Genomic DNA, 57,671 nt, shown 5'->3' on the forward strand with positions numbered 1-57,671 from the left:
TACCGTGGATCGTTATTATAAAAGGGAGCAATCTCAGAAGTAATGAGTCCTTGCCCATTATAGGCCTGATAACTGTAAATAAAAGCGCCCAGCATATCCTTTGTTCTGTTCCCTAGCTCTCGCTCGAAACTGTCAAAGTATGTCCTAACAGAAGGCGACCCTGTCGTTTTGCTTTGAATATAAAACTCAACATTTGGGTTATAGCTAAAACAGCTATTGCCACAATTTCGATAATCAAAATCTGTACGAGTATTATCAGGATGATCTATATGGTCCACCCGCCCAACACTATCATATGATATTTTTGTAATAAGATTATTTAGATCCTGAATTTCAAATGGCAAACCAAAATCTGCACTAAATTTAGTGATTGCACTTTGGCCTTTAGGGTTGGTATGGGTTACTTTTCGTATACCATTGGCATCAAAGTTTTCAATATAACTCTCCGCACGAACGGTAAAATCCAGACCATCATAAGCGAAGCTATTAAAGCTTTCAGCGATACTGCTTATGGAGCCATAGTTGTTATAACCATACGTTGTAATTAGTTTTAATGAAGCAGAGCCCTCAGGTTCAATTGTTTTTGTTTTTATTGTTCCGTTGTTATTATAGGAGTAAGCCGTAGTTCGTTTTTTGCTGCTAACTGAAGTGCTACTGGCACCCACTGATGCAGTATCCTCTACTCTCTCAGGCAAACCCAGTATCCAGCTATCGTCTGACTTTGTACTGAATATTTGGCTTTTTTGTTTATGATGTGCAGTCACACTAGCCTGGCTAGCATAGGTATCACAGATTACCTTATGGGAATTGAGCAACACACCATCGGTATGATAATCCACATCACTAGTTGTAGTGAGTACAACATCAATATTTTCTACAGGACTACAAGAAAAGCTTGCAGAATTATGGTTTCGAATAATTGTATCGGAAATTTTACTACCATTATATAGGCTATTTCTTACCGTACTTTGCTCGTATACATAAGGAAAATAATGCGGACTACTAAAACCAGCATCCACATCATCACTATAAGTACGAATTTTCCACCGATACTTAGTGTCACTTAGTACATCTAACGTACAAGTGGAAGTATCAGCGGAATTAGAGCAGTTCTTGAAACAGTCTACATAGGAGCCATCTACCGCACAGACTTGCTGTCTTTTAAGTTGACCGGCCAAAAGATAATTATCTTGAGCCACCTGATGGAATTCTGACACTGTACGTATTTTTTTAGCCTGCCCCTCGTGGCTCACAGTTTCTATAACTCTGGCAAAACCCAAAGAACCATAGCCTGTGCGGTGCCTAACAGGAGACTCATATTTATATTCCGCAGCTGTGGTACCACCAATACCATTACTTTCCTCTAGTATGGTTACAACATACGGTAAACTAGACACGGGGACTGTATTTTTGGGGCCTGCACCATCAGGCGCTATATCCTCATTATCGTGAGAATCGTAAACTTGCCTTATACCCAGCAAATTACAGGAGACATTCCCTTTGATCGCCAGATCACACGCTGTATCTAGAGGTCGATATTGAACCTCCAATTGTTCGCGGCCATCAAAATTAACACTTTCAATACGAGGCTTTCGAATATTATTGCTAGTAGTAGTTAGCCCCTGTGTATCATTAGCAGTAGAGCTACCATCATGATCAGCAAAAAAATCGACCATACCGTCACGGTCAAGATCCAGCCATGCGCTAGTTCGCCAATCGGGAACGGCATTAATATGTTCGTAGTTTTTAGGTGAACTATGAAGTAATTGACAACTGGAGAAAGTTTCTCCCTTATTAAAGCGCACAGCTAAGTATGCAGATTTTTTATCTTCTCGCTCAGTGAGATATTCACAATTAGCATTAACTATATACAACTTATCAATTAACCCGTCACCATTATAGTCAACGAGAAATCTTCCAAGAGTGCTCTTACGTTGCTCTTTGGGTACTTGAGTTGTTGCGCTCTCAATTCCGGGGTCTGTCGGAGCAGCAACCCAATCATCCCCTGTAGAATACAGGATCCGATTGTAACTAAACACCATATCTGCCAAGCCATCCCCATTCATATCCTGCAGCTGCAGGTTATCTACTATATCGGGAAAAGGCTGAGCGGGTCCAAAGCGGGTAAACTCACCATCATAAGAATAGTCTTCTGGTGATTTTAAAATAAATCCATTACCGGTATTAATCGAGACATTTCCCAGTACATCAGCCATATCGGGTAAGCCATCACCATTAATATCCCCTATCCGTGTTGAGGGGTGAGATGACTCTCCATGCCACCATTGCGCAAACTCCGAAAATCCACTACCCGTATTCAAGGCTACCGAGCGATCTTTTAATGGACCCTTTAAATAATTTCGATAACGCCCGTCAGTCGATAAAGTGTAACGACCAATACCGTATCGAAAAACATCAACCAAGCCATCACCATTCATATCCTTAAATACTAGGCGATAAGGCTCAGGGGCTGTGACACTTTGTATTAATGTTTCTGGCCAAAGATGCGATTGCGAACCTGAACTTCCTGTATGCAAGGTGATTTGCTCAGAAGTAAGGGAGTAAGCTCCACTATAAACGTAACCACTACCAGTATTGAGAAAAGCTTTAGTGCCAGCAAGCCCCATCCAAGAGTTTGCAATGAGATCAAGTTTACCATCTCCGTTTATATCCAACGGGATGAAACCAAAATATCTTAGATCTCTTGTTGTCGGGATAAGTGACTCCGAGAAACTTCTATTGTATTGATAATAAGTAATAGTTCCCGGTGAGCTTACATCACCTACTTTCACCAAAGTGCCCGTTGCATCTTTAACGTAAAGAGTGTCATTTCGGACAACAGGGTAATCTACTTTATAATCGCCATTAAAGTCAGCTAACCATTCTGGAAATACTACTTCATCAAGAACCCAGCGATATTCACTACCCAAAGGTTTATTGGCATATGTGCTACTCGATGAGGAACTCCAATCAAAAGATAACGGCTGCCCGCAATCTGTGGTCGACCCTCCATAGCATAATGTGACATTTTGCAGCTTACTGGTACTGGTTGGATCAGCATTGATATTTCCATCAACAGCTTGGTAGTTGAGACTATAAAGGCGAACTATATGACTGTCGCTACTCTTTACTGTTATAGTTTTTAGGCGCTTATCTACTCTATGCTTTCTACCTGCTATATAGCTTTCGCGAACATCTACTCTGGGTTCATAGGTGAAAATCAGCGCATTATTAGTCCCTTGTGCAACATTGTGCTTGGTATAATCAATCTGACTGATTCGATGGACACCTGCAGAGGTATCTTTTTCATAGGTATACACCATGTAATTGCCGAAGACGTCCTCACGCTTAGCAATCCGCCAGTGAAGTGTTTTATTATAACCGTCTTCAAATTCAGTATTGGCCGAGCCCTTCGCACCATAATGAATTTTTCCCCCATCCCTTGACTCAACTCGCCAATAGTCTGGTACCGCAGCCTCCCCCCCATAAGCTCTCAGGCGCTGAAATGACTCTGATTCGGTACGATATTCACGATAACTTATTCCCCCGTGAGAACCTGAACCAATCTGAACAAGACGGTGTCCATCCAGACAGAATTTATAAGCATCTCCCTTATTAATGCCGCTTATCGCACCATCTCTCACTTTACTAGCGCGACATCGTGATATCTTTGACTGGCCACCAATATCCCATCCCCAACCCACTACGCCATTTCGACGATTACTGTTGTAATTCAAATTGACTTGGGGCTGCAGGCCATTAATACCAGGTGGAACCTCAATAGGGATCGTATAGTTAAACGATCCATCTTTACCCACCAAATGCTGACCAGTGAGTTTACCTCTGTATAAAGATTCGGTCATCAGGTCATTCGCCGGGTCTGTCTGCGTGATCGATAGATTACCTATCTTATCAATGAAGACATTGGTAGCGATTATATCCGGCGTTATTGCATCGCCCCCTGCAATTACAGCGTTATGTAGCATACTGCCAACCTTGGCAATATAAAGATCTGTATTACCATCGCCACTGTAGTCCAGATATTGCAAACTTGTCGGCGGTACTTTTTTCAGTAAACTGATATCAATATTTTCACTGACAACCGGAGAGCCATAACTACCGCCTTGAGAAGCATATAAATAACTAGGGTTTATCGGGGGCAGTACGAGAGGTACAACAACCTCTCCATGGATCATTACATAAAGGTCTCTAGCTTTGAGATAAATATCATCTACCCCATCACCATTGACATCACCATAGTAAACATCGTAGTACGAATCATCGATATTCTCCGCAATTAAACTTCCTGCTGAGAATAGTAAAACAAGCAATAAAAGCCTGGATACTAAAGGAACACCCTTCATATAACATCCTAATTATAATCTTATATAATAATTTTTATGTCTATACGCACAAATGAAGCTTAATATTCAGCACCTAAACTAAGCTTTCCCTAAGCTGTATGCTCGCACCATCTAACTCTTAGCCGAAGTAATAACGTGGGTACGCATTCTACACGGCAACGTCAAAATTATCGTTTTGCACCACCAAACACCTCCCATCATTTTCGCTGTTATGGCTTCACTTTGGAAGCCCTCCATGTCAATAAGTTAACAACTTCAACTGAAAATTCAGCTTAACTAGCACTACCCTTCCAACTACAAATTTATCCAAGCTCTTTCCTGCTAAAGAGTAGCCATCAAGATGCAGACCATGCGTTTACTTGAAACTACGCGAAAGATGCAATTAGGCATACGATGTCAGTGTTGCTTTTACTCCCAATAGAAAGAATGGAACTTTCTTCACACCTTACTCATAGCCCATAAAAAGCTAGCAGATGTCAAATGCAACTAGGTACTAAAACCAATTAAAGGGGCATAGAGGGGCGAGGCATCATAAGCCTAAAGCTTAAATAACGATCGCTTAATAAAAATATGAATTAAGAAGTACAAAAGTACATAAATACTATACCTTGGGCAGGATACTATTTGCCTTGTTTAGTAACAGGTTTAAGAACTCGGCTTGACTAGTTCCAATATCACCCAAAAGCCTACCAAGAAAAATCCTCTAAGTTTTAGTATCACATTGATGAGCGACCAGCTTTCTGAGAGCCATTATTACTAGCTTTAATAGCCAGTGATTTACAGCACCCAGCTATAGTTTGGATTTTTCTGCCGCAAGAAATGACCGGCAAATCAGAACGAAGTTAATATAGGCAGCTTATTTCAAAGAGTCATCCTAACTTACTTTCTGAGTCAATCATTCGTGCACCATCCACATCACGCACCGCATAATTAAAACCCGGGTGAATACAGTGAGCACCATAATTGCCGGCTTTATCTAAAGCCAGGAAACCCACCTGGAACTTCTTATAGTCCCCAAGCTTGCGTGCAATACGCTCCACCGCCTCACGACAGGCTTCTTCCGGTGTATAGCCATGACGCATCAGCTCCACCACTTGATGGCAACCGACAGTTTTGATCATTAGCTCACCCATGCCGGTGGCGGTAGCCGCACCGACTTCATTGTCGACATAGAGCCCGGCGCCAATAATTGGTGAGTCCCCTACCCTCCCATGCATCTTGAAAGCAGCGCCGCTGGTAGTACAAGCACCTGAAAGATTGCCATCCTGATCCAAGGCTAAGATGCCGATAGTATCGTGGTTTTCAATGTTGATTACCGGCTGGTAACGGGACTCGCGCTTCCACTCACGCCAGGCGGCTTCGGCTTTCGGGGTTAGCAGGTTCTCAATTTCAAATCCCTGTTCAACGGCAAAACGTTGCGCACCCTCTCCAACCAACATCACATGTGGAGTTTCCTCCATCACCTTTCGCGCAACCGAGATGGGATGCTTGATACCCTGTAAAAAAGCCACTGAACCACAATCTTGTTTGTCGTCCATAATGCAGGCATCAAGAGTCACTACACCATCGCGATCGGGAAAACCACCATAGCCAACGCTGGTTACCTCAGGATCACCTTCCGGCACTCGCGCACCGGCCTCAACGGCATCCAAAGCCCTGCCACCCTCAGTGAGAACCTGCCAAGCTGCCTCATTGGCAGGGCCCCCATGGTTCCAGGTTGATATGACTACCGGCTTTTTTCCCTTCTTCGTATAACGCCTTGCCATAGCTGCCACTGAAGATGTTGCCAGAGCACCAGCAGTGCCCAGGAAGGAATATTTCAGGAATTTTCTTTTGCTGATCACGATGATTTATCTCAAATGGAAAGCGCACAGATACAGTAATGTATCTGTGCGCCGTAGTTATGGCGAGATCAGAAGCTGTAAGTCAGCCCCATGTAGGCGCGGCGGCCTGAGTAGGAGGAACCCAAGACCCTGTTTTCCTCGCCCCAATACCTATCCACCTTCTCTTCGGTGAGATTAATAATGGAGGCAGTGAGAGTAAGATTTTCCATCAAACTATAAGAAGCATTTACATCAAGTTGATCATACTCATCAGTAAATGTATTCACGCCGTTGCTATAGCCATCCGCATAGGCGCTGCGATAATTGTAGGAAGCTCTCACACTGAAAAGGTCATTCTCGTAGTACACCGATAGGTTGTATTGATCTTTAGAAGTACCCGCAATTTCTGTTTTGATTGTTTCACCGCTTTCGAGGTCGAGGTTGGCCAGTTCGGTATCCGTATAGGTGTAGTTGGCTAAAACCCCAAAACCGTTATCAAAGGCATATTGCACAAACAGCTCGGCACCCTGGGCGGTGGCATCGGTGCCATTAACAGGCATCGACATGTTGACATTCCAAGTGTCACCATCGATTTCCCTGGTAACCAGGGAGCTGCCATTAATTACGAATGATGCAATATCCTTCCTGAACAAGGTCACTCCCATTGCGGAAGCATCGTCAAAGTACCACTCCAAGCCTAAATCAAACTGATCTGCCTTATAGGGTTCTAATTCGGAGTTCCCCGCAAATCCATCTCTCACAGTCGCTCCTGGCAATGGAGCGTGTATGGATTCAGAGCCACCGAGGTCATCATAATTCACTCGGGCAACAACCCTTGCGAGGGCTGCACGCATTACCAAATCATCGTTAATATCCCAAGCGATATTGGCGCTTGGCAGAAAATCGGTGTTACTGCTATCGCGAATATTGGGCTCATCTTGCAAAACCCCGTCAATATTGTCATAAGTGCGGGCATATTGTTTGGTTTTTACCGCGCGAACACCAAAATTACCGCGCAAAGTGGCAGAGGCAAAATTCTGCTGTACATAGGCTGCAGTAACTTCCTCACCGATACGATAATCCTGGTCCCGCTCTACGATAACTGTAGGATCACCATAAGTCTCATAGAGAAACTCTTTTAGCTTCTCGAGCTCCAGGTAGGCAAAGTTGGGCACTTTTACGCCACCAATAATATTGTCGAGTGGGCCACTGGAAAGGATATCAATCGTATCCGGAACGCCATTAGGGTCAGTGTGGAAAGAATCATCCGGCCACCAGGGATAACAGGCCCCCTCAACTTCGCCCCAATTAATAGTAGGGCACGGTAGGTTATCGTCGTCCCAGGATTGTTTGGTGATCCTACGATTAATTTCGTGATCGCGGTATTTAAGTCCTACATCAAGGGAAGTCAGCCAGCCGTAATCCATATCAATAGAAACATCTAGCTGGTAATAGTTTTCATCATCCTCACTGCTGGTCCAATGAGAAGAGAACCAGTCGTATAAGGGGTAAGTATTGGGATCTCCCAGATCGGCACTGGTATCAATCTCTGCTGTACCACTGCTTAGATCCCAGCTCCAGTCAGTCACAGTGCCATAGCGAGAGTTTACTGAGGCAAACAATTTCTCGGAAGGGCCGCCTTCCGCACTTGTGCTGCCCACAACCATTCGCACGCTATAGCCATCCCCCTGGTAAATAGCATTAAAGTCCAAGGTATCTGATACATACTCTGCTCGCGTGTAGTCACCGGCTACCTGAGGAGACTGCAATTCTGCCTGCCCTCTATCCAGCATACCAATACCGAGTAAGGTATCGCCATCTTCATCAAATTTAAGGCTACCGGGAGCAATTGCATTACCGTAGTTCCACTCAGGAAAAACAATACGATAATTCTCCGAATTACCACCCTGTTCAAAGCGAAAATAATTGACACCAAGCTCAAGTTGCTCAACCGGACGCCACTGGGCACTGAGCTGAATTCCCTCTCGGGTACGCTCCTCCTCAAAGACACTACCTACTACTGCTCTGGGTGCATAGAAATCTCGGTACTCATTACCGTCGATATCTACCATAGCCCCCCTGGCCTCTACGCCATCGTGCGGCTTTTCATCACCTTGCCATCCCCAATTTTCTGTAGTGGTGCTAATCACCCGGTTCTGACGATCCTGCTTGGAATAACCCACTAACACACCAAAGGTTTCCTGATCATTTTTCCATGAGTAAAAACCTGTGTATTGTGGTTCATACTTTTCAGTGACATCCGCATAGGTTGTCTCAACTGATAGCATGCCCTCCCCCGCATCTAGATCCAGAGGTTTGCGGGTGTGCAAAATGACAGTCCCGCCGATTCCGCCTTCATCCAGCTTTGCCTCAGGGCTCTTATAAACATCTGTACGAGCAATCATTGTTGCTGGCAACAAAGAATAATCTAGTGAGCGTGATGGCTCATCTCCCGGAGTAGCAATATAGTTACCGTTAAGCTGAGTAAAAGTTAGCTCCGGAGCGGTACCGCGGATACTCACTTCCTCACCTTCGCCACCACTACGGACAATAGAAACTCCCGGCACTCGCTGCAAGGCATCGGCTACGTTTTTATCGGGGAACTTGCCAATATCCTCAGCGGTAATTGAATCCACCACAGCATTAGAAAAACGCTTCACATCGAGGTTTTTCTCCATACTCTGGCGAATACCCATCACCTCTACTTCTTCGAGAACCAAGCTCTCCTCTTTTGCTTGTTCCGTATTCTGTGCTTGCGCCATACCAACAACACTAAATAACACCAGTGCGCTGGCAGATGTGCGTAATAGTTCCGTCCTACGATTTGTATAAAGGGTTTTCTCTTTCATTGCTGAGCATCTCTTTTATTATAATTCTCGAGCTTTCCGTACACCCTCTTAACTCGGCATATCCACATACCAAGCTCTCGGAATAAGCCCGGGTTTTAGGTCTGCCTGTCCCTGGCTTATTTTAATGAGCCCCCTTCCCTAGGGGTTAAGGCCATGTACCGCCATCAGCTATCCAGGCCAAGTCGCTTTAGTACTTCAGGCGGTGCTCCAGGGAAGCTGGCCATGGGTCTGTTACCCACATAGCCGATATCCGCCATACCTTCCTCGGTGGTATAGAAAGCGGTAGATGCGAGAACCCTCACTTTGGCAAAGAAACGCGCACCGGCCTGGTATTCTGGCTTCGCGGTGCGAGTCCATTTGATGTCCTCACAGATGGCCGTTTTTTGAGATTCATTCAACTCGACAAATGCGCCTTGAAATCTGCGCCTGGACTCTCCCTCGAGCCAGACAATCCCACCGCGAATCGTGACAAGATCTGCTTTATTATTGGAATAAGGCGCACTCACGTATTCATTGATGTAATGCTGAGCACCAACAGAAGAGGCGCTCGGGGAAATTGCATCCGCGGGAATAATGACATCACAGAGCGCAGCCAGTACCGCTAATTCATTCTCATCTAGCTGCATTTCCCAAGGCACAACTGGATTAAGAAGATCTGGATCCGTGGGCGTCCCCCTGGCTAGCGTTTGTTTCGGAGCATCCAGGTTTTTAACTGCAGGTTTTGCCGTAGGTTTGTCCTCCCTCACTACAACCTTTTCAGCAACTTTCTTAGAGCAGCCAATTACCGGAACTGCAGCGGCGGTGGTGGCAATCAAACGCAGGGCATTACGGCGACCAAGGTTGGTTTTTTCCTCGCTCATCAGATATTCCTCTTCTTGAATTGGTCCACGATGTAGTCACAGGTACGCCAAGCCAGGGCCATAATGGTCAGGGTTGGGTTTTTATCGGCATTAGAAACAAAGGGGGCGCCGTCAGTTAGGAAGAGGTTGGGAACCTCCCAGGACTGGCAGTAAGGGTTGAGCACAGAATCTTTTGGGTTGGAGCCCATGCGCGCGGTGCCGACCTCATGAATGATGGCACCACCGTTGATAATTGCCTTGGCACCATCGGTCTGTACGGTTGTGGTCACATTGCCGCCCATACCTTCGATAATTTCGGCAAAGGTTTTGTGCATGTGGGCAGCCTGATTAAGTTCCTGGTCACTCCATTTCCAGTGGAATTTCAGAACTGGGATACCCCACTGGTCGACCTGGTCCTTATCAATTTCACAGTAGCTGTCATCATTGGGGATCATTTCCCCACGACCGTCGAACCAGACAAAGGAACCGTAATAACGTCGGCAGGCCTCTTTTAAATCCTTACCGTAGGCACCTTCGGTGAAATCACCCATACCGCCGAAGGCACCAGCTCCAGGCATACTGCGGCCACCACCGAATTCAATGTGATAACCCCGAGCAAAATCCAAGTCTCCGCGCAACTGCTCTTTGTACAGCCACCAGGGCATATACATATGCATTGCCGACGCGCCATCTTCGTTATGAGCGGGCATGTTTTCCAGGGCTGGAATCTGGCCACCTACTCCCGCGCCCACAGTATCCATCAGGTATTTGCCTACAACACCACTGCCGTTGGCGAGACCGTCTGGGAATAAAGTGCTTTTTGAATTGAGAAGAATGCGTGATGTCTCGGCGGCACTGGCCGCGACGACAACTGCGCGGGCACTGGCAAACTTTTCCTGACGGGTGTTTTTATCAATGTAAACAACCCCGTTGGCTTTGCCTTTCTTATCAACGGTAACTTCGCGCACCATTGCGTCAGTTATGATGTCAAGGTTGCCTGTGGCCAACGCAGGCGGCAGCAGTACTGTGGTGGACTGGAAGTTCGCCTTAATGGAACAACCGCGACCACAGGGTGTGGCCCAAAAACAGGCAGCACGGGATTTCATCGATTCACGGGTTACATCCTGGGCAAGCTTGTTATCGGGGAACAGTTTCTGCGGAATATTTTCATGGTCGAGGCGCTCACTGAGAATGGCCAAGTGTGAAGGGATCACGGGGATACCCAACTTGTCACAAGCCTTTTTCGCCAACAGCTCGTAAGCTCGAGGGTTGGGGGGCGGCAATAATACGCCGTCGGAAGAATCCGGGGTATTTTCCAATCCCTCATTGGTGCCGTAGACACCAATGAGCATCTCGGTTTTATCGTAGTACGGAGCCAGATCTTGATAGCTGATAGGCCAGTCAAAACCGAGTCCATCCCTTGAGTACGGCTTAAAGTCGTATTCCCCCATGCGCAGCGAAATACGCCCCCAGTGGTTCGTGCGGCCACCTAGCATACGCGCTCGCCACCAGTCGAAACGCCGGCCTCTCTCCCGGGATCCCTGGGTATAGGGCTCGCCTGGCACCTGCCAGCCACCATCCACTGTCGCATCGTAAAAACCGAATGGTTTTTCCGGCGTGCTACCACCGCGCAGGGGGGCGTCTTTGGGCAGATTAAACATAGGGGTTTCCTTGACCGGGTCATAGGACCGCCCCGCTTCCAGCAAAAGTACCTTTAAACCTGCTGTGGCCAGCACATAGGCAGCCATGCCGCCGCCTGCACCAGAGCCGACTATTAAGGCGTCGTACTCTTTATTCTCAATATCTTCACTCGCCATAACATCTCTCCTGCATGACCTTTTATTTTTCTTCTGACTGGCTAAATTCCATCAATAGGGAACATTTTTCTGTAACCGGTTACATTATTAGAATATTTTTCTGTTTGGATGAACAACTATCAAGTCTGAATTTTTAATTTATCGGTGTTAAAGACTGGTTTCTTGAAGAAAGCAGACATTAAAGTACATATTTTCAGGTTAGGTAAAATTAAAAATATGTAACCGGTTACATCTGTAAGTAAATTTTATCAATTATTTTCATTTAATTACGTGGACACCTCCATCTTCCTACCAAGATGTTCTAGCAACTGTTTTGTTGCCATAATTCCGTGGTCCTCATCTCCCGGCCCTTCAAATTCAATCCCAACATAACCCCGATAACCCGCATCGCGAATGATCCGTAACATTCGAGCAAAGTCCGTGTTGATTTCACTTCCCGCTGAATCGAACTCAAAGCTTTTGGCACTGATACCCTGGGCAAAGGGCATAAGTTGCTGAACTCCCAAATAGCGATCGTAATCTCCGAAGTTTCCAAAGTCCGGCAAACTGCCACAATTGGGCATATCTACACGGTGAAGGACGTGTGACAGCCACTCCCCGTTAGATGAGTAGCCACCATGGTTCTCAACAATCACGTTAATATTAAAATCCTGGGCGAATTCCGAAAGCGCGCGCAGCCCCTCAACAGATGCTTTAGCCACCTCTTCGCGACTCCCCTGTCCTGCGGCATTTACTCGTACAGAATGACAATCGAGATGTTTAGCCGCTTCGATCCATTTGTAATGTTTCTCTATCGCCTGCTTTCTCTTGCCTTTATCGGGATCACCCAGGTCGCCCTCTCCATCAACCATAATTAACAGACTGCGAACATTATGGTCTTCTGCCCTAGCCTTCATTGCGGTGAGAAACTTCAAGTCCTTTGCCTGATCTTTAAAGAACTGATTTACATACTCAACCGCTCCAATTCCAAAGACTTTGCGCGTTTTAACCGGAAAGTCCAGAACCTTGAGAGCACCACTTCGCAGTTGCCGATGCAGGGACCACTGAGCTAAGGAAATCTTAAAAAAGCTTTCACTTCCCGCGCTGTGGCTACGACCGACAAACCCCATAAAAGGGGTAGCCAGTCCCAAAGCTGCCAGCCTTGTGCTATTTGCCAAAAACCGCCTTCTATTGATAGTCATTACCGCTCTCCTATTTGGGAAAACTCTGCAATGGGTTTCGAGGGGTTATCGGTTGAAGCGCTACCCTCCCGGTTTCCTTGCAAAGAACGGCGAAAGCCACTGATTGCTCCCCCCAGATCTTCGCCCAAACGGCGAATCTTGCCGCTGCCAAACAATAAAACTGCAAGCACCAGTACTATCAGGATTTGCCAGAGACTGATTCCTGAAATACCCATTAGCTTATAGCTCCCGGATTTTTATATTGCGATACCAGACTTTATCGCCATGGTCCTGCAAAGCGATATAGCCACTTTCAGACCGCGCAAAATCTGGATAATTTGAGAACTTGCTGCCCGCCAAACGCTTGCCCCAATCTTCTGACCAAAGCTCGTAGCTAACAATCTTGTTGCCATTTAACCAATGTTCTACCTTGCCGTTCTCTACACGAATACGAGTTTGATTAAACTCTCCCGCAGGCTTAACGCTCTCTTCACTGGGCGCATACATATCAAATACTGAGCCGGCGCTGTGGCTTGGCTTTTCCAGATTGGGAAACGCGGCATTGTCCAACACCTGGTATTCCATGCCACTCATCCAAACTGGTGCATCTCCATCAGCGACGCGATAAATAATGCCGCTGTTACCGCCCTCAGAAATTTTCCACTCCAGCTGCAATTCAAAATCTGCAAACTGCTCAGCGGTTACCAGGTCCCCAGCCCCTCCCGCGGTCAATACCAGATTGCCATTAACAACCTGCCAGGCACCCCCAATCTGCGAGCCATTTGTTCCAGTCCAACCCTGTAATGTCTCACCATCAAACAGGTAACGCCACTCTCCATCCGCTTGTTGGATGCTCGACTCGGGCACCCGCTCGCAACCTGCAGCACCCAGCATCACTGCTGCTGCAATCGCTACGGATATTTTTGATCTGGTTTTAGTAAAGTTTTTCATCATTATTATCTCCACACCTATTGGCTGTTATCTAATCAGTGCCATGCTTTTCAGGGCAACGGTCCTTGGGAGCCTGCAGTTCTCAGTTGTCCCGACAAGAGGCTGTGCTTTCCCGCTCCACTAGCTCAAATGGCAAAATAGTCCGGCTGGATTTCAATGGCTTACCATCGATAATCAATCGCAGCGTTTCCATTGCGTAGCGGCCTAACTCCTCCGCGGGCTGGTTAATCGTGGTCAAAGGCGGATCTGTAAATTGGGAGAATTCAATATTATCGAACCCGGTAACAGACACATCTTCCGGCACCCTGAGGCCCATCCTCTTCACCTGATGCACTGCACCAATAGCCATCTCATCGTTCATACAAAAAATGGCAGTTGGCCGACGGGGAGTAGATAGCAAAGTCTCTGCGCCTTCCTGTCCAGATGTCATAGTGAATTCCCCATGAACAACCATTTCAGGATCAAGTCCTAACCCACGTTTTTTTAGTGCATCAGAAAACCCAGACAGTCTGTCTCGGACTATGGGGCTTTGCGAGGGCCCGGTAATAACCCCGATGCGGCGGTGCCCCATCGCCATCAAGTGACGCGCAACCTCCTGTGCCGCGCCATGGTTATCCAACTCCACCACCGGATACCGATCATCTTCTACTATGCGCTCACAGGCATTCACCAACGGAACAGATGCAGCCAGGTTCGCATCCTTCTCTGCAAACGGATAACGACTACCAAGCTGGATAACACCGTCCGCTTGGTTGGTTAACGCCATACCTGCATAAAATTGTTCATTGGTGGAATCCCCTTTTGTATCCCCCAGCAGCACCGAATAGCCTTGATCCTGCGCCGCTTTCTCAATTCCGCGAATGACCCGGGAAAAGAATGGATTGGCTATATTGGGAACTAATACCATCACTGCGAATGACTTTCCCGAACTGAAGTTCCGCGCAAGGAGGTTCGGCCGGTATCCGGCCTCCTCCACGGCTTTAAGCACCCGCTCTCTGGTTCGCGGAGAAACCATCTGCGGATCTTTTAACGCCCGGGATACGGTCGCGACCGATACACCGGAGCGACGTGCAACTTCGCGAATATTTGACATAGTTTCCTGCTAATTTCTTATTAGTAGGGGGTTATTTTCGCACAGACGGATATCATCTACTGGTTACCCGTAACTGCTGCTTCCGTTTTATTGGCTGTTTGCCTTCGATCCCACAGCCAAATAAAGGCAAAAATAGGGAGCAGGATAAGTGGGACTACTGCCAAAGACTGGAATGACTCTACAGAAGCGGTTGCCAATACCGCATCCAACTCATCCCCACTCAGCTTTTCAAAGGCCTCCAAGCCCCCCGCTGCCTCAATCTTGGCATTGTCAAAAATAGCTCCAAGCTTTGGCAGAACAAATTGGATAGACATACCACCGGCAAAACCCAGCAACCCCAGAAACAATGCCCCTCCGCGCACAAAACGCTCGGAGACTGTGGCCAGCATAGTGGGCCACATATAACAAACACCAATGCCCCAGACAGTCGCTGCCAAAAATGCAGTTACTGGCGTCCTAGCCATACCCAGGCAATAGAGCCCAATTGCGGCAAGGAGACTGCTTAACCATAGAAGTCCGATAGGAGACAGTTTCTTTGCCAACTGTCCTGCAAAGTGGCGCATCACAAACATCAACATACTGACATAAACAAGGATAAGGATACCCTTCATGCCAACTACTCGGGATAGGGTCAGGTCTACCCACTGCCCAGGGGCCAGCTCGGTTGCGGCGGTCAGCCACATACACACCCACAGCAGGATAAACATCGGCTGCTTGAATACCTCTTTAAACATTTCGCCATAACTGATACCGGAAGAAACCCGTTCAGTAACTGGGAAATCTGTTTTAGCCACAAGCCAGGCCATAACAACAGCCGGCAGTGCCAACACGACAAGGTTCAACTGCCAGGGAAGCTCGAGGGCAGAGATTGACAACCCCAGTAATCCTCCAACCACAATGCCCGCAGGCCACCAGGCATGTAGTACGTTTAAACGTTGCGTTTTATTATCTGGGTCGACTGCAGCAACCATAGGATTACTGGCTGCCTCCACGGCACCCCAGCCCAAGCCTGTCAGTAACAGGCCAGCTAGAACCAGACTCTCTACCCCCTCCCCTGGAGTCACCATAGATGCCGCAATAATAAGCAAACTGCCCAATACATAACCTATAGATGAGAGCATCAACATTCGCTTGATGCCGACCAAGTCCACAAGTGCGCTTCCAAATAGAAGTGTGAAAGCAAATCCAGCAAAGGTAATACCAATTGCTTCACCGAGCATAGTGGTGGAGTTAGCTAGGTCTATATGGTTATAGATATCTTCCTGCAAGTTAGTGGCTATCACCGTCCGCACAGCCATGCCCAAGCCAATCATAAAAATGGAGAGATTACCCACCAAGAATATTCTCTTGTTCTGGGGCGTTATCATCGTACTCATCTATCCAGTCTCCGCATGATTTATTGTTATTAATTGTTCACTTGGTTTGGCAAAATTTAATCCAACCCCAAAATCCGACGATTTCGCGCGCGATCTGTTTCTGCACCAGCAAAATCATCAAAGGCCTTCCCTGCCACAGTAATCAGGTGATCCTGAATAAATGGTGCACCCTCACTGGCCCCCTGCTGTTGATCCTTAATACAACACTCCCATTCAAGTACTGCCCAGCGATCGTAACCGTATTGGGTCAAGCGGCTGAAAATCCCGCGGAAGTCCACCTGACCATCGCCCAGGGAACGAAAACGGCCAGGTCTTTCAATCCAGGGAGCATACCCACCATAAACTCCAGCCCTACCACTCGGATTGAATTCAGCATCTTTCACGTGAAACGCCTTGATTCGTTCGTGATAGATGTCGATAAAAGCCAGGTAGTCCATCTGCTGCAAAAGCAGGTGACTGGGGTCATAGAGAATATTCGCTCTTGGATGGTCCTCCACTTCGTAGAGAAAACGTTCAAAAGTCAGCCCATCGTGCAGATCTTCACCGGGGTGGAGTTCATAACAAACATCAACCCCAGCACTGTCAAACGCATCCAATATGGGGCGCCACAGCCGACCCAATTCGCGAAAACCTTCTTCAACCAGCATTGCCGGGCGCTGGGGCCAGGGATAAAAAGTATGCCAAAGTAGTGCGCCAGAAAATGTAGCATGAGACTTTAGCTTTAGGTTCGCACTGGCCCGAGCAGCCAACATCAGTTGATTGCTTGCCCACTCGGCACGGGCTGGCAAGTTGCCTCGCACTTCCTCCGGGGAAAAAATATCCAGCATCTCTTTATACGCGGGATGCGCTGCAACCAGCTGGCCCTGCAAATGCGTGGACAGTTCTGAGATTTCCACCCCCGCCTTCTCACAGACCCCCAGAATATCGTCACAGTAAGCCTGACTATCGCTGGCCAGCTCGAGATCAAAGATGCGCTTGTCCCAAGTGGGAACCTGAATGCCTTTGTAACCCAGATCCGATGCCCAGCGGGCCATAGACTCCAGCGAAGCTGGTTGATCGCTCGGAGGGAGGAACTGGGCGAGAAATATTCCGGGCCCCTGAATTCTGGGTGCCTTCATTTATTCTTATCCTTTTTACTGCTGTACTTATTTACCTCTGCAACCAATCAATCCTTCCTGGGTGATCCGTTTGCTCCTTTTGAAAAAACACAGTGCTGCCTTTTCAAAAGTGGACTGGCACTGGGCCGACATCGACACCTCCCTGTGCCGTACTAACTGCCGGACTTCCACCCTGCCAGAGGTTCCTAACTTGTTTGAAAATGAATCGGTACGATTCAGCTGTCTATTCCCAATACGGTGCCAGAGACACCCAAGAAGAGTTCGCGCGACTGCTTTCTAATGCACCGCGTACAAATGCCATAGCTCGGACACCCGCATCAATATTCCCAACGACAGAACTATTTTTAATGGGCAGTTCTTGCCGGCGGCATCGAACCTGGGCTGCAAAGTCGCGGTAAATATTCGCAAAGGCCTCTATATAACCTTCGGGATGCCCCTGCGGGGTACGGCAAAGAGCTCGGACATCGTCATCCAGATATTCACAGTCAGCACCAGCCTTCAAAAAGGCCACTGGCTGACCCCTACGCTTTAACTGCAATTGGTTAGGAGATTCCTGCTCCCAGAACAGTGAGCCATGTTCGCAATAAACACTGATATTCAGGTTATTCCCTTCCCCACCACAGACTTGGCTGGCTGTAAGGGTGCCGCGCGCACCCTGATCTAATTTAAATAGCGCCGCGCCATCATCATCCAGCGCCCTTTTGTCGACTACCGACTGCAAGTCCGCACAGACCTCAGAGATACGCTGACCGGTAAAAAATTCGACCAGGTGGTGAGCGTGGGTACCAATATCGGCAAAACAGCCACTTTCTCCGGAGCGTGTGGGATCTGTTCGCCAACTGGCTTGTTTACTTCCGCTGGAGTCACCAGCCAATGCCAACCAGCCTTGTGGATAGGCAACAGTTACCCGGCGGACTTGCCCAAGCTCCCCCCTGGCTAAGATTGCCCTGGCCTGCGTCACAAGAGGATAAGCTGCATAGGTATGAGTCAAACCGTAGAGATGGCCACTCCGCACGACCTCGTTTTTGAGCGCAAGAGTTTCCTCAAGAGTGGAAGCGGCCGGCTTATCGGAAAGAACATGAAACCCCGCCCGCAGTGCAGCAATAGAGACTGGTAGATGTAAATCATTGGGTGTTACCACGGAAACAAACTCTATGCGCTCATCAACAGCACGCTGGGATTCCTCCAGAAACATCTGCTCATAACTCTGGTAAACGCGCTCGGGGTTAAGGCCCAACTTCTCTCCGCTGCTACGGCCACGCTCGGGATTACTGCTAAAACATCCCGCCACCAGCTCTATTTCACCGTCAAGGGAAGCAGCCATACGGTGGACTGCGCCAATAAAGGCACCCTCTCCACCACCAACCATACCCATTCTTATTTTTTTTCCCATACCACTTCCCATATAGCTGCCTCTGGCAACCAGGTTCTTATTGTTTTGGGTTTCTACCCGGCCAAATACCTTGCCTCCATACTCAGGCCTTGTACTTCTTCCAAGAACCCTTTCAGAAAATGTAACCGGTTACATTTGTTTTTAAGATACAGAAAAAACTTACAGTTGCAAGCGACAGTTTCATTGCATGTTGTTTATTTTCCCTAGAGAGCAGGGTACCAATATCCACCAGCGCAGAGAAGTTACACTGGTTTACTCATTCGAGGTGTTAATAATCAGTCGTGGTAACCCACTTTTCGGGCGAAGTCTTCCCAGGATTGCCAATTAAGCTCCTGGCTCTGCCACCTATTCTCTATCGGGTGGCCGATCCCCGGGCCTGGGGGTAATCCACTGTCGGCGCCCGGCTGGGGGTGGCAGCTTTTGAGCTTGGTACGCACCCACTTCCCAGCATCTTCAGCGACGTTAGCGGCCAATCCCCAATGGTTTGGCCACACTGCAAGGAAGTTTTGCAGACCAAAATCGTCCAGTTGATACGGAGTGGGATACTCCAACTGCACCAACAGATCACCATCTGGCCCTGGTGCATCAGTTTTCCAGCCTGCATATACCGACCACTGGCAGCCCTGCGCCCAGGCCTCAAAGGCCACCATCGCACTGGAAAGGCGCTTAAAAGATGCACAAAGTAAATCATTCTCTATTTCTGGTGGGATGCGCATATCGACAACACCCGCTTTGAACTTGGGAACTTCTGGGTTAAGTGTAAGAATCCAGAGCCCCTCCCCACCTTCCAGCGGGTGGTACAACACTATCAAGTCGATCAAGAAAGCTGAAACCGGGGGAATATTGGGACCGCGAGCCAAAAGCATATGCAGAGGCCGTACTAGCTGCGCATTTTGTACCTGCTCTTCCGCCACACCCAACTGCCGAATCACCTCTGCATTGCCCGCACCGCAGGCAGAAATCACAAGCTCTGGCCTTACTTCGCAAGAGCGGCCACCGATATCCAGGGCTACCTGTTCAATAGCTGAGCCCGCGAGCTGAAATGATGCCAGCCGTCCACTATAAATATGTTTTCTCATGGGCTCGCTGACACTGAGGTAGGCTGCGGCTCCATCGAAAACAAGATCATCAGGAAATCTGAACCTGCGATTTGGTGGTAAACCGTCCGGATCAAAGATCTCCGGCAATTCCACCTCCTCTGAGGGAATAGCCGCTCCAGCCCAGTTACCTTCAACTGTCTTTAGAAAGTCTGGAGTCAGCGCAGCATGGAAATCTGTTATTCGACTATTCACACCGCCATTAGCAAGTTCTTTGTGCCAATGCTGCGCGGCTGTCCTATAAATCTCAGCAGCTTGGGGGTTCGCGGCGTTCCAACCAGAGGAGAAGTAACCGTGGAAATGCAGAGATTCGGCATCACCCAACTCGTCATCGACCAGTATCACCGAATACTCTGGTATCAGCTGTCTCATCAGGGTTACTCCCTGAATCCCTCCACCAAGAATCAAAACATCAACAGGGATAGTCTGTGACATAGGTGAATCCATTTAAGTTGAAAGGAGTGACCTCAATAAGCCTTTTAAACTCTCTGTTGCTGGGTAAATAGTAGCCTGCCCTCTCCCTATCAATACTGAGTTCCCATCCTTCTTTCGGCCTATTACGAAGAATCTGTGAACTTAATGTGAAAAGTTCACCCCACTAGCAAATTAGTTAATCCGTTCCAGTTAACTCTCCGTAAAGAGGGGGTCGCTACGGCACTACAGCAGTAGTGATTGAACAAGCAATCAACAAGGAAGCGTAACTATGAATGGCTTTGCAAAAGGTTTGGGAATCGTTCTATTGGCTTTTGCTGCTCAGTTCTCTTGGGCGGAGGGAGATTCAGAGCTTGAGACAGTACCCTACGTGGATGTTCATCAGTATGTCGGTAAGTGGTATGAAATTGCCAGGCTTCCCCAGATATTCCAACCCGCATGCACCGCTGTAACCGCGGACTATGGGCTGAATGATGACGGCAGTATCAGCGTGTTCAACTTCTGTCGAATCCTGCACCCGAAATACGGGTTCCCTATTAGCGTGCAAGGCACTGGTGTTCCTATTGATGAAACCAATAGCAAACTTGCCATCTCATTCTTTAACGGCCAGTCCACTGGCGACTACTGGATATTGGAGCTGGACCCAAATTATCAGTGGTCACTGGTAGGTGATCCCGATCGCAGCAGCCTTTATCTACTGAGTCGATCTCCCCAGCTGGATGAGTCAATTATTGATGAGCTGCTTGGTCTTGCTGTCACTAAGCATGGCTACAATATCGATCACATCATAATGACTAAACAGCCAGCACATTAGGCTCTCTTTCATTAGCGCGTGGGCTTCTCCTGCTCACGCGCCCCGTTAATTTAATAAATTACATTAACTTTATTTAATCTATAATATTCATATAGTTACGATGTATATTGAAAGTAATTTATAGAAAATTAAGGCTTAATTTTCCCTGGCTACCAGACTGACAGGTGGCACCCTACCCCCAGGAAATAGTCCTCCCCCCGCCCTGCAGAGCAGACAAACTCCCCGACTAAAAAATGATCAACCAAGACCCATCCAGCGGGTAGCCGTATGGCTCATCAGCTGCCAATCGACTGGAGTTCTGTGGGTGCACAAAAACCGGGGCTCGAGAGGGGTGACAGCAATCGCTGTCAGTTCAACACTATGGTTTACACCCCAGTGCCCAGTTCCACTAGACACCCGCGCACCAGAAGATGTATCAGAGCGGGACTATTAGCTGATCAACCCTGCGGCTCCTTTCTGACGCCTCCTGGGAGTTACTCCAGTTGACGTTCAGGGTGTACAACCGGGCGGTCAGATAGATCAGATTGACTATTTAGTGGTCGAAGTCAGCAGTGATTATGGTGATGACCATACATATCTGTCGTTCATAATTGAGAAAAAATGCCCTACGCGACAAGAAAAAGGGAAATCTATTTTGCTAAATCTGCCCAAAGCGGGAAGGATCCATCTCTGAATAGAGGTATTTCATGCCCTTCGGAGCTTTCAGCCTTTATACTTGTCCTAAGCTATAGGTCGCCAAGCCATAAAGGCTGGCCTCCTATGAAGTAGGACGTATAAAGAGACTCCCTATGCTTACCAATCGGATCGCCGCACTATTTTCCGGCTTCTTGGTCATTGGCCTGCTTTCCACAACCGCTCTGGCAGAGGCCGAGCGCCTGGCCCCAGAAAAGGACCAGGGCAGCACCGCCAGAGAGATAGTCAGCAAACTCGAAATGCTGCACTACAACAAAATAAAGGTCGGAGACGAAATGTCAGAAGACCTCTGGAATGAATACATTGATGCTTTGGACCCCACCAAAAGCTACTTCCTCAACTCAGACATCAATGAGTTTCGTGAGTGGCAAACCAGGATGGACGACCAGTTGCGCGCTGGTGACGTAAAAGCGGGCTTTGAGATTTACAATCGCTTCCGCCTGCGCATGGGCGATCGCCTCGACAATATTTTGTCCCAACTGGAGAAAGGCCTCCCAGACTTTGACTTCACTCGCGATGAGTCACTGGAACTTGATCGAGAGAAAAGTGAATGGCCGAAATCAATCAGCGCTGCCGATGACCTGTGGCGTAAACGCCTGAAAAGCAGCGTTCTGAACCTGCGTCTCACAGGAAAAACCGACGAGGAGATACGCGATCTTCTGGAGCGCCGCTATAAAGGCCAGAAGAAGCGTCTCGAGCAACAGAATAGCGATGATGTATTTGAGCTCTATATGAACTCACTCACACGCCTCTATGATCCTCACAGTAATTACCTGTCCCCGCGCTCATTGGAAAACTTCAATATGAGCATGTCCCTCTCGTTGGAGGGCATCGGTGCTGTACTTCAGGCAGACGAGGAGTACACCAAGGTGGCCCGCTTGGTTGCAGGTGGCCCGGCTGATCGCACTGGCAAAATAAAGCCCAACGACAAGATCGTGGGTGTTGGCCAGGACAAAGAAGGTGAGATGGTCGATGTCGTAGGCTGGCGCCTGGATGATGTGGTTGACCTGATCCGCGGTAAGGCCGGCACTTTTGTTCGTCTCGAAACTATCCCGACGGGCGGTGACGGCACTCACAAGACCATCCTGATCAAACGCAGCAAAGTGAAGCTGGAAGATCAGGCGGCTAAGAAAGCTGTGTTTGAATTCTCCGACGGTAGCCAAAACTACAAGATTGGCGTGATCAACCTGCCGACCTTCTATATAGACTTTGATGCCTATCGCCGCCGTGACCCCAACTACAAAAGCACCACTCGTGATGTGGCCAGGCTGTTGAGTGAACTGAAAGAGGAGAATGTCGATGGCATTATCCTCGACCTGCGCAACAACGGCGGTGGCTCTCTGCAAGAAGCCACCATGCTCACCGACCTGTTTATTGACCAGGGACCGGTGGTGCAGATCCGTCATGCCAATGAGCAAATTTCGCGGCATAACCGCTCACGCTCCCGTGCTATGTACCGCGGCCCGCTGATGGTATTGATCAACCGCCTGTCGGCTTCTGCCTCTGAGATTTTTGCCGGAGCTATCCAGGACTACAACCGCGGCCTGGTTGTCGGCAACCAGTCGTTCGGTAAAGGTACGGTTCAAACCATGGCACCTCTGAAAGAGGGACAGCTCAAGATTACCCAGTCCAAGTTTTACCGCGTATCCGGTGACAGCACCCAACACGCCGGGGTAAAACCGGATATCCCCATGCCACAGCTGATTGACGCTGAAAGCGTTGGGGAGAGCGCTTACGATACCGCTCTACCCTGGGATCGCATCCATGCCGTGCCTCATGCAAAGTACTTCAACCTGAAGACTCTGATTCCAAATTTGATGACCAAGCACAACAAGCGTACGGCATCTGATCCGGACTTTATCTTCCTGCGCGACCAGTTCGAATTTGAGAGCGAGCGCGCTGATAAGAAGTACCTATCACTCAATGAGGTAATGCGCGAACAGGAACGTGAGAACGTAAACCAGCGCCTGCTCTCTATGGAAAACCGCCGCCGCAATGCGAAGGGTCTTGAACCCTACGAGAATTTCGAAGCTTACGAAGAAAGTGAGTCGGAAGATGTCGCAGCTATCGGTGGTCCGGTTGAGATCAAGCTCGAAAAAGATCCAATCTTGAATGAAGCCGGCTATATAATGGCGGACTTTATCGGGCTAGCCACTAAGGCCAGCAAGGCCCCGCCTCAAGTAGCGAACTTCTAATTTGTAGCAGGTGCGCCTTGCGTGCCTGCTCCGCTAGTAACTCCAGGTCGGGCAAGCCCGGCCTTTTTTATTTTTGGGGGAATAAATGAAAGTCGTTTCCTTTAACGTCAACAGCATTCGTACACGCCTGCATCAGATGGAGGCACTGGTAGACAGCCATAAGCCGGACATAATCGGCTTGCAGGAAACCAAAGTTACCGATGAAGATTTTCCGGTAGATGCGATCCGGGACCTTGGCTATGAGCTGATCTACTTTGGCCAGAAAACCCACTACGGCGTCGCCCTACTCTCACGCCTTCCCTTTGTCGATCGAGAGTACGGCTTCCCCACTGATGATGAAAATGCCCAACGCCGTATGGTTATGGGTAAATTTGATATCGGTGGCAAGGAGCCGCTGACAGTGATTAATGGCTATTTTCCCCAGGGTGAAAACCGCGAGCATCCGGTAAAATTCCCGGCCAAGCAAAAGTACTACGCAGACCTTGATACCTTTTTGCAGACCACCTGCAAACCCAATGCTCCAGTACTGGTAATTGGAGATATGAATATTTCCCCTAGTGATCTCGACATCGGTATTGGCGAGCCCAATCGCAAGCGTTGGCTTCGCGACGGCAAGTGCAGCTTTCTGCCAGAGGAGCGCGAGTGGCTGCAGAAAATCGAGGCATGGGGATTGGTGGACACTTTTCGTGCACTTAATCCAGAAACTAACGATGTGTTTAGCTGGTTTGATTACCGCAGCCGCGGGTTTGATCGCGATCCCAAGCGTGGTCTGCGTATCGACCTGATCATGGCTAGCAACCCTCTCATGGAAAAGTGCATCGCTACTGGAGTAGATTACGATATACGCGCTATGGAGCGCCCTTCTGACCACGCCCCGGTTTGGGCCGAATTTAAGCTCTAACCACCTTCTAATGAAAACCGGGATCTGTTCCCGGTTCTTTTCCTCTTTGAATATATGATTTTCCATATATAATAGAAAGAGATAAAGCTGGCAGGTGCAACGCTGTGAAAAAGCGGGTTTTGTTTATCTGTGCTGGGAACTCAGCCCGATCGATTATTGCTGAGGCGCTACTGCGTTATCACTCCGGGGTCTTCTTCGAAGTTGCCAGTGCAGGTACCAGCCCAGAACCCGTGGATATTCGGGCAATCAGCGCCTTGAAACGCTTTGGGATACCCATACAAGGATTGTATTCCAAGTCTCTGGATGAAGTATCCAACCAGAGTTTTGACCTGGTGATTACCCTGTGTGACAAAAGCCAAAGAGAGTATGTACCTTCGCCCACCCATAGCAAAATAATCGCTTGGGACTTTGAAGACCCGGCCACGCGCCATTGCTTCAAGCCATTTTACACAACGGTGAGAGAGCTAAGCACTCGCATTAAATTGTTTGCCTTGGTGCAAACCAAAACTGCCAAAGCGGCCTGACAGAAGCCCGGGGAAAACTTTGAATCCAGTTCAGTTTTACAAGTGCCTTGCTGACGATACCCGCCTTCGCACCCTTCTATTAATCGCTTATGAAGGTGAGCTTTGCGTGTGTGAGTTGACCGCTGCCCTAGGCCTTAGTCAACCGAAAATTTCCCGGCACCTGGCCCTTTTACGCAGCGCGGATCTTTTACAAGACCGGCGTCAGGGACAGTGGGTTTTCTACCGTATCAATCCAGCTCTAAGCGACTGGACAAAAAATATCCTTCAAGACACTTTACAAGCAAACCAGCAGTTCATCGCCAAGGATCTACGGAATCTGTTCCAGATGGGGGAAAGGCCCGAACGTGCGAGTCTGTGTTGTTGATGGCCCTAACAGTACCCTATTAACTGTAAAAATTTGTCTGTATATATATGAATTTCCATATATATGGATTCAAGGAGAAATATAGATGACGATAAAAGTCGGAATCAATGGTTTTGGCCGTATTGGTCGATTGGTACTGCGCGCAGCATGGGACTGGCCGGACATAGAGTTTATTCAGATTAATGACCCCTCAGGCGACGCCCATACCCTGGCCCACCTCCTGAATTTCGACTCTGTCCATGGCCGCTGGCACAACACAGCGAAATCCACTGATCACACTATTGAAATAGATGGCCTCAAAGTAGCGTGCAGTGCGAATACCGAAATCTCCAAGACCGATTGGAGCCGCTGCGATCTTGTCATTGAAGCCTCTGGTAAAATGAAAACCTCTGCAATTTTGCAAGCGTACCTTGATCAAGGCGTAAAACGGGTGCTTGTCTCCGCTCCTGTTAAAGAGGCCGGTGTGCCCAATATTGTCCTGGGGGTGAATCAGCATATTTACGATCCCGACAAACACCCTATTGCTACTGCCGCCTCCTGTACCACTAACTGTCTAGCGCCAGTTGTGAAAGTCATTCACGAAAACCTGGGTATTAAACATGGCTCCATCACGACCATTCACGATATTACCAATACCCAAACAATACTTGATGCCCCCCACGCAGATCTGCGCCGGGCCAGGGCTTGTGGAGCCAGCCTGATCCCGACAACTACAGGATCAGCCACAGCTATAACTGCGATTTTCCCTGAGTTGACTGGCCGGTTAAATGGCCACGCCGTACGTGTACCCCTGGCAAACGCCTCGTTGACCGACTGTGTTTTCGAAGTCGAACGCCCCACCACTGCCGAGGAAGTTAACCTGTTACTGCAAACCGCCTCGAAAAGAGAGCTGAAAGATATTCTCGGCTATGAGGAGCGCCCTCTGGTATCGGTGGATTACAAAACCGACCCACGCTCCAGCATTGTCGACGCTCTCTCGACCATGGTGATCAATGGTACCCAGGTTAAAATTTATACCTGGTATGACAACGAGTGGGGGTACGCGAATCGTACCGCGGAACTAGCCCGGATGATCGGAAACATGGATCGCTGATTAAATCTGGGGAACCTAGAAGCCAGCAATATTACAATATTGGTAAAGTTCAGTTCGATGCAGTTACTTTCCTCTTTGCCCCCGCCAGTTCGCCAGTATTTGCTGGTAACTGGCAACTATTGGTCATTTACCTTGACCGATGGCGCCCTGCGAATGCTGGTGTTAATGCATTTCCACAAATTAGGCTATGCCCCGCTGGAAATCGCATTGCTCTTTCTTTTCTATGAATTGTTCGGGGTGATCACCAACCTTGTTGGAGGTTGGCTGGGTGCCCGCCTCGGCCTCAACCGCACCATGAACATGGGGTTGATGCTGCAGGTAGTAGCTTTAATAATGCTGCTGGTACCCTCAAATCTGCTCTCTGTCCCCTGGGTGATGGGTGCCCAGGCCCTGTCAGGCATCGCCAAGGACCTCAACAAGATGAGTGCGAAAAGTGCTATCAAGTTGTTGCTCCCGGCACATGCCCAAGGTCCGCTCTACCGTTGGGTAGCCCTGCTTACCGGCTCCAAGAACGCCCTTAAGGGATTGGGATTTTTTCTGGGTGGGGTCCTGCTCGCTCTGGCGGGATTTCGCGGTGCTATCCTGATCATGGCCATATGCCTGGCAGGGGTTTGGATTCTCAGCAAGAAATTTCTTCGCAGGGATTTAGGAAAGGCTAAAGCCAAGAAGCGCTTTCGCGACGTATTTTCCAAGAGCCGAGCAGTAAACGCCTTAGCTGCCGCTCGGCTATTCCTTTTTGCTTCCCGTGATACCTGGTTTGTCATTGCCCTGCCAGTTTTCCTGGCGAGCCAATTTGGCTGGGGGCATTGGCAGATAGGCGCTTTCCTAGCGGTCTGGATAATCGGCTATGGAGCTGTACAAGCATTAGCCCCAAAAATCACAGCCAGTATTTCCCCGAAAGCCCCAGATGGCAGGACCGCCTTATACTGGTCAGCTGCACTGGCAATGGTCCCAGCAACAATAGCCTTGGCATTGCACTCCGGTATTCATCCCCTGCTTACAACCCTGTCGGGGCTGATGGTTTTTGCCTTCGTATTCGCAATCAATTCCTCACTACACAGCTATCTGATTGTCTCCTATGCGCGAGAAGATGGAGTTTCAATGGATGTAGGCTTCTACTATATGGCAAACGCCATGGGGCGCCTACTTGGAACCCTATTGTCCGGGTGGATTTTTCAGATAGCAGGAATTGAAGCCTGCCTGATAATTTCTTCTATATTCTTAATGGCAACTGCGCTGATATCCCTGGCTCTGCCAAAACAGGGAGATGAAGATAGCCCTGCCGCCACTGTTGTCAGCTAAGTGCAAATTGATTCCTCAAAGCCGACTAATTCAGCAACGGGATAGATCCTTCCCGCTGAATCACAGCCAGTGATCATCACCAAGGCACCAAACAAAGTAACTTTTGATGTTATCTGGATCCAACTCCACATACATCCCCCTGCAAAACATAAGCTCCAGACTTGCTCTGGGCAAAATCAATCCATAAATCCGCAACTCGCCCAACGGATACCTAATCCATGGAAACTTTATTCATTAAAAGCCATTGAGCCTTAAAGGAAAGGACTTTATCGGGGCCAATGCTGACCAAGGAACAGTTGCCCCAACAGGCAATAAACCTGCAAGAGGGACACCTGGCGGATAAAGCTTCCACATGTAGGGTAGGAAATCGGCCCGTATCTTTCCATGCCAAGTTAGCACCAATTTCTGCCATTGGCGGACATCAGCCTAAACTTCCCAAATCATCTACTCAGTGGGACTACCCCCTTCCCCGGCTATCTCTATCAATCGTCATACGTAATAGAGTTCGATCTTTCTTGATAAAGTGATGATACAAAGCGGCCAATACATGCCCGAGGATTAGCAGCCAAACCAGCCACTCACCCAAGACCTCCTTATGGATAAAGTCCACGGGCTCCTCAAATTGTTCAAAAGTCATACCAAGACCATTCTGTACCCATGAACCAAAGAGCCAAGTATCAGCAAACTTGGGGATTTCAAACAAGAAGAAGTAATCCGTGTTGACCCCCGTACCCAGATAGCCGGTCAATGGAGTGATGATCATTATCAGATATAAAGCATAATGGCCAATATGTGCTGCTACATGTTCCAAGCGAGAGCCGGGCTCCAGTAATGGTGCTGGATTCATCAACCTCCATAAAATACGGAGAACAACCAGTGTACCTATGGTTACTCCAATAGACAGGTGAAACTGCAAAGCGACCAAGTTCTCAGGGGTTTCCTCTTGAGTGAACCATTGTCGATAGTAAACGCTGATATAGGAGCTAAGGAATAAAAGGGCAATGGACCAGTGAAGCCACTTGGCTATTGAGCCGTAGCTATGATCGTTGTTTCTAAGGGGCATCAATCACTACCTATCACAGAGTAATTCTCACAAGATAGTAGTTCGTACTACCCAATAGCAACTGGAGAATTTAGGACAAGATATTCAAATTTTTGAATAGATAGGAGCATCCAGTTCCTTCCCCACTCCCTGTTACCGTTCGCCAGCTATATAAGCCACTCATCCTACTTTTATCACAGGAAAAAAATCCGCCCCTAGAATGCCACTCATTCAGTGAAACAGCACAGGCAAAACACTTATGCAAATTCTGCAATCTGGAATAAATAGCGTTAAATTGGGATTAAAATCTCTTATCCTCGCTACAAGCCTATCTTCCACTTACGTCATGGCTGGAGGTATCGATGGTATCTGGAAAGCAACTTTTCAGGTTGCTAACGAAGAAACGCTACCAGTAGTAATTCATATTGACCAAGAAAATGGCGATTGGACAGGCGTATTGGATAGCCCCTCCCAAGGTAAATATGGAATGGAGATGTCTACGTTAGAGATAAGATCGAATAGTATCGCATTCGAAGTGGAAGACTTACATATCAAGTATGAAGGTGCATACAATAATGACGTTGACCTGATCTTTGGTACCCTCACTCAAAGAAAATCATTGCCTCTAAACTTTAGAAGGGCAGCTGACGGTACTAGTGATACACCTAAAAACCGTCCCCAGACACCAAAACTTCCTTTTCCATACGCTGTCGAGGAGGTTAGTTTTAAAAATAAAACTGCCAATATCACCCTGTCTGGAACACTGACAAAGCCTACATCCACTGTTAAAGCAACTGCGGTTCTTATTAGCGGTTCCGGCCCCCAGGATCGGGACGAAACTCTATTCGGGCATAAACCATTTGCAGTAATCGCCGATTACTTGACACGCCAGGGTTACGCAGTCTTAAGGTATGATGACCGTGGAATTGGTGAGTCTACCGGGGATTTTTTTACGGCAACTAGCGCAGACTTCGCCAGCGATACCAGCGCTGCAGTTGACTACCTCAACAGCCGCAGCGATCTTCCCAAGGGCAAAGTCGGTTTAATTGGACATAGCGAGGGAGGCATGATAGCTCCCATTGTTGCCAGCAACCGTGAAGATATCGCATTTGCTATCTTGCTTGCCGGTCCAGGTGTTAAAATACCACAACTTCTCGTGGATCAGTGGTATAAGGATAGGAAATTTAATGGTTTAGATAAACAAAAGCTCAAAAAACTCCGCGAGTTAGACAAAGAAATTTTCAGCCTGATTAGCCAGCTAGAGGAGAAAGAAACTATCAGCGGGGAGATTCACCAACTCCTCCTCAAGAGCGCCAGACTCGAGGGAAACCAGGATGACGAACTGGAGGCAGAAGTTGAGCAATTAAAGAGGCAATACTCTACACCTTGGTTTCGGTATTTTCTCAAGTTCAACCCTGAGCCCTATTTAGAGCAAACAAAGGCCCCATTACTGGCTCTCAATGGCTCTCTGGATTTTCAAGTAAATGCGAAGATGAACTTGAACAATATGCATAGAGTTTTAAGCAGGACAGGTCACCCCGACTTTCAAACTTTCGAGCTCGAACAGATGAACCACCTGTTTCAAATAGCAAATAAAGGCTCCTCTTCTGAATATGCTGAAATAGAGGAAAGCTTCTCTCCAAAAGCCCTGAAGATAATGTCCTCATGGTTAAACGAGCGCTTTGGCCTAAATCCTTAGTAGTAAAATGCGGCTCCTGCTTAAGGAGCCGCATTGCCAATATGTAAAATTTTATGAAATTTCTCAAGTCCCCTACTCCAACAGCAAAATTTTTGACCTACCACTTTGGTGGCTGGTTAATATTCGCTTTGGTGAATACTTTTTCACTTGGATTACTTACCCAGCACAATTTTGAAAAAAATGCCATACAAGTAGCAACTGTAGTAATAAGCCTTGGCTTATCCACTTTATTCATCCGAGAAATCATATATCGTTTCGATCTTATCAATACAAGCTGGCGTAAGCAGTGGATATATTTCCTCACCACTTCAATCCCTCTTGGGTTCATATGCGCCTTTATTGCCATTGGCTTTGTATATGCATATTACATCCATGCCGGATACGCAGTTCCGCCATCTTTCTGGGGAACTGTTCTTGACAACTGGCTTTTCCTTGTCCTTCTTATGATCGCTTGGACTTTTATTTACATTACAACTGTTAATAAGGATCGATTACACAAAGCTGAGCAGGAAGCTATACAGCTTAAACTGCAGCTCAATGAAGTCAAAATGAGTGCCCTAATGGGACAGCTCAACCCCCACTTTCTTTTTAATGGCTTAAATAATATCCGCGCATTAATCCTAGAAGACGCTGCGAAATCCAGAGAGATGCTAACAAACCTATCTGGCTTGTTACGTTATACTTTAGTGGCTCATAAACAGAAAACGGTACCCTTAAGAGATGAGCTGGAAATTGTATCCCAATACGCTGAGCTCTTAAAAATACAATATGAAGATCGTCTACGCTTCAACCTGGAAGTTGATCCGGCTTTAATGGAAGAGTCAATACCACCACTTTTAATACAGTTACTTGCTGAGAATGCAGTGCGCCATGGAATTGATAAATCCAGGATGGGAGGTGAGCTATTGATTAAAATTTTCAAAGAGAAAGACCATATATCGATCACAGTAACGAATCCTGGAACTTTAGAAAACCTTAACTCTGAAGTAACAACACCCGGTGAAAGGAAAGTCCAAAATACCGGACTTGGATTGATCAATATTAAAAAACGTCTATCTCTACAATATGGAAATAGAGCCTCATTTAATCTACAACAACAAGGTTTACTAGTTGTTGCCCAATGTAGCATACCCTCTTCTGCTTTTTAACTGACGGTATAAGAAGTGAAAGCCATTATCATTGAAGACTCACGACTCGCACGTAACGAATTGAGAGAATTACTTAAGCCCTATAAAGATATTAATTTGGTTGCAGAGGCCCAAGATTGTGAGCAGGCCGCTACGCTTATTTCCAAGGAACAGCCAGATTTGATTTTTCTGGATATCAACTTACCGGATGGAAGCGGTTTTGATATCCTGGATAAACTAGACTCTATCCCTAATATCATTTTTACAACGGCCTACGACGAATATGCAATTCAGGCTTTCGAAGTAAACGCTCTGGATTACCTGCTGAAACCAATTCATCCGGAGAAGTTAGAACGCGCTATCAATAAGGCCGTAAGTGATACCTTACCAGCTGCCAGCTCCAGCCAGGAAACCTATTTAAACACTAACAATAAAATCTTTATTAAAGACGGCGAACGCTGCTGGCTTATTGAGCTTGGACGTATAAGATACTTTGAAAACTGTGGCAATCATGCACAGGTCTTCTTTGATAATGATAAGGCTTTTATCTATAAGTCACTGGTTAAAGTTGAACAGCGCCTAAACCCGGAAACCTTTTTCCGCGTAAATCGACAACAAATTATCAATCTTAACTTCATTAAGGATATTCAACCCTGGATAAGTAACGGGCTACTTGTAACCATGGTAGATGGGAAAGAAGTAGAAGTCGCCAGGCGTCCCGCTACCCGCTTAAGGGATATGTTAAGTTTTTAGTCAACTTTTAACATATCCCACTTTAGAAGCAGGTGTTTCAGGTTATGGCAATATCAAAGTTAAATTTTTACTTTACTGTGATGTTGCCGTATTCGAACTCTTAATTTGTAAAATAGCCCTATGCTCTTTCAATACTCTGTGGATAGTTAAACCGATTACCTGGATCAAGTACACTTTTTAAACGCTGTAATCGGTCATAGGAATCCCCATAGTAGGCATTTTCATAATTCTTGATATTAATATCAGGATAATTCACATAGTGCTTAGTTATACCACTTTTGTGGAGCAACTCTTGAAGGTGAGCCATACTCTCCAGTCTTTGCACTTCATCGGCAGGTTTTTCCCAGTAACACTGAGCTTCTCCCAAATAATTGGCGTCCCTATGGACATAGGCCCCCTCATTTTCTTGGTGCAAACGACTTATCTCACCCCCCAATGTATTAATTTGAAAAACCGCTCCGGGGGTTTTACCCACGAGGGTAAAAATTTCCTCTATAGACCTACTGATATCATTAAAGCCACTATAATAACCAGCACTAAAATTCTTATAATACATAGCATTGGAACGGCCATAGTAATACTGAATACCCACCTCCAGAGGATCCGGCTTTAACTGGGCATTTTCATCCATTCTTTGGTCAAATTTTGACAAGATCCTTGTCATTACTCGATCATGATCTGTCGATGTTAGCATTACTGTCAATGTATTGCGGTTCAAGACAAAGGCAGAAAAGGCGTGGTCTGGTAATAACTCACACTGGTCAAACCAAAATCTTGCCAAATCAGCTGCGGCTCTCGGCGAGAGCTTATAAGACCTAAATCGGTGCTGATAAAGTGTTGTTGGTGCGGGAACCGTATCAAAACGCATTTCCGTTATCACGCCAAAATTACCATTACCACCTCCACGACAAGCCCAAAGCAGTTCTGGAACCTCATCTGAATCTACGGCGATACCCTTGGCATCTATCAGGCGCACGCCTTTCAAGTGGTCACATGTCAGCCCAAACTCCCGCGCAAACAGCCCATAGCCCCCACCTAGCGTGATACCTGAAAGCCCTACTGTCGCACAAGAGCCCGATGGCAGCAGGCGTCCCTTTGGTAGGCAATAGCTATATAATTGAACAAGCCTAACTCCAGGACCCGCTATCAACCTATTATCCGCTCTCAGCTCCAGCCCACTCATAAGGGAAACATCAATAACCAAACCATCATTATTTAAAGAAAAACCCTCGAAACTATGGCCTCCACTTTTGATATTGATGTCCAGGCTGTGTGTATTTGCGTAATGCACCGCTTGCTGAACACCCTTCTCGTTTTTGCATAACGCAATAATTCTTGGAAGGAAATCGATTCGCTTGTTAAATAGGCGTCGATAGAGATCAAATACAGCACTATCTCGCTGGAGGAACTCTACATCATCTTTAGAGTAATCCCCATATACAGTTCCAATTGGCAGGTACCCTGCAGGAATGCCCATTCCCAAGGTTTTGACAAAGTCTCTGCGGCCTACTGTTTGCTTCATTCTATTTCCAACGACGTTCATGAGCTCTGCTACTTATGCCGTATAATACAGAGATCAACTTCAACAGGAAACTTTAGCTGTTAACATACGAAGCACCTAACCTCTTGAGCAATAGGCCGCTATACATAGAGACAATATCAACCAAAACGGTATCTCTTCCAAAGCTCTGCTCGCTCAAATAAGGCAATCAACTATATACAATACTTTTAAGAACCTACTGGTTGTTTAGGAGTGCCCTTCTAATACCTAAAAAGAAGAGAATAACCGCTACGCTTTGCACCATATGATAAATCCCATTATGGTCAAAATCCCAGATTAACGTAATATATAGTGAATCTTTTGTTTGAATATATATGGCAATTAATGAAAGCAAGCCACCCAGTGCCATATACCAACTTCCATTTAACTTATTCAGCCAGGCTAACCTGCCATATCCAAATATAATAATAAATGTAATAGAGAATTGATAAATCACGTAAGCAAGAAACCCTTCAGGCCACAATAAAGTAACAACATAGAAGGCAATCCCGATGAGCGGAATATAAGGTAAAACTTTTTGCGTCGCCTTCTCGCCTAATAGATCAAAGCAAATTGCAGTGGTAAATGCTATTAGAAATAAACCAAGAAAGAAAAATAAGACTCTCCAGAGCCTCTGACTTAGCTGCACCGACAACTCTAAACCATGAATTGTTGCGGCCAATACAGTGACAACAATTGTCAGAAAGAAAAAAAATTTCCAGGCCAGATACTTCCTACCGCCCTTTGGGCTATATCGAACCAAATAAATCAGTGCCACTAATGCGATCAGGGCCAATATAATGTCCGTTGCGGCCGACGTCAGCTCTGTTTGCAGACTACTCAGTTTCATTGCTTTTTCAGGGCCCACTGATACCCATAGTTAATGATATATTGAACGGAAGATTAGTGATCCTAAGACTCTATATCACAATTCAAGATTATAGGTTGATACTGGTATGACTTTGGCCATACTGGCATCAATTACGACAGCTATCCAGTAGCTTCTCTCGGTTTAATAGTGTCACACTCATATCCCTGATCCATGACCCATAGTTATTCTATATAATCTAACCAACCGTATATTTACCAGAATTAGGAACTACAACTCCTCCGTTAATAGAATCTCATCCAACAAGAAAACTTCCTTTACTCAAATATACAAGTTATAAGTAATACCAAATCGCGACAAAGAGGTTTAGCAGCATCATTAGAAAGTCAACAATAAAAATAAAGCGCATTACCCCTTTAACCTGCCAGGCCCCTCCACCACTACGATTTTGAAGAGCAACAGGCACGTTGTAAATAAACTGTGAGCCATGCGTGACTGCAAAAGCAAGTAACAGTACTGCCCTCTGAATATCACCTGAAAAAGTAGAGAGATTAATTAACAGCAAAATATTGAGGAAGGCCAGGGAAAAGTTGAAACCACCGAGAAACTTTCCAGATTCAGCTAAGATACCAAAGACGGGGGTATCCCTATGCTCCCTGGGCACTACCAGCTTGGCAAAGATCTTTCCTCGTAATGAAAAAACATTAAATCCCATAAGAAACCAGATGGTATTTAATACTAAAACTATTACAAATATCATGTAAATTCTCCGATAATTATTTTTATAAAGATCTGCTAAAAATTAGCTATCTACACATAGCTAAATATATTCTAATCAATTATTAAGGTTTAGCTGTTACTCAATACAGGCCAGCGATCCACTATCTCTCCCCTGTCATATACTGCAATATCACCGAACTGAAGAAATACTGATTCACTTTGAGTTGGGCGCAGGAAAACCCAGTCATCTTCCACTAAGGTCACCCTGTCAGAGGCATTTAGCATTTCCTGATTTGTAGAGCGGCCATAAATAGGGTTTATTGATAATCCAGCGGGAGACTCAGGTAGTGCTTTCCAGTAACCCCCCGAAATAAAAAAGGTCTGAGCACGATTTGGGTTCAACCAACGCATTGCACCGGTAAGGTTTTCTATTCCCGGTATCTGGGTATGAGGTAACCTTTTGAGCACTGGGCTCGCAATAAACGCTGCAGGGATATGATCCGATAGTGTGGGAATATCAAAATCCGTTGGCTTGACCAGACAAGAGCCAGCCGCAAGCTCGGTGCAGGGAGCAGTATTTCTCCTGGACTGGTACAGCTGGTAAGTCGGACTCCCCGCGCCATTTAACGTGAGTTCCGATGGAAATACAGCACCTAGCTGCCGTTTTGCTTGCTCCAATCTCTGCGAGTAGATATTGAGCCCCCGATCTATTGCCTTATCAGGGCCACCCAGTAAACCCGGCATCTTGGCAGCATGGGCGTCATAGCCCATAAACCCCGCAAGCTCCAATCCCTGCTCTCTCTGGATAATATTGAGCATTTCAGTAAGAGCTTGATCACTAGAAACCCCTCCCCTGTGCAAGCCAACGTCCAGTTCAATATTGATACGCAGTGATTGCCCAAGGCTATTGGCCAGCTCAGCATACTGCTGTAATCGGCGGGGGCTATCAATCAACCACTGCAACTGTTTACTAGGATCAAAACTGTTGCCTGTCGGTTTCGCATAAAAATCCTTGGCAGCAGCTATCGGTAAGGGTTTACCCAGCAGGATATCCGCCGATGGCTGGGCCTGAGCAAGCTGCCGTAAGAATGGCAAGTGAAATACCATGATCCGCTGTGTACCGGTTCGCCTGGTTACTGTTTCCAGTAAGCCAAGTGCGGGCAATGACTTTGCAACAATACGGAAATCATAATTCCCCTGAAGGTGGCTCGACAATGTATCGGCATTGTTCTTTAATCGATCGAGGTCAACCACCATGGTCGGACTCGACATGCCAGCTTTGTGCAGGGCTCTGGAAATTGATTCGAAATACTCACTATGCCCACCCTGCCCCAAGGCTTTTGGCCGCAACATGGGTACCGCTGCGGCAGCTCCCAGAACCACTCCCCCAAGCAACAATTTTCGGCGCTTGCTATCCAAAATATTTTCCTTTTGGCCTTTAGGGCAATCGCTACAAGATCATTTAATAAAAATAATTTATCAGCATTTTGCCCGAATAGAAGAGTTGTCAAAAAACATCAAGCAATTAGTGATTTTAAGTAGGAATTCAGGAACTTTCCGCTGGGGTCCAATTCTTGGCGAACTTTCATAAAGTCCTGCCAGCGTGGATAAAGCTTAGCGAAGTCCCCCCCCTCCAAAGTGTTTAACTTTCCCCAGTGCGGCCTGCCCCCATACTTACGCATAATTGGCTCCAGCACTTTGAACAGTGGCTGGTGATCCTCTTCAAAGTAACGGTGAACGGCTATCGAAATAGAATCCTGCTGATAGAAAGGACTCAGCCAGATATCATCCTGCTTAACGAAGCGGACCTCGATAGGAAAGAAAACATTAAGGTTGTTTTCTTCGATAGTGCTTTGAATCTCAGCAAATGCCGCTAAGCCTGCCTCCCTGGGCAGGTGGTATTCCATCTCATTAAAGCGGACATTGCGTTCGCTAGCATAGTTACGCCAGGAGGACTCCACTACTACTTCCTTTTCAATGTCTTCCATGGCGGACTGCAAGGCAAATCGGCGCAACTTGGGGGACCAGCCCAGCCAGTCTCTTACACTCTTAAGAGTCATCACTGCTTCATTGGTATCCTCACGCTCAGTGGAAAAGATATCCTCTTCTGTGAGCTGATGAGAATCAGCCATGCACATCCCGGAGAAAGGGATGTAATAGAACTCAAAGTTTCGATTAGAGTTCGCCAGCGATTCAGCTTGATCCAAAATCTCTTGCATAGGCGCCACCCAGGACTCACGGCGTAAGCGATAGCTGGGCTGATTTTGCATACGCACCTTGGTCACCAAGCCAAGGCACCCCAGGGAAACCTTGGCCGCAGAAAACACCTCCGGGTTATTCTCTGCATCGCACCAGAGGATATCACCATCGGCCATTACCATTTCCAGACCAGTAACATTACTGGACATGCAACCCAAATTCGCACCGGTGCCATGGGTGGCGGTTGCCAGGCATCCGCCAAGGGTTTGCTCATCGATATCTGGCTGGTTAATCAAGGCCTGCCCTACTTCCTCCAGAGGCTGGCCAATATCTGCTATCCGTGTGCCCGCATAGACCGTGGCTTGGGAGTTTTCGGCATTGTGGTCAGATAGTCCGCTAATACGACCGAGAGAAACTATCGTATCTTCTGTTGGCACCAGCGCAGTGAAAGAGTGACCAGCACCCACTGCACGCACAGTACCACTAGCCTCCGCCACTATTTCCTGTAATTCAGTAATATTTTTTGGTGCCAGGCGCCTATCGGGTATGCACTCCTGGGACCCCGACCAGTTTCGCCAGCGAATCTTACGGGGTTTAGCAGCATCAGCTGCCTGGACTAAAGTACGCGCTATTGATGATATTGGGGATGCTGCAAAAGCTGCAGATCCGGCAGCCAGGGTAGTGACGAAACGGCGACGTGATTGATGCATACTTCCCTACTCCGCCGTAGCCATAAAAGCGATCAACTGCTCAAACTGCTCTGGTGAGCATTCAAAGCAAAGGCCTAGCGGGGGCATCCCCTGAAAACCATTGATAGCATTATCTACCAATATATCCATTCCCTTATCCATACGTGGCTTCCAGTTATCCAAGTCGCCGGTTAAAGGCGCGGCACTAGCGCCGGTACCATGACAGCTACGACAGGTCCGAATATATATTTCTGCAAGATCAGAATCAGCTGGTGTCAGGGAAAGTGCGCGCTCACCCAGAGCTGCACGATTGGCAACTGTGCTCTCTGGTGATTTAGAGCATCCACTTGTAAGGAGGGCCAAAATTAGAAAGATGCCGACTAACCCAAGGCTTCGGCGCAGGCTTACCAATTCCATGTATGTACACCGACTACATTATTGTTAATTATCACTCAGAGATATAAATCTGAGAGGGTTTGTGTACTTAATTTTGTCACCATTGTTAAACAGACTGACCTCTAAAACAACTAGCGGAACTGGCCGGTCTGATAAGGGGGCGTTAGCCCAATTTTGTTGCGTACCAATTAAAGAAACTTTTACCGCTAGATATCATTACCCTCGCAACTTATCAAACCCCAATCGATACCTCACGTGTTTGTGCCCTTTCAAGAGGTCAGAAGTACTGGATACTTAAGTTGCCATAACCTCACGGTTTTTAGTGAAGCTCCTGAAAGCCAAGCAAAATAATTATTATTGAAAGAAATTCCTGTGCAAAATTATAACCATACCAAAATTAAAATACCGGGAAAGCAACCATTCATTTATAGCCTACATAAATAAGCTTTTAACTATTTTGAATCCACTGATAGGAACCTGCCTCTAGAACCACCTACCTATACAAAAAGATAGAAACCACCTAGCAACTACCTCAAAATTGACCTTTTGGTCAAGCCAGGCTTTGAACGCAAACAGCAATATGTGGCAAGACTACACTCTACTGACTACACATCCATCGTTATCCCAAACACCTTGTTTGTTACAACAAACGAAAACGGTAAGAAAGCCCTTAAGATTTTAGTTGACATATATCAATCTTATGTCTTTAATGGGGCTCTACAGTACAGAAGACAGCCATGAAAATCTTGGGGTCCATCGATATAGAACGTATTAACAAAGAGAATTCAAAAAGTCTTCGCCAAGGTTTTTGGCCATGGCAAAAATTACTGAGCATTATTTATGTTCTCTTATTGTGAGCGGCGAAAGCCAAATCAGCCAGCCAAGTATCCGTCATTTTTTAGATACGCTATTTGTACAGTAAGAACACGTGGCCCGCACCAACACTGCACAAGAAACATGAAGGAACTCAATATTTATACTTAAGGGAAATAACAGACATAGCAGACCAAGTCGTTTTTCGTTTACATACTATAAAGGAAGCACCGTGATACGCTTTGCACAAATAATTTCTACAATTTTTGTTTTTATCTTCACCTCTGCAGCTATAGCCTGTATATTTTTTCCCGGCTCAATTAGCGAAGCCAGTGGGTTTAATGCCGTCTCAGACTATGGCCTGACTAATGTGCGCACACTCGGTGCTCCTCTACTTATGTTAGCTGTGGTTACGGCAATAGGAACTTTCCGCCGGGATTGGATAATTCTTGTACCAGCCTCACTTTATTTCCTCTTTAATGGGCTAACTCGTGTTCTCTCTCTTTTCCAGGAGCAATACGATCCTATTATGATACGAGGGCTGATACTGACCTTTGTATTATTTTCTCTCTCTCTGGTTGTTATTTATATTTTCCGAAAATCAAAAACTAACTTAAAGCAAACCAACCAATTAGTCTCAGCATAAAGGGACGGGAACACAGAGTCCTTCAGGGGTTTTCAATGGGAGGATTTGGGGCAACGAAAATTGGTTTCAAATTTCTGAGTATTTCTCTAAGATAATCTCCTGGGATGGCGCCATCCACAGCCGAAGTACCCTTAAGAGCACCCGCCCCAGCATCGTCGAGCAAATGTTTGTCTCTGAAACTGACTTCAACAGCCACTCCCCTGGTTCCAGGTAAGCCAGTGGTCTAAAAAACGCGAAGAAATGCCTATGGATTTAGTATTCTTTACAGGTACCATGGATGCACCTGCAAATTACACCACTAGCTTTCTGCGAGAATTACAAAGCCTGGATATCCCTTTTCAGCACATTGAAACCAGTTGTCCCCACAGCCCTTTCTGCTTTTTTAGTGAAGACCGCATAAAAATAGCGTATGGCAGCAAGTAATCATGAGATACGAATATACCATCTCAATAAAAAGCTATGTGCACAAACTAAAATCGATGCAGTTATTCCGGCGGTAGATAAACATTCACAGTTTGAGCAATCGATTTTGATTGCTCCTCCCCAAACAAGCAGGTGACTAGTTGAAAAGCAAACTCTATCGCAGTACCTGGAGATTGACTAGTGATTAGGTTTCGATCAACCACCACTCGTTGGTCGCTAGTCTCCCTCACATATTGACTGAGTTCACGACGGAAAGTCCTATAACAAGTTGCTTTGAAATCAGTTATTAGGCCATGTCTACCAAGTACGATTACAGGAGCGGTACAGATTGCTCCTAACCAGCGCCCAGACTCAATTTGCTTTTGGATTAGCCTCATTAGAGGCTCCGAGTCATGCATATGCTCCGCCCCCTCCTTGCCTCCCGGTAGCGCAATTAAATCCCAAGTAGTATCCAGGCATTCCTCTAGGCTGCTGGGTGCCTCAATGACAAGGTCACGCAGGGTGGTTACACGCCTACTCGGCATAATTGATGCCAAAGTCAGTTTCGCGTCAGTTCGGCTCAAAATGTCGTAGATGGCAATAGCCTCGATATCTTCGTTACCATCAGCGATTGGAATCAGTATTTTTGACACAGTTACAGCTCCCATAAATACAGGGCTTAAGTATTTATAGACCTAACGTTTACAAACCACACACTTGAACCAACTCTTGACCATAAGGCTACTCCCGGTTCTCCAGATGTACGCAGTGGCCTACTCTACCGATGGGAAATTGTGCCCTGGTGACACTACTGGCTTAATGCCGCTCTGGATTCCTGTTAAGCATGCATAGTTCAGGCATAATCAAGATTTTTGATCTTTGACAGGAATGCTGATGGCTGAAAGTATCACACGCCCCCAGGGCCCATACCTCTCCGAACTGGTTCAGGGCTATTGGAGATTGGCTGACTGGGAAATGAAACCCCAGCAACGCCTTAGCTTCCTTGAACAACACGTAGACTTGGGAATTACTACCATAGATCACGCCAACATCTATGGTGACTATGAATGTGAGCAACTCTTTGGCGAAACATTAAAACTGCAGCCGGGTATGCGAGGGCAGATTCAAATAGTGACCAAGTGCAATATCAAGTTGTGCTCAGCCAAATTCCCCCTTCGAAAGGTTAACCACTACGATACCAGCTCTACACACATAATAGAGTCCGTTGATAACTCCCTTTCCCTACTGGGGACAGACTACCTTGATGTTCTTCTGCTCCACCGACCGGATGTCTTGATGAAAGCTGAAGAAGTTGCAGAAACTTTTACCAAGCTCCGAAAAGCTGGCAAGGTCCTGCATTTCGGAGTATCCAACTTTTCACCGAGCCAGTTTGCCTTGCTGCAGTCACGGCTGGAAGTGCCATTAGTAACCAATCAGGTTGAAATAAATCCGCTTAACTTTTCCGTGGCCCATGATGGCACCCTGGATCAATTGCAAATGCATCGGATACGCCCTATGGCTTGGTCCTGTCTCGCAGGGGGACGATTACTCAGTGGAGGCGATATACAGGCTCAAAGAGTGCTTAGTGAACTTGAATTACTCAAGGAAGAAATTGGTGCCAAAAGTCTCGACCAGGTGATTTACGCCTGGGTTAGACAACTGCCAGCCAATCCATTGGTTATTATCGGCTCAGGAAAAATAGATCGCTTGAAAGCTGCTGTGGATTCACTAAAACTCGAATTATCCCGGGAACAGTGGTATCGGATATGGGTTGCATCCAAGGGACATAATGTCCCCTAGTTAAAAAGGGGCGCCTAACTATCCCCTTCTCCTGCAGCACGAGACTTACGCCACTCTGAGTGTGCGGCAAGTATTGCGATGAGAATGAAAATGTTGATCGCGATCATCACCCATGGCCGGACTGCCAACGGAAACCAACTTGCGACAAATGGTATTAGGGGTATCGAAAAACCTATGGTTGCAAGCAGGGCAAAGCAATAAAAGACAAGGAAACCCCACCCCTTGTATGCCAGTAGGCCCACAGCGCTAAAGATAGCGAGTGCCAGCAGCAGTAACCCCAAACTGGCCACGCCGGGTGATGTTCCGAACATACTGATGCTTATGAAAAAAGACTTCCAGTGCACGATCGAAGTTAAAATAACAAGTACCCCGACTATTCGGGCCAGGTTTCTCGCCTGAGTTTTCATAATCACTTTAACTCCACCTTGTTGTGCTTGGCCAGCTCCCCAGCTGACAATTGCAGGGGAGCTGTATTACTAGATTATTAGCATAATCAAACAGGAACAATCAGTTCACGATCAAAACTAAGGCAATGGGAAGTGCTGATAGCCAAGCTTTACAACATTTCAAGCATTAATTGTCTGCGATGTTAATACCTCTCTCACCAAGGGCTTTATTCAACACTGCGGCCAAACGCACTCCACCTTGTTGCAGGCGCATTTCCACAGATTCCTGGCAACGCAGGAAGTACTTTTCTCCTAATTCGTATTCACTCGTATAAGCGAGTTTGTGGGCTAACTGGTGGGATTCCCGAGCCCACTGGGCCTCTGTTGTGGATTGCCACAAGTGGCGCTGGGCTGCGCTTATCTTTTCTGTTTGCTCTTTTGCATAACTGTGCCAATCGGAAACTATCCTGGATACTAAATGTATGTCCCATAGGGCATGTAAATTGGTGTCAATACCTAAAAACCGGACTTGGACATCATTGCCACCTTTATCTGAATACAGGCCTGTATGGAGTGGCTGATGCAGATCGCCGACAAAATGAGCGATAAACATTAAGGCTTCTGCACGCTCCTCTGATTTTCTGTTTCTATCATTTAAAATCTGCGAGAACTGCTTGATTGCCTTGAGGATGCAGCCCGCAGGCGGGCAATCCCTGGCCTCAACATAACTGGTCCACTCTTTGGACAAATTAATGTAGTGCATTGGAGCGGCCCAGTCGTATTGTTCATTAGAGCGGATACGATCCGCCCAAGTTGCTGACTCAGCCAAGTCCGGCTCATTTGCTCTTTGCAAAAGCAGCTGAACTTCACCAGCCACCTGAGGCTCCAGGTAGTGCCAGGCAATCTCACCCACTACCCGATGCCCATCATCCCCCCAGGCAACAGCCTTATTATTCAGCCCGAGAGTACTGAGCAGGAGTAGCGCTACTCGAAAGACATTAACCAGCCCGTTCATTGATTTTTCCATTGCAGTATTTTGTCGCCAACTTTAATGAGAGTTTGTGACAACTTGGCATCTATAGCCAACCTCTTCCGTAATCGTTACAGAACTGCAACAAATCGTTAACCAGTCCTTAAATATCACCCGCTAAAAAGCTCACTGGCCGGGACCTGGGGAAAGTGTCTCGGGAGCCGATTACAACCAGTACTCTCAAAGCCACTTTGTTGGCTCTTTTTTAAGACCAGGACTTAGTTATGAAACCTTCCATTTTCCGGCGCATGTGCCTATCCGCTGCAATTATCTCCGCGATTGGCACTTCACATGTTTCCCATGCACAGGAAACAGCCGCAGCTATTCGCGGCTCTATTACTGGCAGCGGTGGCGAAGTAATAAGCGATGCGAAAGTAACGGTGATTCATACTCCGTCTAACAGCCGTCGTGTAGCGCAAGTGGGGGAGTCCGGTCAGTTTAATTTGAGTGGTCTGCGTGTTGGCGGCCCTTACACGGTGACCGTTGAATCCGGCCAAGGCAAACGGGTACTCGAGGACATTTACTTATCGGTAGGCGATACCCTGCCGCTAATGCTAACCCTGGGTTCATCCAATCTTGAGGAGGTGAGCGTGCTTGGCCAAGCTTTGAGCAGTTCACGGCTTGCAGTAGGTCCCTCTTCCCACTTCAACAGCGACGACCTGAAAAGTGCGCCTGCTGGCGGTCGTGACATCAAGGACCTGCTGCGCCTAGACCCTCGTGTTTATATAGACGAGGCCAACGCAGATTCAGTCCAATGCGCCGGCGCCAACCCACGCTTCAACAGCCTGACTGTTGACGGCGTGCGTATGAATGACAATTTCGGCTTGAACAGTAATGGCTACCCAACCGAGCGCATGCCCTTCTCCTATGACGCTATCGACCAGGTGGCCGTAGAGCTCGCACCGTTTGATGTACAGTACGGAAGCTTCAGCGCTTGTAACATTAATGCTGTGACCAAGTCTGGCACTAATGAATGGCACGGTTCCTTTTTCTATGACTACACCGATGATGGCTTTCGTGGGGACTCCCTGGAAGGTGAGGACATTAACGTAGCCGAGTTTGATGAGAAGCGTTACAACGCTACTCTAGGTGGCGCCATTATTGAGGACAAACTGTTCTTCTTTGCTGCTTATGAGAAGCTTGAAGGCGTAGCTACTTTTGACCGGGGGCCCGCTGGAAGCAGTGCCGCAACTGAAGTCCAGGGCGTATCCCAAGCCCAACTGGATGAAATTGTGCGTATATCCAACGAAGTATACGGCTACAACCCAGGTGGTCTGCCCAGCAGCCTTCCAGAGGAGGACGAGAAGCTGCTGGTTAAGTTCGACTGGAACATCTCTGAAAACCATCGCGCAGCATTTACTTACAACTACAACGATGGCTTTTCTATCGCTGAGGCCGATGGAGATCCAGATGAGCTGGAGCTGTCCAATCACTACTATGAGCGCGGCGCAGAGCTGAACGCCTATGTAGTACAGCTCTTCTCAGACTGGAGCGATATCTTCTCTACTGAAATGAAGATTGGTTATTCCGAACTGGATAACCGCCAAAATTCCCTGGGAGGTACCGATTTTGGTGAAGTACAGATCAGCACCTCCTATGACCATGACAACGATGGCAGTGATACAGATGCAACCGTTTATCTGGGTGCTGATGATTCCCGCCACGCAAATAAACTGAGCTATGACAACTTGACCTTTAAGCTCGCCGGCAAGCTCCTTTTAGGTGAACACAACCTTACAGCTGGCTACGAGCACGAAAACTTCGATATTTACAACCTGTTCATCCAGGAGGCCGCTGGTGAATATCGCTTCAGTAGCATTGAAAATTTTGAGCAGGGCGTTGCCGACTTGATCATCTACGAGAATGCCACGGGTACCAATAATATCTTGGATGCCGCAGCTGAATTTGCTTACAGCATCGACACTCTCTATGTGCAGGATGAATACACTTTTGCTGACGCTGACCTCACAGTTGTAGCCGGCCTGCGCTACGATCGCTACAGTAGTGACGACAGACCTGTCGCTAATACAGATTTCGCAGCAGCCTATGGCTTTTCCAACCAACACACCATGGACGGCCTCGACCTTCTGCAACCCCGACTGGGCTTGAGCTGGAATGTTGATGATAACCTGGAGCTACATGGTGGAATTGGCCTTTACTCTGGCGGCAATCCGAATGTATGGATTTCCAATAATTACTCCAACAATGGCGTTATACAAATTGAAGCGAGTGATGGCAGCGGCACGCCATTATTTGATATGGACTGGGCTGGCAACGGCGCCCCAATTTTTGATGTACCACAGTCCCTATATGATCAGGTAGCCAGTGGAGATGGCACTTTAGGTGGTGTGAATATGATGGATCCGGATTTTGAAGTTCCATCGGTTTGGAAATATGCAATTGGCGGTAGCTATGAGTTTGAATCTGGCTATTTGCTCTCTGCCGATTACCTCTATAGTGATTATAAGGATGCAGCCATTATTCGGGACCTGTCACTGGAGCAGGTGAGTAGTACCGTCGATGGCCGTGCGGTTTACGCTAACACCAATGGTCGCAGGGGCGACTATATGCTCACCAATGTTGACGGCGATTCTGGCTACTCCAGCGTCTTCTCATTAGGACTCAGTAAATCTTTCGATTTCGGCCTGAATGTAGCAGTGGGTTACGCCTATACCGATGCTGAAGACGTAAACCCCATGACCAGCTCTGTAGCCTACTCAAACTACACCACCATCGCCACGGTAGATGCCCAGGACCCGGGTACGGCTACTTCAAACTATGTAGTTCCGCACCGATTCACTTTGAAGCTGGATTACGCCCAGGAGTTTTTCTCTGGGTATGAGACTCGCTTTACCCTCTTCGGTAGCGCTAACGAAGGTGTGCCCTATTCCTATACTTTCTCTGACCGTATCTTCGGTGATGGCGGCAGGGGCCGTGGGCTACTCTACGTTCCAACAGGCATGGGCGATGCGAATGTTGTCTTTGGGGATGACTTCGATACAGAGGCATTCTTCGCCTGGGTCGACTCTGAAGACCTGGACAGCGGTACTATGGAGCGCAACTCCCTCAGCAGCGATTGGTGGACTAAGTTCGATCTGCGTATTGACCAGGAGTTGCCTGGCTGGCGCGCTGACAACCGACTCAATGCTTTCTTTGTTATCGAGAACCTGGGCAACTTACTGAACGATGATTGGGGAGTAATGTACGAGGGTGCCTTCCCCCGCTTCCAAGCTGCCGTTGATGCCAGCATAGATGATCAGGGGCGTTTTGTTTTCAATGAATTCAATGATCCTGCTGGCCAAACCCGAGTCGCCGACGCCTCGCTGTGGAGTGCACGCATGGGAATTCGCTACGAATTCTAATCATAAAAAAGCCGCGGCAGTTGCCGCGGCTTTTTTACTTCCAGCCTGCTTAACAAACCGCAGCTGGATTTTTTTAGACTTACGCACTCCCAAGCCAACGGGCTAAGGTTTCTCTCAGTAAATCTTTACTTAAAGGCTTTGTCAGGTAGTCGTCCATTCCGGCGGCTAAGCAGCGCCCTTCAAACTGCTCTTCAGTAGTACTGGTCAGGGCAACAATTGGCAATCGATCGTCGGGCCGGTGTTCAGTTTCCCAGCGGCGCAACATCTCAATAATTTCCGCGCTGTGGTCAGTATTTTGCTGGCAATCTACCAACACCAGGTCATAGTGGCCTTCGGAGAGGCGAATAAGGGCCTCATCCCCATTGCCTGCAACATCCACCTGATAGCCTAAGGCCTGCAGCATTTCCTCTGTCACCCACTGGTGTGGACGGGACTCCTCTACCAATAACAGTGAATATTGACGTGGCTGATCAGCCCCCCCAGTTACTACTCTGCGTGTAGTTTTTTTAATTCCACCAAATATGCGCTCGACAATTACGTCATGTAACTCTTTGCGAGTCACTGGACGGCCGAGGTACTGAGCAGCAGGTACTGCGTGCTGTAGCTGGGCAAAGGAGGACTTCTGGCCAAACCCACCCAGGCAGATCACCGGACACTCCTTGCCTTCAGTGTGTGCCTTGTACATATACGGCGTTAACGAGTTAAAGAGCGTGTCATCTCCCATCGCCGGCACCAGGATTACCAGCTGATTGCGCTCCAAAGCCAGCTTAAGCAGCTTCTGTACCTCGCACTCGCAACCTTCACACCAACGCAGGGATTTCACATCCATACCAAACGAGCGCAATACCTGCACCAGCCCGGAAATAAACAGGCCCTTCTGGTGAATCAGCAATACTTCGCTATCCTGCAGACGGCGATCCGGGGTCAGGTAAGTGCGCTGGTTCGGCTCCATATCGAATTTGATTACCACTTGATAGCGATTGCCATCGGGAGTCGAGTGCAATTGCAGGTAGCCTCCCATCGCTTCTGCCAGCCCTTTGGCAATCGATAAACCCAGGCCGGTCGTAACCTGAGTGGTGTCCATTCGTGAGAAAGCACCGAACAATTCGCTTTCATCAGGGAGAATCTCACCACGCCCGTCATCCATCAGGGTAATATTCAACTGGCCTTCCACTGTCGTGATTGGCGTAAAGCTAACTTCCCCCCATAACTCACCGCGCTGGGCAATACCTGTTGCTGAATCTACCAAATTACGAATTAGCTGGGCCGTCTTGCGGTTATCCCCGGTAACCATTACTGGCAGATTGTCATCAATCTGGAAATTGAACTCCAAATCCTGGCCGTGGGCGGAGCGGGCGGCAAACTTAAAAGATTTCTCGATGGTTTTGACCAGATTAAAAGGTCCCTGGCGCAGGCGGATATCCTTTCGCGCCACTCGAGTGAATAACCCAACATTATCCACCAGCTTGAGCTGCTGACTATTGGCGGTTTTGGCAAGCTCAACCCACTCCCGCTGGCGGTCGCTGAGAGGCTCCGCTTCCAATAATGCCATTGCGCCAAGAGCATCTGATAGCTGGCTGCGAAACTCCTGACCGATATTAACGATAAACTCGTTAGTCAATTCCACCGCAGCTTCTGAGTGCTTGCGCGCGGCAGCCAGACTGCTGGCACGCTGCTGTAGCTCCTGCATGGCCGACAGTCGCTCCCAGTAATTTTCTGATTCGCGCCGCCCCTGGTGTGCAGTAAGCCAAATAAAAGCAAGGGTCAGGGTGCCGTAAATTGTGCCGAGGACCATTCCCGAGAACAGAGCCATCAGAGCCGCTGGCAGTAGAGAAGTGGCAGTAAACCAGGTGAGAAAACGATGATATGGAGAAAATACCGTAGTCACACTTGAGCAGAATATAACCGAGTAGATCCACAGAAAGTGCGTTTCAGGCGCAAAGCCCATCAGGTAGACAAAGTAAAACAGTGTCAAACCCCACCAAATGGAGCCAAGAATAGAGACGAAGAAATAATGGTTTCGCCAGCGGTTCGGTCCCGCGCTGTAAAGGGAGTCGAAGCGGAATACGTAGTAGCCCCTGATCAGGGTGAGTATCACCAAGCCCCCACCCAGGATCAGTAAAAGGCGCGGTGCTTCCAGGCGCATATCCCCGATTGTGGCGGCAATCAGGAAGGCACAGAGGGAGAGCAGCATACCCCGCCGGCTGTATTTAGCGATACGCATATCAGTGGCGCGACAAATACGTCGGTCTTTCTGAACCTTCAGTTCAGGGCGATCAAATAGTGGCATTGCGACCTTCCCTGGGAGATTGGGTATATAGTGACATAAAAGTCCCTACCCTATCCCAAGCACTTCAACCAGTACTGTTTTTATAATAAATCCAAGCAATCCGAGACCCAGTGCCAAAAACAGGATAAAGGTTCCGAACCTCCCCGCCTTGGAATCCTTAGCGAGGTTCCAGACGATAAACACCATAAACATGATAAGTGCGCCGATTCCCAACCACAGGGAATACTCTTCAAACTGCTCAAAAGTCATGCGGATCTTCACTTAAAAAATTGGCGCGCATTGTACAGTGCTTAGTGACTACTGATAAGGCTTGCCAGAATACGGTCAGCCAGCGCTCCCCCCGGACATGACTAACTATTCACGCCCCTTGATAGTAGTCACCATCCTCCTGGGCGTGAGTGCCACAGCGCAAACGGCGCACCTCCTTCTCACGATAACGACTATCGTGCCAGCAACGAGGCAGCGGCTCACCAGACAGAAAGCACAGGTCAGTTTTGTCGAAAACCTCTGGATCCTGGATCTCCTCACCCCAGAGATAGCGGCCAACCACAGTTAACTCATAGGGATTTGAAAGCGTGACAACGTCAGCCACCTCAACCAAATGCTTGGTAGTTACATCTTTAAAAAGCATAGTGGCACCTATTTCCTCTTTCACACTTCAGTATAGGGCCTTTAGCGGCTATTCCGGCTAAATCTATATGCTTGTGGGCCGAAAATCCGGGATGAGGAGCAGAACGCCCTACCCAAAAGGTATTCATTACAGAGGTATGCTGGGAAAGTCTTCCCGCTAAAAACCGACAGTGATCACTGGCGGCTTAAGCGGGAGCAGATAGGATTATCCTTCTATTGTCAGGCGAGCGGAGACCATACCTTGCTCAGCGAGCGCATCCAGATTGATAGTACGCACCGATAGCTTCTCTTTCATCAGCTGGTTGAGCCATGGCTGCAGATCCTGGTAACGCACCTCCTCAATCCAGAGGCGGATACGATTCTCCCCCTCCGGCTCAAAGCGCTTAATGGTAATCCGGTTGTTCTTTGCCGCAGTGGTCACCCTTTGCAAAAGAGTGCCCGACGCATTGCCAGCGGAACTATTAGGCTTGATCCGGGCAAGTACCGGACGCTGGGACTCCATCCATTGCACTAGCTCCTGGGCTTCTTCAGCGCGACTGCGAGACTCCTCAAAAAAGCCCTTGGCAGGACTGTAGAGGCCGTAGACTATAAACAGGCCCCCAGCAAAAACAGCGAGAAGAGCGAGAGCGCGCTGGTCACTGGAAGACAGTGCCTGCCACTTCTGTTTCCACTGTTCAATTTGTTCTTTCATGCTTCAATAACTACCAATCTTATTCTGCACATCAATATGTCACTATCAGCGCACGCGCACCCGTCCGGATACACCTTTCTTCAGTTCATTGGCCCCGAGTAAGTCAGCTTTTAAGCCGTTACCAGACAACTTACTAACAAATGTATCAAGATCCGCCAGGTTAGAGGCCTGTAACTGCAACACCATTTCACCCCGCTGGCCATCAAAACGCAGGGATTGCAACTTGAGTTCCTTACCCCGTTGCTCTGTCCACACCTTACTCAGCTGTTGCATCTGTGTGGTAAAGGCGCCGCCTTGACTGCCCGCACTCTTAAGAAAACCATCCAACTGACGGCGCATTTGCGCGGAGGGTCGGGTATTGGGAAACAATTCAGTAAACATGGTGCGCGCCTGCTCTTCGGCCTTCCCAGCCTGCCACTGGAAATAAGCCCCTGCCCCCACAAAGAACAGCAGTTGGGCGGCAAAACAAAAAGTGGCAACTTTTGCTGGTTTCAGCCACCAGGCTCCTTCAACTTCTCCCCCTGAAAGCTGGTAGTCGCCGCTCAATAAACTACTGAGCTTGCCAGCTTTAAAGCGCTCCAGAAAAACCTCTTCCGGGGCTCGCTGGTTGCGCTGTAGACGATCAGCAAATAGCGTCTCCAGTTCGCCTACAAGCAGGTTATCACTCTCTTGCGCTCCCAAGAGCAGCAGGCTTTTCTCCTCAGCTTCATCCTCTACTTGCTCAGATTCTTCTAAGGGTTCGCTTTCCCCCAGTAAGGAACTGAGCATCGGCTGCAGGTATTCACGGCGAATTGAAAGCCCCTGCCCACTGTCTTGCCAGATATGCGCCTGTTCTCCATCTAGCCATAGAGCAAGATCGCCCTCGAGCAGACCGAGTAGCTGATATTCAGCAACCGCAGCCACCAGCGGCCACTGCAAGCGCTCAACCTGGCTGTGTAGCGCTTCCATTTTATCTTTGGCTATGGCATAGACACTGCAGAGATCACCATTCTGTGGCGTACAGACAAAATGCAAATCTTCAACGTCCTCCGCCAGATGCTCTTCCACCATATAGCCAATGGCATTGGCCTGCCGTCGTGCTGCTTTGGGAATAGTTTCCACACCGCTCCACACCCAGTTGCCAGGTAATAACAACAAGGCCTTGGCCCCATCGGCAAAGCTCAAGGGAGCAGTTTCCTGAGAGAACTCTGAAGTTTCAAATTCAGGGGTAAAAGCCGCAATAAATTCATCATCTAATGCAGCAGGCTGCCAGGCACCCCCCTGCCACTGATGGAGTGTGAGCTTTCTATCCGCATTTTCAGTGAGTCTCAGCATTACCAGCGATGGCTTTGGTGGATCCGCAGGCATGCCTATTTCATTCAGGCTTTTCTTTTTAAACATACGATCTTATTGACTACCTACTCTCGTTCTTCTGCCGTGCCGTCATAGTCGAGTAGCTCCTGCATCATTGCACCGGAAAATGTCCGGCGTTGGCGCTGCACTACTTTCACCGTTACTTCTCCGCCTTCCTCAAGCCGGAGCACAGTCTCCCAGTACTGGCGGTGGTCTTCGCCATCTCCCAATTGGACAGCGATACGCGCCAGAAAGTGCTGGCTATGGAATACAAACGAATCTGTCTTGGTGATATTGATTGAGGATAAGTCCCCAGAGTTACTAAAGACCTCTCCCGATTCACGAAGCTGTTCCAGTTTCGAAATACTTGCTGAAGGGTCAATCGCCTCTACCAGTTCTTGGGAGGCAAAATTGATATTGATCTTGGATCCGGTTTCCGGCAATGCACAGAGAAAAGGAGCAAGTTTTTGCCAATCCTCGGCTTCTATTCCCTGTACTGAAGACAATTCAGAAACATCACTGATCGAGGTATCCGGAGTACGGTGTGAGATATCCCTACCGAGATAGCCGTCATCTTCGGTTGCGGACGAGCGCGGTGTATCGTCGTCATCCACCCAATCGGCAATAATCACCGCCAACTCCGGTTTACCAGTGACATTACTCACCAATCTACGAAAAATATCAAACTGGTCATTAGCCGACCTATCAACAAGATTATTGACATTAAAACATGAATTTAAGTCTTTGATATTAATACGAATTTTTCCGTTATCGGGATTGAATTGCAACGCTGGAGAAGCCCAGGCCTCCAGAGCGTGGTCCGCTGCTTCCTCGGCTTCCTTATCCTCTTCAAAGTCTTTCAGCAGTGCCACCCGGCTCCAGGCTTCGGCCCCCTCAACAAACTCGGCCAGCTGGGTATTGGCAAGCAATGCGCCACTGCGATTAATGGATATTTGATCTCGAACGATCGCATGAGAGACCAAGGCAATAGCAATCACCATCACCAACAAGACAGTAATAAGTGCAACACCTCGCTGGCCACCAAGGATCTTCACAGTCGCCTCTCTTCGCACATGATTAATCGCCCCCACCAGGTTGAGAACCAGGGGGCTCTACGGTGGAGAAAGGAAAAACCCGGCGAATCTCACCGTACTGCCTGGTGAGTAAGACAAACTCAATGGCCTTAGGTAAGCGGGGGTCTGCGCCATTAGGTGGGTTATTGTCATTGGAAGCCGGGGGCCATTGCGAAACCCACGCTTCGCTCTCTGGGTCGAAATAGCGCAGGGTAAGGCTCTCAACCCCCATCATCAGGGGCTCAACAATAGGCTCGGAATCCGGCCCCCGATCCAGCACCTGCCAGCGGCTTCGCAGCAGTAGCGCGCCTGGATCTTCCTCCTCTGTAGTGCTGAAAGAATCGCGCTCGTCGGATTCCGGGTAGCCAATGCTGTACCCAAGGCGCTGCAGTTCCCCTCTGGGCTCAGCAGTCAGATTGGCCGCGCCCAGTCGGGTAAACTCGAATTCATCTTCATCCCCGCGCAGTGCTGGCTCATAGCCACTGTAGGCATTCTTGATCGGCCTTGCCGTCAGCTGGCGAAGATCATCTTCCAGGCGGTATAAAGCCATAGAAAAGCGGCGTAATTCCTCCGCACGCTGCTCAACTACATGGTCTGTACTTCTAAAAATATCCAGCAGGGAGAAGGAGCCGACGCTGATAATAGCTACCAATACCAGCACAACCATTACTTCGACCAGGGTGAAACCAGACTGCGCTTTTAGTTGGCGGATCATCATTGCAGCTACTCCTGTGCCGCCCAGGCATCCAGTGTCAGAGTCGGGTTCTCCGCATCGGGATAGCCCACTTCGATGGTGATATGGCGAAGGCGCTCTTCACTGGTTGCTTCAACTCTTGCGGTCACTTCCCATTCCCGCTCAGCAAAGGTCACCTCCTCCTTTTGCTCACCGACGGGTGGCCAGGGTGTTTGCAATCGCACTTGGGAAAGTATTTGTTGTGCCACCCAGTTGGCAGCGAGCCGCTCTTCCATAATGCGTTGCTGGCGCACACTGCGCTGCATGGCCTGCAACACACTGGCTGCGATTACCCCAAATATCACTAATGCAACCAGGACCTCCACCAGGGTAAATCCCCGCTGGGCAGAAAATCGTTGCGCACTAAAATTCATCAGCCTGCCATTCCAGCTGTAAACCGTAGAGGCTGTTGTAAGTAATTGTCGCGCCACGAGCGAAGTCACCCTCATCAACCAGGTACATCACCAGTTCCACAGGCAGGACCTCACCACTGGACAAGGCGACAAAATGTGGCTTCGCGCTTTCCTCATCCGAACTCTCCTCCTCGGCAAACTCGGTAGACTCTGTCGATGGAAGTTCTGCCCCGGCAATCACCTCAAGGCGTACATTGGGAGGGAGCTCGTGAAGCGCGAAGCGCTGGCTGCGCTTACCGGCAGCAGCATCCGGCGCCTGCCAGGTCATGGTGGCGGGATTAAAGCGCACCACAGTGTAGGATTCCGGTTCCAAAACCACGCCATAGTGGCTCTTATCGATCAAGGCGCGATCTGAGATCAACTGTAGCAAAGCGGAGAGACGCCTAACCTCACCTTCCCATACGCGCACGCCGGAGCTACCCAAAGACATAACCGCCATCCCGGCAAGAGAGGCGATGATCACAATCACCACCAGGATCTCCACCAGGGTAAAGCCCCGGTTACGCGTGAATTTCAGTTGATTTTTCCGGCTGTACATCAGTTGTCGCTTGAACCGGATTTACAGGTCAGCGGCAAAAATATCAGCGTACTCACCTTCACCACCCGGTTTGCCATCGGCACCCAGGGAGAACAGGTCGAAGGGACCAGAGCTGCCGGGGCTGATGTACTGGTATTCATTACCCCAAGGATCTTTCGGCGATTTCTTCAGGTAAGGCTCAGTCCAGTTCTTGGCCTCCGGGAAACCTGACGGACGGGAAACCAGTGCCTGCAAGCCCTGATCAGAGCTGGGATAAACGAAGTTATCCATACGGTACATATCAAGCGCTGTCTCGATTGCTCGCAGATCAACGCGAGCTGCTTTCATACGCGCCTCACCAGTCTTGCCGAGTACACTGGGCACGACCATGGCGCCAAGGACACCGAGGATTACGATCACTACCATGACCTCAATCAGAGTGAAGCCGCGATTTTTGCTTAGGTTTTGCATTTTTTTCTCCAAGTTCAGCCGTAAGCTGGGAACCCCAAGGGCCACAATATCCTTCGTGACCCCACTCTAAAATATTGACTCACTTCAAGGAAGGCATCCCCCTTCACCCGAGTCAGCAGGTATCAGAGAAACCCTGACAGAATCAGGATTAACAGGAGACACTGCCCCTAAGGCTTCTCTTTGAGCCTTACATGGCCAGTTCGTTCATGCCCATAATCGGCATCATAATAGCCATCACGATAAATAGTACGATAGCGGCCATCACCAGCAACATCAGGGGCTCGAACAAACTCACAAAAGCGGTAACCGCACCCTGTAAATCCTGCTCCTGGGACTCTGCCGCCCTTTGCAGCATCTCATCGAGGGTACCGGAGGATTCACCACTGGCAATCATGTAAACCATCATTGGTGGGAAATACCCGATATCTTCCAGCGCTCTGTGCAGGCTACCACCCTCGCGCACAGATTTCTGCGCGCCTTCCAATCTATCTTTCAGAAAATCATTGCTCATTACTCCGCCGGCAATGCCCATGGCCTGTACCAGCGGTACGCTACTCCCCGTTAAGATGGCCAGGGTTCCCACGTAGCGAGCGCTCTGGGCACCACGTACCATCCACCCTATTACCGGTAAATCCAGTAGGCGATGGTGGAAACGGTAACGTATTGCCGGGCGCTTCAGCAGAAAGACTATGCCTATGATGATGGCGCCTAATACCGGGGGCACCAACCAGCCCCAGGCAGAGATGAAGTCACTCAGGGTAACCAGGATTCTGGTAGGTACTGGCAATTCCTGGCCGGTACCAGTAAATACCTCGATCACATCGGGTACCACATACACCATCAGGCCGGTCACCACCAAGACACAAATAAACACCAGCACCGCTGGGTAGATCAGTGCCAGCTGAACTTTTTGCCGAAACTGCTGCTGGCCTTCCGTGTAGTCACCGAGGCGCTCCAGAACTGCGTCGAGATGACCAGAGTGTTCACCAGCCTCTACCGTGGCGCGGTAGAGCTTTGGAAAAGCGCGTGGGAAGCTCGCCAGGGCGAGAGCAAAACTATGCCCCTCCAGGATTTTGCCTCGAACCGCCAGAACAACCCTGCGAATTTTTTGGTTACGAGTTTGATTGGCGATTGCCCCGAGCGTCTCCTCAAGGGGAATACCGGCACGCAGCAAAGTGGCAATCTGACGTGTTAGCAGCGCCAAATTTTTAATGCTGAGGCCTGGGCTACCAGACATAAGTCCACCGGCACTCTTTTCAGATTGCTCAGTAGCAGGAGCCACATCCAGGGGTACCATCCCCTTGGCACGCAATTGTTGGCGCGCGGAGCGGGCACTATCCGCCTCAAGGGTTCCCTTGCTCTTCCGACCGGATGCCGCAAGGGCTGTATACTCAAAAGCTGCCACTTTCAGGACTCCTGGGTAACTCGCATCACTTCCTCAAGGGAAGTCCTACCCGCCAGAATCTTGGCGATACCATCATCACGGATGCTCGGCCCCAATTTACGCGCTTCGGCCACCAGTTTGCTTTCCGACGCACGATCGTGAATAAGCTGGCGCATCACCTCATTCAACGGTACCAGCTCATAGATGCCAATACGGCCGACATAACCGCTATGGTTACACTCCTCACAACCGTTGGGGCGATAAATAATGGTTTCCGCATTTGGGTCCACACCGAGCACTTGCCGCTCGTTTTCATCGGCCACATGGGGCTGTTTACACTCTGGGCAAAGTACCCGCACCAAGCGCTGCGCGAGCACACCAATCACGCTCGATGACAGCAAAAAGGGCTCGATTCCCATATCCACAAGTCGGGTCACTGCGCCAAGCGCGGTATTGGTATGCAGCGTGGATAATACCAAGTGGCCGGTCAAACTTGCCTGAATGGC

At 48.2% G+C, this 57,671-nt stretch carries 48 protein-coding genes (2 of these 48 running past the window's edge); 13 read left to right on the forward strand and 35 right to left on the reverse strand.

The genetic code is table 11. The features are described from left to right. The 13 genes from ABWV76_RS13385 to ABWV76_RS13445 all read right to left on the reverse strand — a co-directional run. Positions 1 to 4,364, reverse strand: partial view of an RHS repeat-associated core domain-containing protein gene (locus ABWV76_RS13385; RefSeq protein WP_353376219.1) — the 5' portion only. 2,668 nt of this gene lie to the left of the window's left edge; the window shows 4,364 of its 7,032 coding nt (coding positions 1-4,364); its start codon is at positions 4,362 to 4,364; its stop codon lies off the left edge, out of view. An 869-nt stretch (positions 4,365 to 5,233) separates the two neighbouring features. Then, positions 5,234 to 6,208: an isoaspartyl peptidase/L-asparaginase family protein gene (locus ABWV76_RS13390; RefSeq protein ID WP_353376220.1), complete on the reverse strand. Its 975-nt coding sequence runs from the start codon at positions 6,206 to 6,208 to the stop codon at positions 5,234 to 5,236. Between the two features lie 68 nt (positions 6,209 to 6,276). Continuing rightward, entirely contained in the window at positions 6,277 to 9,036 is a 2,760-nt protein-coding gene (locus ABWV76_RS13395; protein ID WP_353376221.1) for a TonB-dependent receptor, read from the reverse strand. Positions 9,037 to 9,200: 164 nt separating this feature from the next. Next, a complete protein-coding gene (locus tag ABWV76_RS13400) occupies positions 9,201 to 9,896 on the reverse strand; it encodes a gluconate 2-dehydrogenase subunit 3 family protein (protein ID WP_353376222.1) in 696 nt (231 codons plus the stop codon). Further along, positions 9,896 to 11,692 (reverse strand): GMC oxidoreductase, encoded by a 1,797-nt coding sequence (locus ABWV76_RS13405; RefSeq protein WP_282953435.1) that lies wholly within the window; start codon positions 11,690 to 11,692, stop codon positions 9,896 to 9,898. The genes ABWV76_RS13400 and ABWV76_RS13405 overlap by 1 nt, the downstream gene beginning before the upstream one ends. Positions 11,693 to 11,958: 266 nt before the next feature. Next, the gene (locus tag ABWV76_RS13410) at positions 11,959 to 12,873 is read right to left on the reverse strand and encodes a sugar phosphate isomerase/epimerase family protein (RefSeq protein WP_353376223.1); all 915 of its coding nucleotides are present in this window, start codon (positions 12,871 to 12,873) and stop codon (positions 11,959 to 11,961) included. After that, complete coding sequence (locus tag ABWV76_RS13415) at positions 12,873 to 13,088, reverse strand: twin-arginine translocase TatA/TatE family subunit (protein ID WP_020412851.1); 216 nt, start codon at positions 13,086 to 13,088, stop codon at positions 12,873 to 12,875. The genes ABWV76_RS13410 and ABWV76_RS13415 overlap by 1 nt, the downstream gene beginning before the upstream one ends. A gap of 4 nt (positions 13,089 to 13,092) precedes the next feature. Beyond that, positions 13,093 to 13,806 carry a 3-keto-disaccharide hydrolase gene (locus tag ABWV76_RS13420; protein WP_353376224.1) on the reverse strand — a complete coding sequence of 238 codons (714 nt, stop codon included), beginning with the start codon at positions 13,804 to 13,806 and terminating at the stop codon, positions 13,093 to 13,095. A gap of 79 nt (positions 13,807 to 13,885) precedes the next feature. After that, positions 13,886 to 14,896: a LacI family DNA-binding transcriptional regulator gene (locus ABWV76_RS13425; protein WP_020412853.1), complete on the reverse strand. Its 1,011-nt coding sequence runs from the start codon at positions 14,894 to 14,896 to the stop codon at positions 13,886 to 13,888. 56 nt (positions 14,897 to 14,952) lie between these two features. Continuing rightward, positions 14,953 to 16,272, reverse strand: coding sequence for an MFS transporter (locus ABWV76_RS13430; protein WP_353376225.1), 1,320 nt, complete (start codon positions 16,270 to 16,272; stop codon positions 14,953 to 14,955). A 56-nt stretch (positions 16,273 to 16,328) separates the two neighbouring features. Further along, complete coding sequence (locus ABWV76_RS13435) at positions 16,329 to 17,390, reverse strand: sugar phosphate isomerase/epimerase family protein (protein WP_282953429.1); 1,062 nt, start codon at positions 17,388 to 17,390, stop codon at positions 16,329 to 16,331. Positions 17,391 to 17,613: 223 nt separating this feature from the next. Beyond that, positions 17,614 to 18,783 carry a Gfo/Idh/MocA family protein gene (locus tag ABWV76_RS13440; RefSeq protein ID WP_353376226.1) on the reverse strand — a complete coding sequence of 390 codons (1,170 nt, stop codon included), beginning with the start codon at positions 18,781 to 18,783 and terminating at the stop codon, positions 17,614 to 17,616. 275 nt (positions 18,784 to 19,058) lie between these two features. After that, positions 19,059 to 20,315 (reverse strand): FAD-dependent oxidoreductase, encoded by a 1,257-nt coding sequence (locus ABWV76_RS13445; protein WP_353376227.1) that lies wholly within the window; start codon positions 20,313 to 20,315, stop codon positions 19,059 to 19,061. A 268-nt stretch (positions 20,316 to 20,583) separates the two neighbouring features. Between ABWV76_RS13445 and ABWV76_RS13450 the strand changes: the two genes are divergently transcribed. The 7 genes from ABWV76_RS13450 (at position 20,584) to arsJ (ending at position 28,198) form a co-directional block, all read left to right on the forward strand. Next, complete coding sequence (locus ABWV76_RS13450) at positions 20,584 to 21,126, forward strand: lipocalin family protein (RefSeq protein WP_020412859.1); 543 nt, start codon at positions 20,584 to 20,586, stop codon at positions 21,124 to 21,126. A 788-nt stretch (positions 21,127 to 21,914) separates the two neighbouring features. After that, the gene (locus tag ABWV76_RS13455) at positions 21,915 to 24,014 is read left to right on the forward strand and encodes a carboxy terminal-processing peptidase (protein WP_020412860.1); all 2,100 of its coding nucleotides are present in this window, start codon (positions 21,915 to 21,917) and stop codon (positions 24,012 to 24,014) included. A gap of 85 nt (positions 24,015 to 24,099) precedes the next feature. Beyond that, entirely contained in the window at positions 24,100 to 24,915 is an 816-nt protein-coding gene (xthA, locus tag ABWV76_RS13460) for an exodeoxyribonuclease III (RefSeq protein WP_020412861.1), read from the forward strand. 104 nt (positions 24,916 to 25,019) lie between these two features. After that, complete coding sequence (locus ABWV76_RS13465) at positions 25,020 to 25,439, forward strand: arsenate reductase ArsC (RefSeq protein WP_353376228.1); 420 nt, start codon at positions 25,020 to 25,022, stop codon at positions 25,437 to 25,439. Between the two features lie 19 nt (positions 25,440 to 25,458). Then, positions 25,459 to 25,803, forward strand: coding sequence for a metalloregulator ArsR/SmtB family transcription factor (locus ABWV76_RS13470; protein WP_020412863.1), 345 nt, complete (start codon positions 25,459 to 25,461; stop codon positions 25,801 to 25,803). A gap of 85 nt (positions 25,804 to 25,888) precedes the next feature. Next, on the forward strand, positions 25,889 to 26,896 hold the full coding sequence (locus ABWV76_RS13475; protein ID WP_282953424.1) for an ArsJ-associated glyceraldehyde-3-phosphate dehydrogenase: 1,008 nt from the start codon (positions 25,889 to 25,891) through the stop codon (positions 26,894 to 26,896). A 57-nt stretch (positions 26,897 to 26,953) separates the two neighbouring features. Then, entirely contained in the window at positions 26,954 to 28,198 is a 1,245-nt protein-coding gene (arsJ, locus tag ABWV76_RS13480; protein ID WP_353376229.1) for an organoarsenical effux MFS transporter ArsJ, read from the forward strand. A gap of 457 nt (positions 28,199 to 28,655) precedes the next feature. Here arsJ and ABWV76_RS13485 read toward each other — a convergent pair whose 3' ends face one another. After that, on the reverse strand, positions 28,656 to 29,261 hold the full coding sequence (locus tag ABWV76_RS13485) for a cytochrome b (protein WP_353376230.1): 606 nt from the start codon (positions 29,259 to 29,261) through the stop codon (positions 28,656 to 28,658). A gap of 238 nt (positions 29,262 to 29,499) precedes the next feature. Between ABWV76_RS13485 and ABWV76_RS13490 the strand changes: the two genes are divergently transcribed. The 3 genes from ABWV76_RS13490 to ABWV76_RS13500 are packed head-to-tail and all read left to right on the forward strand — an operon-like array spanning position 29,500 to position 32,819. Beyond that, entirely contained in the window at positions 29,500 to 30,939 is a 1,440-nt protein-coding gene (locus ABWV76_RS13490) for an alpha/beta hydrolase family protein (protein WP_353376231.1), read from the forward strand. 53 nt (positions 30,940 to 30,992) lie between these two features. Further along, positions 30,993 to 32,087, forward strand: coding sequence for a sensor histidine kinase (locus ABWV76_RS13495; protein ID WP_353376232.1), 1,095 nt, complete (start codon positions 30,993 to 30,995; stop codon positions 32,085 to 32,087). Positions 32,088 to 32,102: 15 nt separating this feature from the next. After that, the gene (locus ABWV76_RS13500) at positions 32,103 to 32,819 is read left to right on the forward strand and encodes a LytR/AlgR family response regulator transcription factor (RefSeq protein ID WP_353376233.1); all 717 of its coding nucleotides are present in this window, start codon (positions 32,103 to 32,105) and stop codon (positions 32,817 to 32,819) included. A 118-nt stretch (positions 32,820 to 32,937) separates the two neighbouring features. Here the strand turns inward: ABWV76_RS13500 and ABWV76_RS13505 are convergent, their stop codons facing one another. From ABWV76_RS13505 to ABWV76_RS13530, 6 genes are all read right to left on the reverse strand, one after another. Beyond that, entirely contained in the window at positions 32,938 to 34,341 is a 1,404-nt protein-coding gene (locus ABWV76_RS13505; protein ID WP_353376234.1) for an FAD-binding oxidoreductase, read from the reverse strand. Positions 34,342 to 34,555: 214 nt separating this feature from the next. Continuing rightward, positions 34,556 to 35,209: a DUF6962 family protein gene (locus ABWV76_RS13510; RefSeq protein WP_353376235.1), complete on the reverse strand. Its 654-nt coding sequence runs from the start codon at positions 35,207 to 35,209 to the stop codon at positions 34,556 to 34,558. A 313-nt stretch (positions 35,210 to 35,522) separates the two neighbouring features. Further along, positions 35,523 to 35,948 (reverse strand): hypothetical protein, encoded by a 426-nt coding sequence (locus ABWV76_RS13515; RefSeq protein WP_282953417.1) that lies wholly within the window; start codon positions 35,946 to 35,948, stop codon positions 35,523 to 35,525. An 89-nt stretch (positions 35,949 to 36,037) separates the two neighbouring features. Next, positions 36,038 to 37,327, reverse strand: coding sequence for a DSD1 family PLP-dependent enzyme (locus ABWV76_RS13520; protein WP_353376236.1), 1,290 nt, complete (start codon positions 37,325 to 37,327; stop codon positions 36,038 to 36,040). A gap of 98 nt (positions 37,328 to 37,425) precedes the next feature. Beyond that, positions 37,426 to 38,817 (reverse strand): D-arabinono-1,4-lactone oxidase, encoded by a 1,392-nt coding sequence (locus tag ABWV76_RS13525; RefSeq protein ID WP_353376237.1) that lies wholly within the window; start codon positions 38,815 to 38,817, stop codon positions 37,426 to 37,428. A 6-nt stretch (positions 38,818 to 38,823) separates the two neighbouring features. Next, positions 38,824 to 39,213, reverse strand: a complete 390-nt coding sequence (locus ABWV76_RS13530) for a c-type cytochrome (RefSeq protein ID WP_282953413.1) — start codon at positions 39,211 to 39,213, stop codon at positions 38,824 to 38,826. Positions 39,214 to 40,237: 1,024 nt separating this feature from the next. Here ABWV76_RS13530 and ABWV76_RS13535 point away from each other — a divergent pair. After that, on the forward strand, positions 40,238 to 40,651 hold the full coding sequence (locus tag ABWV76_RS13535; RefSeq protein WP_353376238.1) for a hypothetical protein: 414 nt from the start codon (positions 40,238 to 40,240) through the stop codon (positions 40,649 to 40,651). A gap of 485 nt (positions 40,652 to 41,136) precedes the next feature. Here the strand turns inward: ABWV76_RS13535 and ABWV76_RS13540 are convergent, their stop codons facing one another. Next, a complete protein-coding gene (locus tag ABWV76_RS13540; RefSeq protein WP_353376239.1) occupies positions 41,137 to 41,706 on the reverse strand; it encodes a DJ-1 family glyoxalase III in 570 nt (189 codons plus the stop codon). A gap of 241 nt (positions 41,707 to 41,947) precedes the next feature. On the opposite strand from ABWV76_RS13540, the gene ABWV76_RS13545 reads away from it, so the two are divergent. Next, a complete protein-coding gene (locus tag ABWV76_RS13545; RefSeq protein WP_353376240.1) occupies positions 41,948 to 42,853 on the forward strand; it encodes an aldo/keto reductase in 906 nt (301 codons plus the stop codon). A 14-nt stretch (positions 42,854 to 42,867) separates the two neighbouring features. On the opposite strand, the gene ABWV76_RS13550 is transcribed toward ABWV76_RS13545, so the two are convergent. Together ABWV76_RS13550 and ABWV76_RS13555 are read right to left on the reverse strand one after the other, a co-directional pair. Next, positions 42,868 to 43,266: a hypothetical protein gene (locus tag ABWV76_RS13550; RefSeq protein WP_282953408.1), complete on the reverse strand. Its 399-nt coding sequence runs from the start codon at positions 43,264 to 43,266 to the stop codon at positions 42,868 to 42,870. Between the two features lie 160 nt (positions 43,267 to 43,426). Continuing rightward, a complete protein-coding gene (locus ABWV76_RS13555) occupies positions 43,427 to 44,254 on the reverse strand; it encodes a S1/P1 nuclease (protein WP_353376241.1) in 828 nt (275 codons plus the stop codon). Positions 44,255 to 44,493: 239 nt separating this feature from the next. Here ABWV76_RS13555 and ABWV76_RS13560 point away from each other — a divergent pair, with 239 nt between their 5' ends. Further along, positions 44,494 to 47,631, forward strand: a complete 3,138-nt coding sequence (locus tag ABWV76_RS13560) for a TonB-dependent receptor (protein WP_353376242.1) — start codon at positions 44,494 to 44,496, stop codon at positions 47,629 to 47,631. A 79-nt stretch (positions 47,632 to 47,710) separates the two neighbouring features. Here the strand turns inward: ABWV76_RS13560 and ABWV76_RS13565 are convergent, their stop codons facing one another. From ABWV76_RS13565 to gspE, 12 genes are all read right to left on the reverse strand, one after another. Then, entirely contained in the window at positions 47,711 to 49,921 is a 2,211-nt protein-coding gene (locus ABWV76_RS13565) for a hybrid sensor histidine kinase/response regulator (protein ID WP_020412886.1), read from the reverse strand. Positions 49,922 to 49,966: 45 nt separating this feature from the next. Then, entirely contained in the window at positions 49,967 to 50,170 is a 204-nt protein-coding gene (locus tag ABWV76_RS13570) for a DUF2788 domain-containing protein (protein ID WP_020412887.1), read from the reverse strand. A 109-nt stretch (positions 50,171 to 50,279) separates the two neighbouring features. Beyond that, positions 50,280 to 50,552, reverse strand: a complete 273-nt coding sequence (locus ABWV76_RS13575) for a hypothetical protein (RefSeq protein WP_020412888.1) — start codon at positions 50,550 to 50,552, stop codon at positions 50,280 to 50,282. A gap of 204 nt (positions 50,553 to 50,756) precedes the next feature. After that, positions 50,757 to 51,242 (reverse strand): type II secretion system protein M, encoded by a 486-nt coding sequence (locus tag ABWV76_RS13580; protein WP_020412889.1) that lies wholly within the window; start codon positions 51,240 to 51,242, stop codon positions 50,757 to 50,759. A 45-nt stretch (positions 51,243 to 51,287) separates the two neighbouring features. Beyond that, the gene (gene gspL / locus ABWV76_RS13585) at positions 51,288 to 52,622 is read right to left on the reverse strand and encodes a type II secretion system protein GspL (RefSeq protein WP_353376243.1); all 1,335 of its coding nucleotides are present in this window, start codon (positions 52,620 to 52,622) and stop codon (positions 51,288 to 51,290) included. A 17-nt stretch (positions 52,623 to 52,639) separates the two neighbouring features. Beyond that, on the reverse strand, positions 52,640 to 53,629 hold the full coding sequence (gspK, locus tag ABWV76_RS13590) for a type II secretion system minor pseudopilin GspK (RefSeq protein ID WP_353376244.1): 990 nt from the start codon (positions 53,627 to 53,629) through the stop codon (positions 52,640 to 52,642). 22 nt (positions 53,630 to 53,651) lie between these two features. Next, positions 53,652 to 54,365: a type II secretion system minor pseudopilin GspJ gene (gspJ, locus tag ABWV76_RS13595; RefSeq protein ID WP_353376245.1), complete on the reverse strand. Its 714-nt coding sequence runs from the start codon at positions 54,363 to 54,365 to the stop codon at positions 53,652 to 53,654. 5 nt (positions 54,366 to 54,370) lie between these two features. Further along, entirely contained in the window at positions 54,371 to 54,754 is a 384-nt protein-coding gene (gene gspI, locus ABWV76_RS13600; RefSeq protein WP_020412893.1) for a type II secretion system minor pseudopilin GspI, read from the reverse strand. After that, positions 54,744 to 55,331: a type II secretion system minor pseudopilin GspH gene (gspH, locus tag ABWV76_RS13605; RefSeq protein ID WP_020412894.1), complete on the reverse strand. Its 588-nt coding sequence runs from the start codon at positions 55,329 to 55,331 to the stop codon at positions 54,744 to 54,746. The genes gspI and gspH overlap by 11 nt, the downstream gene beginning before the upstream one ends. Before the next feature lie 21 nt (positions 55,332 to 55,352). Continuing rightward, the gene (gspG, locus tag ABWV76_RS13610) at positions 55,353 to 55,781 is read right to left on the reverse strand and encodes a type II secretion system major pseudopilin GspG (protein WP_020412895.1); all 429 of its coding nucleotides are present in this window, start codon (positions 55,779 to 55,781) and stop codon (positions 55,353 to 55,355) included. Between the two features lie 187 nt (positions 55,782 to 55,968). Next, on the reverse strand, positions 55,969 to 57,186 hold the full coding sequence (gene gspF, locus ABWV76_RS13615; RefSeq protein WP_020412896.1) for a type II secretion system inner membrane protein GspF: 1,218 nt from the start codon (positions 57,184 to 57,186) through the stop codon (positions 55,969 to 55,971). Between the two features lie 2 nt (positions 57,187 to 57,188). Beyond that, positions 57,189 to 57,671, reverse strand: partial view of a type II secretion system ATPase GspE gene (gene gspE, locus ABWV76_RS13620; protein WP_020412897.1) — the end only. It continues 1,014 nt past the right edge of the window; the window shows 483 of its 1,497 coding nt (coding positions 1,015-1,497); its start codon lies off the right edge, out of view; the stop codon is at positions 57,189 to 57,191.

Origin of the sequence: Microbulbifer sp. NBRC 101763, from assembly GCF_040371615.1 — a bacterium.
Taxonomy (GTDB): Bacteria; Pseudomonadota; Gammaproteobacteria; order Pseudomonadales; family Cellvibrionaceae; genus Microbulbifer; species Microbulbifer variabilis.

Excerpts from the sequence above, each read along its gene's own strand:
- ABWV76_RS13395 (WP_353376221.1), bottom strand. The coding sequence starts at position 9,036 with ATGAAAGAGAAAACCCTTTATACAAATCGTAGGACGGAACTATTACGC.
- ABWV76_RS13400 (WP_353376222.1), bottom strand. The coding sequence starts at position 9,896 with ATGAGCGAGGAAAAAACCAACCTTGGTCGCCGTAATGCCCTGCGTTTG.
- ABWV76_RS13405 (WP_282953435.1), bottom strand. The coding sequence starts at position 11,692 with ATGGCGAGTGAAGATATTGAGAATAAAGAGTACGACGCCTTAATAGTC.
- ABWV76_RS13410 (WP_353376223.1), bottom strand. The coding sequence starts at position 12,873 with ATGACTATCAATAGAAGGCGGTTTTTGGCAAATAGCACAAGGCTGGCA.
- ABWV76_RS13415 (WP_020412851.1), bottom strand. The coding sequence starts at position 13,088 with ATGGGTATTTCAGGAATCAGTCTCTGGCAAATCCTGATAGTACTGGTG.
- ABWV76_RS13420 (WP_353376224.1), bottom strand. The coding sequence starts at position 13,806 with ATGATGAAAAACTTTACTAAAACCAGATCAAAAATATCCGTAGCGATT.
- ABWV76_RS13425 (WP_020412853.1), bottom strand. The coding sequence starts at position 14,896 with ATGTCAAATATTCGCGAAGTTGCACGTCGCTCCGGTGTATCGGTCGCG.
- ABWV76_RS13430 (WP_353376225.1), bottom strand. The coding sequence starts at position 16,272 with ATGAGTACGATGATAACGCCCCAGAACAAGAGAATATTCTTGGTGGGT.
- ABWV76_RS13435 (WP_282953429.1), bottom strand. The coding sequence starts at position 17,390 with ATGAAGGCACCCAGAATTCAGGGGCCCGGAATATTTCTCGCCCAGTTC.
- ABWV76_RS13440 (WP_353376226.1), bottom strand. The coding sequence starts at position 18,783 with ATGGGAAAAAAAATAAGAATGGGTATGGTTGGTGGTGGAGAGGGTGCC.
- ABWV76_RS13445 (WP_353376227.1), bottom strand. The coding sequence starts at position 20,315 with ATGTCACAGACTATCCCTGTTGATGTTTTGATTCTTGGTGGAGGGATT.
- ABWV76_RS13450 (WP_020412859.1), top strand. The coding sequence starts at position 20,584 with ATGAATGGCTTTGCAAAAGGTTTGGGAATCGTTCTATTGGCTTTTGCT.
- ABWV76_RS13455 (WP_020412860.1), top strand. The coding sequence starts at position 21,915 with ATGCTTACCAATCGGATCGCCGCACTATTTTCCGGCTTCTTGGTCATT.
- xthA (WP_020412861.1), top strand. The coding sequence starts at position 24,100 with ATGAAAGTCGTTTCCTTTAACGTCAACAGCATTCGTACACGCCTGCAT.
- ABWV76_RS13475 (WP_282953424.1), top strand. The coding sequence starts at position 25,889 with ATGACGATAAAAGTCGGAATCAATGGTTTTGGCCGTATTGGTCGATTG.
- arsJ (WP_353376229.1), top strand. The coding sequence starts at position 26,954 with ATGCAGTTACTTTCCTCTTTGCCCCCGCCAGTTCGCCAGTATTTGCTG.
- ABWV76_RS13485 (WP_353376230.1), bottom strand. The coding sequence starts at position 29,261 with ATGCCCCTTAGAAACAACGATCATAGCTACGGCTCAATAGCCAAGTGG.
- ABWV76_RS13490 (WP_353376231.1), top strand. The coding sequence starts at position 29,500 with ATGCAAATTCTGCAATCTGGAATAAATAGCGTTAAATTGGGATTAAAA.
- ABWV76_RS13495 (WP_353376232.1), top strand. The coding sequence starts at position 30,993 with ATGAAATTTCTCAAGTCCCCTACTCCAACAGCAAAATTTTTGACCTAC.
- ABWV76_RS13505 (WP_353376234.1), bottom strand. The coding sequence starts at position 34,341 with ATGAAGCAAACAGTAGGCCGCAGAGACTTTGTCAAAACCTTGGGAATG.
- ABWV76_RS13510 (WP_353376235.1), bottom strand. The coding sequence starts at position 35,209 with ATGAAACTGAGTAGTCTGCAAACAGAGCTGACGTCGGCCGCAACGGAC.
- ABWV76_RS13515 (WP_282953417.1), bottom strand. The coding sequence starts at position 35,948 with ATGATATTTGTAATAGTTTTAGTATTAAATACCATCTGGTTTCTTATG.
- ABWV76_RS13525 (WP_353376237.1), bottom strand. The coding sequence starts at position 38,817 with ATGCATCAATCACGTCGCCGTTTCGTCACTACCCTGGCTGCCGGATCT.
- ABWV76_RS13530 (WP_282953413.1), bottom strand. The coding sequence starts at position 39,213 with ATGGAATTGGTAAGCCTGCGCCGAAGCCTTGGGTTAGTCGGCATCTTT.
- ABWV76_RS13545 (WP_353376240.1), top strand. The coding sequence starts at position 41,948 with ATGGCTGAAAGTATCACACGCCCCCAGGGCCCATACCTCTCCGAACTG.
- ABWV76_RS13555 (WP_353376241.1), bottom strand. The coding sequence starts at position 44,254 with ATGAACGGGCTGGTTAATGTCTTTCGAGTAGCGCTACTCCTGCTCAGT.
- ABWV76_RS13560 (WP_353376242.1), top strand. The coding sequence starts at position 44,494 with ATGAAACCTTCCATTTTCCGGCGCATGTGCCTATCCGCTGCAATTATC.
- ABWV76_RS13565 (WP_020412886.1), bottom strand. The coding sequence starts at position 49,921 with ATGCCACTATTTGATCGCCCTGAACTGAAGGTTCAGAAAGACCGACGT.
- ABWV76_RS13570 (WP_020412887.1), bottom strand. The coding sequence starts at position 50,170 with ATGACTTTTGAGCAGTTTGAAGAGTATTCCCTGTGGTTGGGAATCGGC.
- ABWV76_RS13575 (WP_020412888.1), bottom strand. The coding sequence starts at position 50,552 with ATGCTTTTTAAAGATGTAACTACCAAGCATTTGGTTGAGGTGGCTGAC.
- ABWV76_RS13580 (WP_020412889.1), bottom strand. The coding sequence starts at position 51,242 with ATGAAAGAACAAATTGAACAGTGGAAACAGAAGTGGCAGGCACTGTCT.
- gspL (WP_353376243.1), bottom strand. The coding sequence starts at position 52,622 with ATGTTTAAAAAGAAAAGCCTGAATGAAATAGGCATGCCTGCGGATCCA.
- gspJ (WP_353376245.1), bottom strand. The coding sequence starts at position 54,365 with ATGATGATCCGCCAACTAAAAGCGCAGTCTGGTTTCACCCTGGTCGAA.
- gspI (WP_020412893.1), bottom strand. The coding sequence starts at position 54,754 with ATGAATTTTAGTGCGCAACGATTTTCTGCCCAGCGGGGATTTACCCTG.
- gspH (WP_020412894.1), bottom strand. The coding sequence starts at position 55,331 with ATGTACAGCCGGAAAAATCAACTGAAATTCACGCGTAACCGGGGCTTT.
- gspG (WP_020412895.1), bottom strand. The coding sequence starts at position 55,781 with ATGCAAAACCTAAGCAAAAATCGCGGCTTCACTCTGATTGAGGTCATG.